Origin of the sequence: Aliiroseovarius sp. S2029 (genome assembly GCF_023195575.1) — a bacterium.
Lineage (GTDB): Bacteria > Pseudomonadota > Alphaproteobacteria > Rhodobacterales > Rhodobacteraceae > Aliiroseovarius > Aliiroseovarius zhejiangensis.
Genome location: NZ_JALPQE010000009.1, coordinates 57,672 through 106,116, shown reverse-complemented (window position 1 = coordinate 106,116; position 48,445 = coordinate 57,672). Strand labels below are relative to the sequence as shown.

The 48,445-nt window shown below is 60.6% G+C and carries 43 protein-coding genes and 1 tRNA gene (1 of these 44 running past the window's edge); 16 read left to right on the top strand and 28 right to left on the bottom strand.

Annotated features, from left to right (window positions below):
• Nucleotides 1-301: 301 nt before the first annotated feature.
• The 3 genes from msrQ to MUY21_RS15545 form a co-directional block, all read right to left on the bottom strand.
• On the bottom strand, nt 302-946 hold the full coding sequence (gene msrQ, locus MUY21_RS15555; protein WP_248411208.1) for a protein-methionine-sulfoxide reductase heme-binding subunit MsrQ: 645 nt from the start codon (nt 944-946) through the stop codon (nt 302-304).
• On the bottom strand, nt 946-1,866 hold the full coding sequence (gene msrP / locus MUY21_RS15550; protein WP_248411207.1) for a protein-methionine-sulfoxide reductase catalytic subunit MsrP: 921 nt from the start codon (nt 1,864-1,866) through the stop codon (nt 946-948). Before msrP ends, msrQ begins: the two co-directional genes overlap by 1 nt.
• A 105-nt stretch (nt 1,867-1,971) precedes the next feature.
• A complete protein-coding gene (locus tag MUY21_RS15545) occupies nt 1,972-3,459 on the bottom strand; it encodes an FMN-binding glutamate synthase family protein (RefSeq protein ID WP_248411206.1) in 1,488 nt (495 codons plus the stop codon).
• 390 nt (nt 3,460-3,849) lie between these two features.
• Here MUY21_RS15545 and MUY21_RS15540 point away from each other — a divergent pair, with 390 nt between their 5' ends.
• Nucleotides 3,850-4,089, top strand: a complete 240-nt coding sequence (locus MUY21_RS15540) for an EF-hand domain-containing protein (RefSeq protein WP_248411205.1) — start codon at nt 3,850-3,852, stop codon at nt 4,087-4,089.
• Between the two features lie 82 nt (nt 4,090-4,171).
• Here the strand turns inward: MUY21_RS15540 and clpB are convergent, their stop codons facing one another.
• On the bottom strand, nt 4,172-6,787 hold the full coding sequence (gene clpB, locus MUY21_RS15535; protein WP_248411204.1) for an ATP-dependent chaperone ClpB: 2,616 nt from the start codon (nt 6,785-6,787) through the stop codon (nt 4,172-4,174).
• 221 nt (nt 6,788-7,008) lie between these two features.
• Between clpB and pyrF the strand changes: the two genes are divergently transcribed.
• Nucleotides 7,009-7,728 carry an orotidine-5'-phosphate decarboxylase gene (pyrF, locus tag MUY21_RS15530; protein ID WP_248411203.1) on the top strand — a complete coding sequence of 240 codons (720 nt, stop codon included), beginning with the start codon at nt 7,009-7,011 and terminating at the stop codon, nt 7,726-7,728.
• Nucleotides 7,729-7,885: 157 nt separating this feature from the next.
• The gene (locus MUY21_RS15525) at nt 7,886-8,614 is read left to right on the top strand and encodes a hypothetical protein (protein WP_248411202.1); all 729 of its coding nucleotides are present in this window, start codon (nt 7,886-7,888) and stop codon (nt 8,612-8,614) included.
• Between the two features lie 21 nt (nt 8,615-8,635).
• Here MUY21_RS15525 and MUY21_RS15520 read toward each other — a convergent pair whose 3' ends face one another.
• From MUY21_RS15520 to MUY21_RS15510, 3 genes are read right to left on the bottom strand one after another with little or no spacing between them, the layout of a single operon-like run.
• On the bottom strand, nt 8,636-8,905 hold the full coding sequence (locus MUY21_RS15520) for a hypothetical protein (protein ID WP_248411201.1): 270 nt from the start codon (nt 8,903-8,905) through the stop codon (nt 8,636-8,638).
• Nucleotides 8,905-9,792: an SPFH domain-containing protein gene (locus MUY21_RS15515; protein ID WP_248411200.1), complete on the bottom strand. Its 888-nt coding sequence runs from the start codon at nt 9,790-9,792 to the stop codon at nt 8,905-8,907. Before MUY21_RS15515 ends, MUY21_RS15520 begins: the two co-directional genes overlap by 1 nt.
• Before the next feature lie 12 nt (nt 9,793-9,804).
• Nucleotides 9,805-10,278, bottom strand: coding sequence for an NUDIX hydrolase (locus MUY21_RS15510; protein ID WP_248411199.1), 474 nt, complete (start codon nt 10,276-10,278; stop codon nt 9,805-9,807).
• Nucleotides 10,279-10,339: 61 nt separating this feature from the next.
• On the opposite strand from MUY21_RS15510, the gene MUY21_RS15505 reads away from it, so the two are divergent.
• Nucleotides 10,340-11,593 (top strand): DNA polymerase IV, encoded by a 1,254-nt coding sequence (locus MUY21_RS15505; RefSeq protein ID WP_248411198.1) that lies wholly within the window; start codon nt 10,340-10,342, stop codon nt 11,591-11,593.
• Nucleotides 11,594-11,595: 2 nt separating this feature from the next.
• Here MUY21_RS15505 and MUY21_RS15500 read toward each other — a convergent pair whose 3' ends face one another.
• Nucleotides 11,596-12,456, bottom strand: a complete 861-nt coding sequence (locus MUY21_RS15500; RefSeq protein WP_248411197.1) for an N-formylglutamate amidohydrolase — start codon at nt 12,454-12,456, stop codon at nt 11,596-11,598.
• Between the two features lie 166 nt (nt 12,457-12,622).
• On the opposite strand from MUY21_RS15500, the gene MUY21_RS15495 reads away from it, so the two are divergent.
• Together MUY21_RS15495 and ykgO are read left to right on the top strand one after the other, a co-directional pair.
• Nucleotides 12,623-12,697, top strand: a tRNA-Val gene (locus MUY21_RS15495).
• 81 nt (nt 12,698-12,778) lie between these two features.
• A complete protein-coding gene (ykgO, locus tag MUY21_RS15490; RefSeq protein WP_005850168.1) occupies nt 12,779-12,904 on the top strand; it encodes a type B 50S ribosomal protein L36 in 126 nt (41 codons plus the stop codon).
• Nucleotides 12,905-13,031: 127 nt separating this feature from the next.
• On the opposite strand, the gene MUY21_RS15485 is transcribed toward ykgO, so the two are convergent.
• The 8 genes from MUY21_RS15485 to MUY21_RS15450 all read right to left on the bottom strand — a co-directional run bounded on the left by MUY21_RS15485 (nt 13,032) and on the right by MUY21_RS15450 (nt 23,307).
• Nucleotides 13,032-14,510, bottom strand: coding sequence for a peptidoglycan-binding domain-containing protein (locus MUY21_RS15485; RefSeq protein ID WP_248411196.1), 1,479 nt, complete (start codon nt 14,508-14,510; stop codon nt 13,032-13,034).
• Between the two features lie 139 nt (nt 14,511-14,649).
• Nucleotides 14,650-15,849, bottom strand: coding sequence for a phenylacetate--CoA ligase family protein (locus tag MUY21_RS15480; protein ID WP_248411195.1), 1,200 nt, complete (start codon nt 15,847-15,849; stop codon nt 14,650-14,652).
• Nucleotides 15,850-15,915: 66 nt separating this feature from the next.
• Complete coding sequence (locus tag MUY21_RS15475) at nt 15,916-16,764, bottom strand: ABC transporter ATP-binding protein (RefSeq protein ID WP_248411194.1); 849 nt, start codon at nt 16,762-16,764, stop codon at nt 15,916-15,918.
• 77 nt (nt 16,765-16,841) lie between these two features.
• Entirely contained in the window at nt 16,842-18,128 is a 1,287-nt protein-coding gene (locus MUY21_RS15470; RefSeq protein ID WP_248411193.1) for an ABC transporter substrate-binding protein, read from the bottom strand.
• Nucleotides 18,129-18,238: 110 nt separating this feature from the next.
• On the bottom strand, nt 18,239-19,315 hold the full coding sequence (locus MUY21_RS15465; RefSeq protein WP_248411192.1) for a branched-chain amino acid ABC transporter permease: 1,077 nt from the start codon (nt 19,313-19,315) through the stop codon (nt 18,239-18,241).
• A 3-nt stretch (nt 19,316-19,318) separates the two neighbouring features.
• Nucleotides 19,319-20,305, bottom strand: coding sequence for a branched-chain amino acid ABC transporter permease (locus MUY21_RS15460; protein WP_248411191.1), 987 nt, complete (start codon nt 20,303-20,305; stop codon nt 19,319-19,321).
• A 9-nt stretch (nt 20,306-20,314) separates the two neighbouring features.
• Nucleotides 20,315-21,145 carry an ABC transporter ATP-binding protein gene (locus MUY21_RS15455; RefSeq protein ID WP_248411190.1) on the bottom strand — a complete coding sequence of 277 codons (831 nt, stop codon included), beginning with the start codon at nt 21,143-21,145 and terminating at the stop codon, nt 20,315-20,317.
• On the bottom strand, nt 21,142-23,307 hold the full coding sequence (locus MUY21_RS15450; RefSeq protein ID WP_248411189.1) for an AMP-binding protein: 2,166 nt from the start codon (nt 23,305-23,307) through the stop codon (nt 21,142-21,144). Before MUY21_RS15450 ends, MUY21_RS15455 begins: the two co-directional genes overlap by 4 nt.
• A gap of 215 nt (nt 23,308-23,522) precedes the next feature.
• Here MUY21_RS15450 and MUY21_RS15445 point away from each other — a divergent pair, with 215 nt between their 5' ends.
• The 3 genes from MUY21_RS15445 to MUY21_RS15435 all read left to right on the top strand — a co-directional run bounded on the left by MUY21_RS15445 (nt 23,523) and on the right by MUY21_RS15435 (nt 26,994).
• Nucleotides 23,523-25,445: a PAS-domain containing protein gene (locus tag MUY21_RS15445; protein ID WP_248411188.1), complete on the top strand. Its 1,923-nt coding sequence runs from the start codon at nt 23,523-23,525 to the stop codon at nt 25,443-25,445.
• Nucleotides 25,442-26,143: a response regulator transcription factor gene (locus tag MUY21_RS15440; RefSeq protein ID WP_191287550.1), complete on the top strand. Its 702-nt coding sequence runs from the start codon at nt 25,442-25,444 to the stop codon at nt 26,141-26,143. The genes MUY21_RS15445 and MUY21_RS15440 overlap by 4 nt, the downstream gene beginning before the upstream one ends.
• Before the next feature lie 83 nt (nt 26,144-26,226).
• Nucleotides 26,227-26,994, top strand: coding sequence for a VOC family protein (locus tag MUY21_RS15435; RefSeq protein ID WP_248411187.1), 768 nt, complete (start codon nt 26,227-26,229; stop codon nt 26,992-26,994).
• A 100-nt stretch (nt 26,995-27,094) separates the two neighbouring features.
• Here the strand turns inward: MUY21_RS15435 and fdhF are convergent, their stop codons facing one another.
• Nucleotides 27,095-29,845 carry a formate dehydrogenase subunit alpha gene (gene fdhF / locus MUY21_RS15430; protein WP_248411186.1) on the bottom strand — a complete coding sequence of 917 codons (2,751 nt, stop codon included), beginning with the start codon at nt 29,843-29,845 and terminating at the stop codon, nt 27,095-27,097.
• A gap of 144 nt (nt 29,846-29,989) precedes the next feature.
• Between fdhF and MUY21_RS15425 the strand changes: the two genes are divergently transcribed.
• Genes MUY21_RS15425 through MUY21_RS15410 form a run of 4 tightly spaced genes read left to right on the top strand, consistent with a single transcriptional unit; the run spans nt 29,990 to nt 33,113 of the window.
• The gene (locus tag MUY21_RS15425; RefSeq protein WP_248411185.1) at nt 29,990-30,640 is read left to right on the top strand and encodes a histidine phosphatase family protein; all 651 of its coding nucleotides are present in this window, start codon (nt 29,990-29,992) and stop codon (nt 30,638-30,640) included.
• Nucleotides 30,641-30,652: 12 nt separating this feature from the next.
• Nucleotides 30,653-31,708, top strand: a complete 1,056-nt coding sequence (locus tag MUY21_RS15420) for a saccharopine dehydrogenase (protein WP_248411184.1) — start codon at nt 30,653-30,655, stop codon at nt 31,706-31,708.
• 1 nt (nt 31,709) lies between these two features.
• Nucleotides 31,710-31,958 carry a SemiSWEET transporter gene (locus MUY21_RS15415; RefSeq protein ID WP_248411183.1) on the top strand — a complete coding sequence of 83 codons (249 nt, stop codon included), beginning with the start codon at nt 31,710-31,712 and terminating at the stop codon, nt 31,956-31,958.
• Nucleotides 31,959-31,973: 15 nt separating this feature from the next.
• Nucleotides 31,974-33,113 (top strand): saccharopine dehydrogenase family protein, encoded by a 1,140-nt coding sequence (locus tag MUY21_RS15410; RefSeq protein ID WP_248411182.1) that lies wholly within the window; start codon nt 31,974-31,976, stop codon nt 33,111-33,113.
• Nucleotides 33,114-33,833: 720 nt separating this feature from the next.
• Here the strand turns inward: MUY21_RS15410 and rmuC are convergent.
• The 9 genes from rmuC to MUY21_RS15365 all read right to left on the bottom strand — a co-directional run bounded on the left by rmuC (nt 33,834) and on the right by MUY21_RS15365 (nt 45,569).
• Nucleotides 33,834-35,063 carry a DNA recombination protein RmuC gene (gene rmuC, locus MUY21_RS15405; RefSeq protein ID WP_248411181.1) on the bottom strand — a complete coding sequence of 410 codons (1,230 nt, stop codon included), beginning with the start codon at nt 35,061-35,063 and terminating at the stop codon, nt 33,834-33,836.
• Nucleotides 35,060-36,934 carry a DNA mismatch repair endonuclease MutL gene (gene mutL / locus MUY21_RS15400; RefSeq protein WP_248411180.1) on the bottom strand — a complete coding sequence of 625 codons (1,875 nt, stop codon included), beginning with the start codon at nt 36,932-36,934 and terminating at the stop codon, nt 35,060-35,062. Before mutL ends, rmuC begins: the two co-directional genes overlap by 4 nt.
• 70 nt (nt 36,935-37,004) lie before the next feature.
• Nucleotides 37,005-38,315: a pitrilysin family protein gene (locus MUY21_RS15395; RefSeq protein WP_248411179.1), complete on the bottom strand. Its 1,311-nt coding sequence runs from the start codon at nt 38,313-38,315 to the stop codon at nt 37,005-37,007.
• The gene (locus tag MUY21_RS15390; protein WP_248411178.1) at nt 38,312-39,649 is read right to left on the bottom strand and encodes a pitrilysin family protein; all 1,338 of its coding nucleotides are present in this window, start codon (nt 39,647-39,649) and stop codon (nt 38,312-38,314) included. The genes MUY21_RS15395 and MUY21_RS15390 overlap by 4 nt, the downstream gene beginning before the upstream one ends.
• A 119-nt stretch (nt 39,650-39,768) precedes the next feature.
• Nucleotides 39,769-40,296 carry a DUF3035 domain-containing protein gene (locus MUY21_RS15385; protein WP_248411177.1) on the bottom strand — a complete coding sequence of 176 codons (528 nt, stop codon included), beginning with the start codon at nt 40,294-40,296 and terminating at the stop codon, nt 39,769-39,771.
• Nucleotides 40,297-40,350: 54 nt separating this feature from the next.
• A complete protein-coding gene (gene lspA / locus MUY21_RS15380) occupies nt 40,351-40,821 on the bottom strand; it encodes a signal peptidase II (RefSeq protein ID WP_248411176.1) in 471 nt (156 codons plus the stop codon).
• A gap of 7 nt (nt 40,822-40,828) precedes the next feature.
• Nucleotides 40,829-42,418: a bifunctional phosphoribosylaminoimidazolecarboxamide formyltransferase/IMP cyclohydrolase gene (gene purH / locus MUY21_RS15375; protein WP_248411175.1), complete on the bottom strand. Its 1,590-nt coding sequence runs from the start codon at nt 42,416-42,418 to the stop codon at nt 40,829-40,831.
• Nucleotides 42,419-42,439: 21 nt separating this feature from the next.
• Nucleotides 42,440-44,191, bottom strand: coding sequence for a heparinase II/III family protein (locus MUY21_RS15370; RefSeq protein WP_248411174.1), 1,752 nt, complete (start codon nt 44,189-44,191; stop codon nt 42,440-42,442).
• 118 nt (nt 44,192-44,309) lie between these two features.
• Nucleotides 44,310-45,569 carry an RsmB/NOP family class I SAM-dependent RNA methyltransferase gene (locus MUY21_RS15365; protein WP_248411173.1) on the bottom strand — a complete coding sequence of 420 codons (1,260 nt, stop codon included), beginning with the start codon at nt 45,567-45,569 and terminating at the stop codon, nt 44,310-44,312.
• A 69-nt stretch (nt 45,570-45,638) separates the two neighbouring features.
• On the opposite strand from MUY21_RS15365, the gene MUY21_RS15360 reads away from it, so the two are divergent.
• On the top strand, nt 45,639-45,842 hold the full coding sequence (locus tag MUY21_RS15360; protein ID WP_248411172.1) for a DUF1674 domain-containing protein: 204 nt from the start codon (nt 45,639-45,641) through the stop codon (nt 45,840-45,842).
• Between the two features lie 16 nt (nt 45,843-45,858).
• Here the strand turns inward: MUY21_RS15360 and dapB are convergent, their stop codons facing one another.
• Nucleotides 45,859-46,668 (bottom strand): 4-hydroxy-tetrahydrodipicolinate reductase, encoded by an 810-nt coding sequence (dapB, locus tag MUY21_RS15355; RefSeq protein ID WP_248411171.1) that lies wholly within the window; start codon nt 46,666-46,668, stop codon nt 45,859-45,861.
• Nucleotides 46,669-46,761: 93 nt separating this feature from the next.
• Between dapB and rbfA the strand changes: the two genes are divergently transcribed.
• Nucleotides 46,762-47,187, top strand: coding sequence for a 30S ribosome-binding factor RbfA (gene rbfA, locus MUY21_RS15350; protein ID WP_248411170.1), 426 nt, complete (start codon nt 46,762-46,764; stop codon nt 47,185-47,187).
• On the top strand, nt 47,187-48,092 hold the full coding sequence (truB, locus tag MUY21_RS15345) for a tRNA pseudouridine(55) synthase TruB (protein WP_248411169.1): 906 nt from the start codon (nt 47,187-47,189) through the stop codon (nt 48,090-48,092). Before rbfA ends, truB begins: the two co-directional genes overlap by 1 nt.
• 12 nt (nt 48,093-48,104) lie before the next feature.
• On the opposite strand, the gene deoA is transcribed toward truB, so the two are convergent.
• Nucleotides 48,105-48,445 carry the 3' portion of a thymidine phosphorylase gene (gene deoA / locus MUY21_RS15340; RefSeq protein ID WP_248411168.1) on the bottom strand. It continues 967 nt past the right edge of the window, so the window shows 341 of its 1,308 coding nt (coding positions 968-1,308); its start codon lies beyond the right edge, outside the window — the gene reads right to left on this strand; its stop codon occupies nt 48,105-48,107.

Sequence of the window (48,445 nt, the reverse complement as noted above, 5' to 3'; positions counted from 1 at the left end):
CCGTCCCGCGTCCCAACCGCGCCATCAGCGCCGCCGGTGAAGGGGGTTCTAGGCCTACCCGCTAAGAGTCGCAACCCCTTTTTTTAGAAAAATGCATCTTTTTGCCGATTTCCGATTTTTTCTTTGTTTTTGGTGGGTTGCGGCAATGTTCGGCAAAATCTGCGCGCCCCTGCGCAACAAAAATAGCCTGCGCCGAAGCCTTCCCCAACGGCAATTGTCCGCGATCCGCTTCAGGCCATGAATCGAGGGCTGGAATTGGCGTGAATCAGCACGATCTGTCAGGCCAGACCGTGGGAAATCATCAGGACGCTGATCGCCGGGCCACCTGCGCACCATGTTCCCGGTTCCTGCGTTTCTTCGCCGTCTGCATGACCCGCCATCCCAACAGCGCCAGGATGATCGCCAGATAAAGAAGCGCGTCCTTTTCCCAGGTTTTGCCGATCATGACGAAGTGAACACCGCCCAGAATCGCGATCGGATAGACCAGCCGGTGCAGCTTGCGCCAGCGCGGGCCAAGTTTGCGCACCGACCAGTTGTTCGACGTGATGGCCAGCGGTACCATCAAAAGGAACGCGGCCATTCCGATGGTAATATAGGGGCGTTTCAGGATGTCTTTCCAGATTTCAGACAGGATCTGAACATCCAGGACAAGCCACACCAGAAGATGGACCGAAACGAAATAGAATGTCAGCACACCAATCGCGCGCCGGAAGCGGATCAGGTTGAGACCGGTCATGGCACGCAGCGGGGTCACGCACAGACCAAGGATCAGGGCTTTCAACGCCAGCCGTCCCAGTTCATGTTCCAACGCCTTGACCGGCTCTGCCCCCATTCCGCCGCTGGCCGCAAGATAGAACAACCAGGCGGGCCAAAGCGCCCCAGCCACGTAAAGCCCCCAAACCGGCATCTTGCGCGCGGCGGCATTGATCCGGTCAACAAGGGACATCAGTGGTTCACCACCAGATCCATGCCATCATACAGGCGCGCGACTTCTTCTTCATAACCGTTGAACATCAGGGTCTCTTGCCGCTTGGCAAACAACCCGCCGCCGATCGGCTTCTCGTAGGCCTGCGACCAGCGCGGATGGCTGACCTGGGGGTTCACATTGGAATAAAACCCGTACTCGTTGGGTTGCAGCATGTTCCACGTTGTCTGCGGCTCTTTATCCGTCAACGTCACGCGCACAATCGACTTGATCGACTTGTAGCCATATTTCCACGGCACGACGAGCCGCAGCGGCGCGCCATTCTGTTTCGGCATCGGGTCATCATAGATCCCGGTGGCCATGATTGTCAGCGGGTGCATCGCCTCGTCCAGCCGCAGACCTTCACGATACGGCCATTCCAGGCTGACGGTTTTCTGCCCCGGCATTTCGTCCGGTCGATAAAGGGTTTCAAAGGCCACGTATTTGGCCGTGCCCTGCACCCCGGCGAGCGTGAGCAACTGGTTCAACTCGAACCCGACCCAGGGCACGACCATCGACCAGGTTTCAACGCAGCGAAAGCGATAGATGCGTTCTTCGAGTGTGACCTTGCTCAGAATGTCTTCAAGCCCGTATGTGCCGGGCCGGTCCACCATCCCGCCGATCTCGACCGACCAGGGATCAATGGTCAGTTGATGCGCGTGTTTGGCCGGGTCGGTCTTGCCGGTGCCGAACTCGTAAAAATTGTTATAGGACGAGATGTCCTCAAGCGCGGTCGTCTCAAGATCAGCCGAATATGGCGACGCATCTGATGACGCGCCCAGCGCCGGCCCCAGCGCCAGCCCCGCTGTCAGCCCGGCCACACCGCCCATCAACTGGCGTCGGTTCAGGTAATCGGCGCGGGGTGTCACGTCGGAGTATTTCAGGACGGTCTTGTAAGCCATTTGCTTGCCCACCTTTCATGGTCTTCTGTCCTTGACGTATGACAGAGCGGGCACAAATCCAAACCACAATGGCTCACGTCCGCGCCATGGGGTTGTAACAATCCCTCAATCCAGCGGCGGTATCGCAGGATAGATGTGATGCATCGGCACCGAACGCCCGTTCTCCTGCACCAGACGCACATGCTGCCGTCCCATCTGTCGCGGCTCGGTCACACCGACGGAATGCGCAATTGTTTCCACCTCGTGAATGATCCCCGCGGCATAGCGGGCCACCTTGTCGGCCTTGTCCTCTGGCACCAGACCTTTTTGCAAACGCGGATCGTGCGTCGTGATCCCGGTGGGGCAGGTGTTGCGGTTGCACTTCATTGCCTGAATGCAGCCCAATGAGAACATGAAGCCACGTGCCGAGGTGACAAAATCGGCACCTGCGCAGATCGCCCAGGCCACGTCGCTGGGATTGATCAACTTGCCCGAAGCAACCAGACGGATTCTGTCCTTCAACCCGTGGCGATCCCGCAGGTCGCAGACCAGGGGCAACGCTTCGCGGATCGGCAGACCGACCAGATCAATCAACGGCATGGGGGCCGCACCCGTGCCACCCTCACCGCCGTCTATGGTGATGAAATCGGGCGCGTCCTGCATCCCGCGCTGGGTAATCCTTTCAAACAACTCTTCCAAGGGCTCAACTGACCCGACCACCGTTTTGAATCCGACCGGTTTTCCCGTCACCTCGCGGATATGGGCCAGGACATCCAGCAGATCGTCCCAATCATCAATCTCAGGATGCCGGTTGGGCGAGATCGAGGCGACGCCTTCCGTGATCCCCCGGATCGCCGCAATTTCGGCCGAGACCTTGGCGGCGGGCAGGATGCCCCCTTTGCCGGGTTTTGCCCCTTGCGCCAGCTTCAGTTCGAACATCTTCACTTCGGGATAGGCAGCAACCTCGCGCAGCTTGTCATCCGACAGGTTGCCTTCTGTGTCCCGCACCCCGTATTTCGCGGTGCCGATTTGAAACACGATATCGCCGCCACCCTTCAGGTGATAATGCGACAATCCCCCCTCGCCCGTATTCATCCAGATCCCCGTCTTTGCGGCGCCTGCCGATAGGGCCTCGACCGCCGGGCGAGACAAGGCGCCAAAGCTCATGCCTGACAGGTTGAAGAACGACTTGGCCGCATAAGGGTGCCGCGCCGTTGGCCCGATTTGCAGGGGTTCGGTCTTTGTGTACTGATCGCTGACAGGGGGAAATGCCGCGTTCACGAAGATCGGCGTGCCGGTGATACCAAGATTCCGCGTCGACCCGAAGGCCACCGTATTCCCGTGGCCCGATGCCGCCCTCTCGACCCAGTCCCGCTGGGCGCGGTTGAACGGCAGCTCTTCGCGGTCCATGGCAAAGAAATACTGTCGGAAGAACTCGCCCAGATTGGTGAACAATGCCCTGAAACGTCCGATCACCGGATAGTTGCGGCGCACAGCGTCATGGGTTTGCAGGCGGTCGATTAAATAGAGCACAACCAGCAGCAAAAACCCAAGGACCACCAAAAAGAACAACGCCTGCGCCAGCAGTTCGACCGCCCAGGACATGGATTGCATCGACACCCCTCCGTGATTCGGATCGAGTTTAACGCCAACGGCCTGAACGAAAAGACCGTTACACAACGCGGGCAAACGAGGCGATTCGCCGGGGGCGGGAATCACCCGCAGCTGCAAGTCACCGCAAGCACAAAGATGCCAAGGACGCGGGGCTGTGGTTTCTCGGCTGCGAATCGCCGAAAACACACCTTTGAATAGGAGCCGTTCTGCCGGGTTTCGACCCCGCTGCCTTCCCTTGCGGAACTTCGCCTGTAAGTGGAGGTCAATTTTGCAATTTAGCGCCCAAACAGAGTGTCTTAGCGCATTTCGGGTGAAGCAGTCAGGTGGTCGTGGTCTCTGTGTCTCTGCATCCAACACTGGGTGCGAACAATAACTCTTGGAGTATATCGTATGAAAACCACATCTCTTGCCGCCGCTCTTCTTATCGCTGGTTCGTCTGCTGTGTTCGCTGACATCGCCGCGTTGGACGCAAACGAGGACGGAGAAGTCACCATGGAAGAGCTGGTCGCAGTTTATCCTGACGTGACGGCCGAAGCCTTCTCGACGGCAGACGCGGATGAAAGCGGCACCCTGAACGCTGACGAGCTGGCAGCAGCACAGGAAGCAGGCACGATCCCGAGCGAGATGTAAGGGCACTCAGCCACTTCCCCACTCACGGCAAAGCCCCGTCGGTTTGCACCGGCGGGGCTTTCATCTTTTTTTGCGGCCTTGATCAGTGAACCACGGCATCCTGTGGCGGGTGCTGGTTCGAACGCGACACACGGTCACCGATGATCAGACCCTCGGACCCGGCGGACACCGAAATGGTATCGCCGTCCATAACATCCCCGGCCAGAATCATCTCGGCCAGTTGGTCCTGAAGCGCGCGTTGGATGACACGCTTCAGTGGGCGCGCGCCGAACACCGGATCGTACCCTTCATCGGCCAGCCACTTGCGTGCGCCATCATCCAGCTCAAGGGTGATGTTGCGACGCGCCAGGCGACGGGCCAGACGCTCCAACTGGATATCCACGATGCCACCCATGTCGCCTCGGCTCAGGCGATCGAAGATGATCGTTTCATCCAGACGGTTCAGGAACTCAGGGCGGAAATGTGCCCGCACCGCATCCATCACGTCGCGCTTGGCATCGGACGAATCCGCCCCATCGGGCAGCTGGCTCAGCGCCTGCGCGCCAAGGTTCGACGTCAGGATGATCAGCGTCTGCTTGAAATCGACCGTGCGGCCCTGACCGTCGGTCAGGACACCATCGTCCAGAACCTGCAAAAGCACGTTGAACACGTCGGGATGTGCTTTCTCGACCTCGTCAAACAGCACGACCTGATAGGGCCGACGCCGTACCGATTCGGTCAGCACCCCGCCTTCGTCATACCCAACATAGCCCGGAGGCGCACCGATCAGACGGGCGACCGCGTGTTTCTCCATGAACTCGGACATGTCGATGCGCACCATCGCGTTGTCGTCATCAAAGAGGTATTCGGCCACCGCTTTGGTCAGCTCGGTCTTACCCACACCAGTCGGCCCAAGGAACAGGAACGACCCAAGCGGGCGGTTCTCGTCGTTCAGCCCGGCGCGCGCCCGGCGCACGGCATTGGACACAGCCGTCACCGCCGAAGACTGACCGATGACCCGCTTGTGCAGTTCCTCTTCCATGCGCAAAAGCTTCTCGCGTTCGCCTTCCAGCATTTTCGAGGTCGGAATACCTGTCCAACGCTCAACCACACTGGCGATCTGCTCGGGCCGCACGGCCTCTTCGACCATCATGTCGGCCTCGGCGTCTTCTGCCTCTTGCAGCTTCTTCTCAAGCCCCGGAATGACGCCGTAAGACAGCTCACCAGCCTTTGCCAGATTGCCCTCGCGCTTGGCGGCGTCCAACTCGGCCCGCGCGCGGTCAAGTTTCTCTTTTAATTCGCGCGCACCTTCCAGCTTGTCACGCTCGGCTTGCCACTTGGCGGTCATGGACGCGGATTTTTCCTGAAGATCGGACAATTCAGCCTCGAGTTTCTCAAGACGATCTTTCGACGCCTTGTCATCTTCCAGCTTCAGAGCTTCGGCCTCGATCTGCATCTGCATGATCTGACGATCCAGCGCATCCAATTCCTCGGGTTTCGAGTCCACTTCCATCCGCAAGCGGCTGGCGGCTTCGTCCACAAGGTCAATTGCCTTGTCGGGCAGGAATCGGTCGGTGATATAGCGATGGCTGAGCGTCGACGCGGCCACAAGCGCGCTATCCGAAATCCGCACACCATGGTGCAGCTCGTATTTCTCTTTGATACCGCGCAGGATCGAAATCGTATCCTCGACCGTCGGCTCTTCGACCATCACAGGCTGGAACCGGCGGGCAAGAGCCGCATCCTTTTCGACATACTTGCGGTATTCGTCCAGCGTCGTAGCGCCAACGCAGTGCAGCTCTCCGCGTGCCAGCGCAGGCTTGATCAGGTTGGCCGCATCCATCGCGCCATCCGATTTACCGGCCCCCACAAGCGTGTGCATCTCGTCAATGAACAGGATGATTTCACCAGCGGCAGATGTCACTTCGTTCAGCACAGCTTTCAGACGCTCTTCAAACTCGCCGCGATATTTCGCGCCAGCGATCAGCGCACCCATATCCAGCGCGAGCAGCTTCTTGTTGCGCAGGCTTTCAGGCACGTCGCCATTGATGATGCGCAGGGCCAGCCCCTCGGCAATCGCGGTTTTCCCCACGCCGGGTTCGCCGATCAGAACGGGGTTGTTCTTGGTGCGGCGCGACAGAACCTGCATGGTGCGGCGAATTTCTTCGTCGCGGCCAATGATCGGGTCAATCTTGCCCTCTGCCGCGGCCTCGGTCAGATCGCGGGCATATTTCGACAGGGCTTCATAGCTGTCTTCGGCACTGGCGCTGTCGGCCGTGCGCCCCTGACGCACCGCGTTGATCGCGGCGTTCAGCTTTTTGGCATCCACGGCACCGGCATCCAACGCATCACGCGCCTTGGATTTGATCATCGCCAAAGCGGTCAACAACCGTTCCACCGGTACGAAGCTGTCCCCAGCCTGCTTGGCCAGTTTCTGCGCCTCGTCCAGCACGCGGGCGGTGGCGTTGTCCATGTAAACTTGCGCGGCGTCGCCCGTCACCTTCGACAGTTTGCCGATGGCGTCGTCCACGGCGGCGCGGACACGTTCGGGCGACCCACCTGCCTTGCGGATCAGGTTGGCGCTCATCCCTTCTTCGTCGTCCATCAGGGCTTTCAACAGATGCTCGGGAACCAGTCTTTGATGGTTTTCGCGCATCGCAATGGTCTGTGCGGCCTGAATGAAACCACGCGACCGTTCGGTGAACTTGTTCAAGTCCATATCACTCTCCTTCTAAAGCGCCCGTAACCGGAATGCCCACCCTTGCGGCACATCCCATTGGGCCTTGGAACAAAGATGGGAACGGGTCGGAAAAATGCAAGACAGCCTTCGTGCATCTGTGCCGGAATCCGCACACCTATCCCCGTGGATCACGCCCATTTGCCTTTGTGCCAATCTGTGTTTAGGACAAGCCAACCGCGCCGCAAAAAAAGGAGCCTTCCATGTCCGATGACCGCCTGATCTTTGCCCTTGATGTCCCAAACGCACTGGACGGACTGCAGCTGGCCGGGACGCTGGGGGATGCGGTCAGTTTCTACAAGATCGGACTGGGCATGTTGACCGGGGGTGGGCTGGCGCTGGCCAACGAGCTGAAAGGCGAACACGGCAAGCGCATCTTTCTGGACATGAAGCTGTTCGACATCGGCAACACGATCGAAGCCGCCGTGCGGGGGCTTGCACAGTTTGATCTGGATTTTCTGACCGTCCACGGCGACCCCAACGTGGTGCGCGCCGCACAGGAAGGCAAAGGGGCCAGCGACATGAAGATCCTTGCCGTAACCATCCTGACCTCGCTGGACCGCGGTGATCTGGACGCGGCACTGATCAAACAGGGTAAGGTGCAGGATCTGGTGCTGGAACGCGCCGCCCGCGCGCTGGAGGCAGGCGCCGATGGCGTCATCGCCTCGCCGCAAGAGGCAAGGCTGATCCGCGCCCTTCCCGAAGCGGAAGGCAAGCTGATCGTCACCCCTGGCGTACGCCCGGCAGGCACCGACCATGGCGACCAGAAACGAACTGCCACCCCCGCGCAGGCGATTGCCGATGGCGCGGATCACGTGGTGGTGGGGCGTCCCATCCGCCACGCAAAAGACCCCAGGGCTGCCGCTCAGGCGATCATCGCCGAACTGAACTCGCCACAAGCGCGGCGGGCCAATCGCGGCTGATCGGCGGGGGTTTCACGTCACGCTCTTGCAATCGTGAGGCCACGACCCGCCCTGCCGCCTTGCGCAGCAGGGGCAATCTTTCGATCATGGGGGCGAAGTGCATACCGGACAGCACATTCAGCCAGGACCGCTGGTCCAGTCATTCGCGAGGTGCCCCATGCCCGAAACACGCCCCAACCCGGATATGTCGACCGTTCTGCGGCTCAGGCGGGCCATTGGCGCCATCGGGCTGACGCTTCCCTTTGTGCTGCTCACAAATGTTTACCTGTTCGACATTCCGATGCAGGAGTCGATTTCGGATTTCTTCTATACGGAACTGCGCGAGGTTTTCGTGTCGGCCGCCGCCGGTGTCGGTCTGTTCCTGGTGGCGTACGAGGGATATTGCCGGGAACCCGACGAGATCCTGTCCGACCGCGTGATCTCGTCCGTCGCGGGGGTTGCCATCTTCGCGACAGCCTTCGTGCCGACGCTGTGTGATCGCGAAAGCTGTTATTTTCCCCCGGCGCTGTTTGACCGGCTGATCCCGCCGTCGATGGATCAGATCCAGCAGAACATACATTTCTCGGCGGCGGGGCTGTTTCTGGTGTTCATGTCCATCACCTCGATCCGGCTGTTCACCCGCTGCACGGCGGACAACCCCGGACCGCACAAGAAACGACGCAATCAGTGCTATCAAATTTTCGGCTGGACCATCCTGGCGATGGTAATCCTGATCGGCGTGGTCAAGATTTTCCTGCCCGACCTTGGCAAGGCCTGGGACGCCACGTGGTCTTTCACCTTCTGGGCGGAAAGCGTCGCATTGTGGGCGCTGGGGCTGAGTTGGCTGTTGAAAGGCGGCACCATGGCCGAGCAGATGCCTTTTCTGTTCGAGGCCGAAGCCGCATAGGCCCGGCCCCGGCCGTCATTGTCACAGCTCGTTGATGTCGATGTCGATACGCTTGGACTGCCCTTTGCGCACGCCGATCACGCGGCGCAGCACCAGCCAGGTCACCAGTGAGATCGCGGCAAACAGCACCAGAATCCATGGCAGGCTTGGGGTAACGCCGATCAGCAACAACAGGCCGATGGCAGCGGCCCCGACCGCAAACCCCACGAATATGAAGCCGGGGGCCAGCATTTCAAGAATGCCAAGCGCGATGGCCCCTGCGATCCAAACCCACCATGTGGCCCACAGCATTACGGTTTCCCCTTCAACAGTTTGAACGCATCGCCAAACGCGTCCAGCGCATTGGCCGGCAGGATGATGGTCTGCTTGCCTTCGCCCTCGCCGACAGCGGTCAAAGCTTCGACCTGTTTCAACGCGACCTGGTATTGCGCGGCCTCTAGCCCATTCTCGGCGATGGCTTTGGCGACAACCTGTGTTGCATAGGCCTCGGCATCCGCCGAAATCCGGCGCGCCTTGGCGGTTTGCTCGGCGGCATACAGTTCGGCATCGGCAGCCAGTTCAACCGCGCGGCGCTTCCCCTCGGCTTCCGTCACCTGCGCGCGACGCGCCCGTTCGGCGTTCAATTGCTGCAGCATCGCCTCACGTGTGGCGTTGTCCAGGTTCACGTCCAGTATTTCGGCCCGCGTCACCTCGATCCCCCAATCATCCACCGCATCCGCGACCTGCTGCTTGATCTTCGCGATCAGTTGCTGGCGGTTTGACTGAACCTCGTCCAGTTCCATTTCGCCTATGCCCGACCGAACGATCCCCGCAACCGTTGTCGAAATCGCGGCATCCACATCGCGGATGCGATAGACGGTCTTTTCGGGTTCAAGAATGCGATAGAACACGCTGGTGTCGACCTGCACCAGCACGTTGTCCGAGGTAATCGCGTCCTGGCTGGCGGTGGGCAACTGGCGTTCCAGTATAGACACACGATGGCGCACCCGATCCAGGAATGGCACGATGAAGTTGATCCCCGGCCCCAGAACCGATTGCAACCGCCCAAACCGTTCGACGACGAATTTCTGACTCTGCGGCACGATCTTGACGCCCAGAAGGACGACAATGATCAGGAACACCGCCAACAACAGCAATACGCTGTTGCCGCCAAGCAGGTCTGCGGGGATGTCATTCATGGAAAGACCCTTTCACTGTCCAGATTTGATCGGAGGATGATCTGATTTGAGGTCTTGTTCAACCGCATGTTGCGCCAGCCCTCTCAAAGCAGCGCGTAAACGGGATTTGAAATGCGCTATGGCTTGCGGATGCGCCAGCCAGTCATCGGGCGTCATCAATGCCCAGCATTGCCCTTCGTCGCCCAAAGATATGTCATTCGCCCGGTGAGCAGGCAGAGCCGCCGCAAACCACCAGGATGTGGTTCCAGGCACCGACGGGCTATCGAGCTCGGTTCGCCAGATCAGATCATCCGGGGACAGAGTTAAGGAAAGCTCTTCTTGCGTTTCACGCAACACGCATTGTTCAGGGGTTTCCCCTTTGTCGCGCCCGCCACCGGGAAAATCCCACATCCCGGGAAATGGAATACCGGCCGTGTCGTCACGAAAGATTGTCGCCACCCGACCGCCCACCAACAGAACCAGTTTTGCGCCGCTAAATTCGTGCATCACATCCTCGCCCGAACAGTCTAGTATTTGAGCCGCCGTTTTACATCGGATAAAACACCTCATGCCCGCCCTATGCCGAGACTGCCTGACCCAATTCGATGACGCTCGCCGCTGCCCGTCCTGCCGCAGCCCGCGGGTCATTGCGCATCCCGAGCTGTTTGACCTGACCATCGCCCATATGGATTGCGATGCCTTTTATGCGTCGGTGGAAAAGCGCGACAATCCAGATTTGGCAGACAAGCCGGTAATCATCGGCGGCGGCAAGCGCGGGGTGGTATCGACCGCCTGCTATGTGGCGCGTATCCGGGGGGTGCGCTCGGCGATGCCGATGTTTCAGGCGCTGAAGCTGTGCCCGGATGCCGTGGTGATCCGACCGCGCGGCAGTCACTATGCCGCCGTTTCCAAAGAAATCCGCGCCATGATGGACGAGCTGTCGCCCTCGATCGAACCCTTGTCGCTGGACGAGGCGTTTCTGGACATGACCGGCACCGCGAAACTGCACGGCGCGCCGCCTGCGGTGATGCTGGCCCGGCTGGTCAAACGGATGCAGGACGAACTGGGGCTGACCGGGTCCATCGGGCTGAGCCACAACAAGTTTCTGGCCAAAGTGGCGTCAGACCTCGACAAGCCGCGCGGGTTTTCGGTGATCGGCAAGGCAGAAACGGCCCGGTTTCTGCATGACAAACCTGTCGGCTTGATCTGGGGCGTGGGTGGGGTCAGTCAGGCGGCGTTGGAGAAGGCGGGTATTCGCACCTTCGCCGACCTTCTGCGCTGGGAAAAGACGGACCTGATCGCGCGGTTTGGCGGCATGGGGGAGCGGCTTTGGCATCTGGCACGCGGCGAGGATAAACGGCGGGTATCGGCCCACGCGCCGGTCAAGTCGATCTCGAACGAGACCACTTTTTTTGAAGATACCTCGGACCTTGACCTGCTGGATGGTCACCTGTGGCGCCTGTCGGAAAAAGTATCGGACCGCGCCAAGGCCCGTGATCTAGCCGGGCGTGTGGTCACGCTGAAACTGAAACGCGCCGACTTTCGGGCGCTGAGCCGCCAAAGCAATCTGGGCGACGTGACGCAGTCGGCGGACCGGATCTATCGCACCGTTCGCACATTGCTGGACACGGTTGCCGACCAAGGACCCTTTCGCCTGATCGGTGTGGGGTTGAGCCATCTTGGAACAGCCGACAACGCCGACCTCTGCGACGATCTGCTGGACCCCCATGCCGCCAAACGGCGCGCGGCGGAACGGGCGACGGACAAGATCCGCGCCCGGTTCGGGCATGACAGCATCGCCAAGGGTCGCGGGATCCGCTGAACCTATTCGGCGGCCAGGGCGCTTTCGCTGCGTCCGATCTCGGCAATCTCGGCAATGACCGATACAAGGCGTGCGCGCACCTGCGCAAAATCGGCATTCGGACTCACCATGGTTTCATCAAGATATAGCGCACGGTCGATCTCGACCTGCACCACATGCTGCCCACGCGACGGGCGCCCGTAATGCTGCGCCATATAGGCGCCCGAAAACGGGGTGTTGCGCGCGGTTTCAAACCCGGCACGCACGAAAGCCGCCTCGACCCGGTCAACGATGGACGAGGCCGAGGATGCCCCGAACCGGTCGCCCAGAACGATTTCGGGGCAGCGTTTCGCCCCTTTGCAAAGGTTTGTCACGGCCTCATGCGGCATTGAATGGCAGTCGATCAGGATTGCCGCGCCAAACATCGCATGGCTGCGATCCAGAAGCGTCTGCAACGCGGTGTGATAGGGATGCCAATGCGTTGCCAGGCGCGTTTGCGCGTCGCCCAGCGTCATCTTGCCCCGATAAATAGCCCGCCCACCGGCCACGACGCGCGGAATGACACCCAAACCGGACGAGACACGCGGATTGTGGTCAACCCGGCGCAGCCCGCTGATCAGGGCTGGGTCCAGTTCTTCCGGCCCGCGGTTCAGATCGACATAGGCGCGGGGCGTGTTCGCCACCAGAAACGGCGCACCATGATCGGGTGCAACCGCATAAAGCTGATCGACATAGGCATCTTCCGATGAACGAACTGTCCGTTCGTCCAGCACGCTGCTTTGCAGGAACGAGGCCGGGTATTCGCGCCCCGAATGCGGCGAGGCAAACACCACCGAGGTCGTATGCGCTTTCGGCAATGTCAGCGTAAATGGGGGTGTCGACATTCAAAGCCCTTTGTGCCTTTTCCACAATGTATGTTATGGCAAATAATCTCTCGTCAAAAGGCCTTGCGCACGGGCACGACTCCTTTTATAGAACCGCGAACCGGCGCGGGTTTTCCCGCGTCGCGTTTTTTGGATCGGTCTTTCAGGCTGGTTCGGGAAGATTTCCGGGCGATTAGCTCAGCGGTAGAGCACTTCGTTGACATCGAAGGGGTCACTGGTTCGATCCCAGTATCGCCCACCATGAACCGCCAGATGGCTGCAAGGTCAAATGGCATAATGTAGCTTAGGCGCAACCGCAGCGCCGCGTTGAAGGAGAAGGAACATGAAAGTTCGCAACTCGCTCCGCTCGCTGAAAAACCGCCACCGCGATTGCCGCGTGGTGCGCCGGAAAGGCCGCGTTTACGTGATCAACAAAACGCAACGCCGGTTCAAAGCCCGTCAGGGCTGAACATATCAGCAGCGTTATCGAAAAGGCCGCCCAGTGGGCGGCTTTTTTGTTGCATCCAGTGGCGCAGCCTGTCGAAGACGCGACGGCGACGGAGGGATCAACCCCACCGCGCCGTCGTCCGCCAGATTCAGAAGTTCACGAGGATCCGCGCCAGGGTGATCTGGTCGACATATCCCGTCACTGCCATACCACGACTTTTCTGGTACTGGCGCAACGCCTTGCGGGTCTTCTTGTTGAACTTGCCATCGACCGCACCAGGGTCCAATCCAAGACTGGCCAGCCGCTGTTCAACGATCAACCGAAGTGGTCCGTTCTTTAGCAATGCCTGCTCCGAGGCTGCCAAAGCCTTCCGCTCGGTTTCGCGCACCTGAGCCTGTTTCAGCTCGTCGATCCGGGCCTTCGCCACATCCGCGAAATAGCCCTTGGGATGTTTCTTCAAATACGCCTCATAGGCCTGAACCGTATCTTTGTCCTTCGCGACCTTCCAGCGTTCACGCTCGGCCTTGCCGGCCTTGTCGCCATCGCTGCGCTGCAACTTGGCAAGCGCCGCGTTTGCTTCATCTGCATGCAACCCGTCGGGATACTGCTTCAGATACGCCAAAAGTCCCTTGGCGGTCCCGTCCTTCCCGGTCACATCCCAATAGGCGTGATCCTGCTGTGCCTGCTCGACGGCTCGTTTACGCGCAGCATCCTCTAGTTCCGCCGCCCGTTTCGCGGCCTGGCGCCCCAGAACTTTCACCTGCACGTCATTGACATATCCCGTGGGGTCAAAACCCTGATCTTCCTGCCAATCCGCGATTGCCGCGCGCGTAACCCGGCCAAAGATCCCGTCGATCCCGCCGGGGTTGTGATCCAGAATTGTCAAATCGCGTTGCACATCCCGACGCTGGGTCCGGGTCAGGCGCAACGCCGCTTCGGCCTGTTCCGCCTCGCTCATCTCACCCATCGTGAACGGGGCACTGTCCAGAACATCCCCAAATGGCTCGATTTTGGGATACTGATCCCGCAGCGCGCTGCGCATTTTCGCGTCGGGGACCAATGCAATCTTGTCGACAAACTCTTCAAGCGACTCGGTCGGGCCGATCAGTACGCCGACCCCATCCGGCACGTCTGGGTCCGCGATCCCGGCGCGCAGGCTTTCGTCCAATTCGATCTCGTCGCCCAGCGGGGCCAGCAGCACGAGGGCGTGCTCCGGCGACCCGTCAACGCTGCGCAGGATCGCACTGAGCGGAACACCCACGCTGCCCACCGACAGGTCGTTCATCTCATCGGCATAACGTGTCAACAGCCAGCTTTCATGCTCTGTCGTCACGAAACGACCTGCCATGAAGACCAGCACACGGTTTGCACCTTCGGCTTCCTCACGAAAATCTTCAACCGTTTCCCAACTGTCTGGCGCCCCTTCGGAGCGGATGTCGAACACACGGAAGCCTTCATCTTCAAGCGGGCGTTTCAGATCGTCCGCCGCGTCAACCTCATCTGTATCTTCAAGATAGCGATAGTCGTTGTTCACAATCATCAACGCCGCATCTTTGGCGGCAGCGCCGCCGGCAACCCCGCACAGCAAAGCCGCCGCAGCGACTGTGGCTTGAAACCAATTGGACATATGCACCTCCTGTTTCAGACGACAACGCGCAAGCGTCTGATTGGTTCATTTTGGAGCATATCGAACCGTGCTCAACGAAAAAACCTGCCGGTTGGAAAACCGGCAGGGAACGGGCTTAACACGGTTTCGGTCCTTGCGGTCAGTCGTACACGCGCTGGTCGTCGATCACGATCCCATCGTTGGGCAGGCTGCCGGGTGCGACAAGTTCGATCCGGCCTTTCAGCTTCAAGGTTTCGGCCACCGATCTGGCATAGGCATCGGCGTCACCACCACTGGATTCGACTTTTACGGTCATCGCGTCCATCTCGCCCTCGCGGGTCGCGATGACGCGGGCCTTCGACACTTCGGCATGTTTGGCCACGAAGTCGGCGACCTGTTCGGGGCGCACGAACATGCCCTTGATCTTCGCGGTCTGATCTGCACGGCCCATCCAGCCCTTGATGCGCATGTTGGTGCGGCCACACGGGCTGGCGCCGGGCATCACCGCCGACAGATCGCCGGTCGCAAAGCGGATCAAGGGGTAATCCGGGTTTAACGTGGTCACGACCACTTCGCCCACCTCGCCATCCGCCACCGGGTCGCCGGTGCCCGGGCGCACAATTTCAACAATCACGCCTTCATCAACGATCATGCCTTCCATCGCCTCGCTTTCATAAGCGATGTTGCCAAGATCAGCCGTTGCATAGCTTTGCAGGCAAGTGACACCGCGATCGGCGTATTCCTGACGCAGGCTGGGGAACAATGCTCCACCGCCAACAGCAGCCTTGGTGATCTTCAGTTTCACACCGTCGGCATCCGCGCGGTCCAGAATGATCTTCAGATAATCCGGCGTGCCCGCATAGGCCGTGGTGCCAATATCTGCGGCCGCTCGAACCTGCAGTTCTGTTTGTCCGACGCCAGCCGGCAGCACCGAGGCTCCAACCGCTTGCGCGCCGTTCTCGAAAATCATACCCGCAGGGGTCAGGTGATATCCAAAGCAGTTTTGAACAATGTCGTCCTTGCCAATCCCGCAAGCATGTAAAAACCGCCCCATGCGCCACCAATCATGGCTGACACCGCCGGGTTCATAGATCGGGCCGGGTGACTGAAAGATGTGGGCGGGTTTCTTGACGGCAAAACCTCCGAACGGCGGATTTTCCTTCTGCCATTTGCTCAGCTCAGACTTTCGCAAAACCGGATATTTCGCCAGATCCGAAAGCGAGGCAATCTCGGGCCCATCCAGTTGACAGGCGTTCTTTGCAGCACGCGCGCGCGCGATCTGTGCGCGGAGGCCATCAATCAGTGCGCTTGCTCGTTCATCCTGCGAACGGGTTTCCAGCGCGTCAAAATACTTGGACATGAGTGACCTCTTGTCATCGCCGGCATGCACCGGCCCTACGTTGCATTTATCGGTCTGTGGGTGGCGTCAGGCCAGCCAACGCTTGCGGCGGCGATACGACCGCACATCGCGGAAACTCTTGCGGCCCTCGTCCGACATACCGAGATAAAATTCCTTAACGTCCGGGTTTTCGCGCAATTCTGCGGCGGGACCGTCCATCACGACGCGCCCGTTCTCCAGAATATAGCCGTAATGCGCATAACGCAGCGCGACGTTGGTGTTCTGCTCTGCCAGCAGGAAGGTCACGCCCTCTTGTTCGTTCACCTTCTTCACGATCTCGAAGATCTGTTCGACCAGTTGTGGCGCAAGGCCCATGGAGGGTTCATCCAGCAGGATCATATCGGGGCGCGACATCAGCGCGCGGCCCATCGCGACCATCTGCTGTTCCCCGCCCGAGGTATAGCCCGCCTGGCTTTTGCGCCGCTCTTTCAGGCGCGGGAAATAGTCATACACCATCTCAAGATCAGCGTTGATCGCCGCCTTTCCGTCAGTGCGGGTATAGGCACCGGTCAGCAGGTTTTCCTCAACGGTCAGGTGTTCGAAACAGTGGCGGCCTTCCATCACCTGAATGACACCACGCTTGACCAGAGCCGAGGGGTTCAGCTCGGCGACATTCTCATTCTTGTGCAGAATGGACCCTTTTGTGACTTCACCCCGCTCCGATTGCAGCAGGTTGGAAATCGCCTTCAGCGTGGTCGTCTTGCCCGCACCATTACCGCCGAGAATGGCAGTGATGCTGCCCGTGGGCACGTTCAGGCTGACGCCCTTCAACACAAGGATCACGTGATTATAGATCACCTCGATATTGTTGACCTCAAGAATGTTTTCGCCCGCATTCCTTGCGGTCTTTTCTGCGGTCTTTGCGGCGTCCAGCATATCGGTCGTCCTGTTCGTGTTCGTTGTTCGGGGATCGTCCGGGCCGATTGGCCCGAACGACAATGCTTACACGCAGATCAGTTGCAGCGCGGTTCGATGTTGTTCTCGGCGGCATAGGCGGCCGAGTCTTCTTCGATCAACGGCTGGATCACTTCCATATCCGACGGACCGAAGTCCGAGATCAAAGACCATGTGCCAGCAGCAGCATCCCATTGCTGGATCGCACCAGTGCCCGGGCCACCGTGGTTTTCGCAGGTTACGGTGAAGGTCGGGCCGAAGCCGGGCATACCCAGTTCCGCCATCCGCTCTTCGGTGATTTCCAGGGCTTCCATACCGTCGCGCATCATTGACGAGGTGATGTCAGGCGTGCCGTGGATTTCCTGAGCCGTGCGGGCGGCTTCTGCCAGCAACATCGCGGCATAGACACCACGGTTATAGATGGCCTTGCCGATGTTGTCGCCATTGCCAGCCGCCTTGCCTGCATCCACAACATATTTCTGGATATCGTCGAAGACAGGATAGTCCGAGCCAACACCATGGAAGGTCACAGCCTTGTATCCCGTGGCCGCATCGCCAGCCGGGGCTACATCATGATCGCCACCAGACCACCAGACGCCGATGAAGTTTTCCATCGGGAAACGGATGTTTGCGGCTTCCTGAATGGCAACCTGGTTCATCACGCCCCAGCCGTACATGATTACGAAATCCGGGCGCTCGCGGCGAATTTGCAGCCACTGGGCCTTTTGTTCCTGACCGGGGTGATCCACGGGAATCGTCATGAATTCGAAACCGTGCTTTTCCGACAGCTCTTCCAGCGTGCGGATCGGTTCCTTGCCATAGGCCGAGTTGTGATAGACCAGCGCGATTTTCTTGCCGGTCAGGTCGCCGCCGCCGACCTCTTTCAGGTGGTTCACCGCCAGCGACGCCGCGTTCCAGTAGTTGGCGGGGAAGTTGAACACATGGCTGAACACCTTGCCGTTGGCAGCCGAGGTCCGGCCATAGCCCGGCGTGTAAAGCGGGATGTCATCTGCGGTCACTTTCGGAATCAGCTGATAGGTGATGCCCGTCGACAGCGGGTTATAGGCTAGCGCGCCCTGACCTTTCGTCGCCTCATAGCATTCCACACCTTTTTCCGTGTTATAGGCCGTTTCACATTCCGGCGCCGAGGTCATGACACCGCCGATGCCACCATCCCGTTCGTTCAGTAGCGTGAAATAATCCGCAAAGCCGTCCGCATAGGGAATACCGCCCGCCGCGTAAGGCCCCGTCCGATAGCTGAGCGAGGGGAACACCAGGTCCGCCAGGACCGGGGTCGCCACCATAAGAGCCGTCACACTGGCTGCTGCGAGTTTCGTATATTTCATTTGCTTCCTCCCTAGATTAGCAAATTTCTGTGCCCGTTATGGGTCACGTTGCTTGGATCCCCCAGACCGCCTCCTCGTTGGTGCGGGGAAATGAGTTGATTGCGCGGGCCCTAGTGTGGGAAGGGCCACAGGCGCAGTTTTTCTTTCGTCAGGCGCCACAGTTGCGCCAGTCCGTGCGGCTCGACGATCAGGAACAGGACGATCAAACCACCCACGATCATGAACTCGAAATGTGCCGCCAGATCGGTCGGCCAGCCCATGCCGCCCACCAACACGTTCTTCAAAAACACTGGCATCAGCACCATGAAGGCCGCGCCGGCGAACGATCCGAAGATCGAGCCAAGGCCACCAATGATGATCATGAACAGGATCAGGAACGACTTGTTGATACCAAACGCCTCACCAGCCTCGGCAGCGCCAAGATAGACCGCGAAGAACAGCGCGCCTGCAATGCCGACAAAGAAGGATGACACCGCAAAGGCGGACATCTTGGCCATCAGCGGGTTCACCCCGATGATCTCGGCCGCGATGTCCATGTCGCGGATACCCATCCATTTGCGCCCCATCATGCCGCGCGTCAGGTTGCGCGCCACCCAGGCCAGCACCACAACGAACACAAGGCAGATCATGTATTTCGCCCAGGCTTCGGTGTTGGGACCGGTGACGATCACCCCGAAAACCGACCGTTCGGGCGCGTTGATCTGCCCCGACGCCGAATAGTTGTAAAACCACGGCACCTTGTTGAACAGCCAGACAAGGAAGAACTGCGCCGCCAGCGTGGCGACCGCCAGGTAAAACCCCTTGATGCGCAGCGACGGCAGTCCGAAGGCCACACCCACGATGGCGGTGATCCCACCGGCCAGGATGATGTGAATGACGATGCTGACCTCGGGAAAGCCGGTCATCAGCTTGTAGCAGGCATACGCCCCCACAGCCATGAAGCCCCCGGTGCCCAACGATACCTGCCCGGCATAGCCCGTCAGGATGTTCAGACCCAGCGCCGCAATGGCATAGATCAGAAACGGTGCGAACACGGCATTGACCCAGTAGTCATTGATGAAGAACGGGACGACAAGGAACGCCACAAACATCAGGATGTAGTAACCCATACGATCAAGGCGGATCGGGAAGGTTTGACTGTCGTCACGATAGGACGTTTTGAAGTCACCTGCTTCGCGGTAAAACATGGATCAGACCCTCTCGATGATTTTTTCGCCAAACAGGCCTTGGGGCCTGAAGATCAGGAAAACTAGTGCCAGCACATAGGCGAACCAGTTCTGAGTCGCGCCGCCGATCATGGGACCGATGGCAAACTCGAACAATTGCTCGCCCACGCCGATGATCAGGCCACCGACGATTGCGCCGGGGATCGAAGTAAAGCCGCCCAGCATCAACACCGGCAAAGCCTTCAGCGCGATCAGCGACAGGCTGAACTGCACGCCCGACTTGGCGCCCCACATGATGCCCGCAACCAGCGCCACGAAACCCGCAATCGACCAGACCAGCACCCAGATGAAGCGCAGCGAGATGCCAACCGACAATGCTGCCGAGTGATCGTCCGCCACGGCACGCAACGCCCGGCCCTGCTTGGTGTATTGCGAGAAGATCACCAGCGAGGTCACAAGAAGCGCCGCCACGATTGCCGCCACAATATCCAGGTTGTCGATGAAGAAACCGTAACCGAACCAGTTGTAAGTCGCCTCATCAATCGCGAGGTTCATCCCTTGCGGCAGTCCGACATCAAGCTTCTTGATGTCCGACCCCCACATGATGTCGCCAAACCCTTCCATGAAGTAGGCAAGACCAATGGTCGCCATGAACAGAATGATGTCGGGCTGCCCGATCAGGTGCTGAAGGATGTATTTCTCGACCAGATAGGCGAACAAGACCATCACGCCCGCGGCCAGTAAGATCGCGATGATCGACGGCACGTGCCAAGGGAAGTGGTGGATCTCGGTCCCGAAAACCGCGTTGATCAGGTGACTGAATGGCACCTGGCCTTGTTGAATACCCACCAGCGTCAGGGCTGCGAACAGCGCCATCACACCTTGAGCATAGTTGAAGATGCCGGAGGCCTTGAAAATCAAGACAAACCCCAGCGCGACCAGCGCATAAAGCACCCCGGCCATCAGGCCGTTCAGGGTGACTTCCATCGCAAAGAGAAGTTGTTCAGGCATAAGTCCCCCTTAATCGTGTGCCACGCCAAGATAGGCGTCGATCACATCCTGGTTGTTGCGCACCTCGTCCGGCGTGCCGTCCCCGATTTTCTTTCCGTAATCCATCACGACCACGCGGTCGGACAGGTCCATCACAACGCCCATATCGTGTTCGATCAGAGCAATCGTGGTGCCAAATTCGTCATTCATATCAAGGATGAAGCGCGACATGTCCTCTTTTTCCTCGACGTTCATGCCGGCCATGGGTTCATCCAGCAGCAGAAGCGAGGGTTGCGCCGCCAACGCCCGCGCCAGTTCGACGCGCTTTTTCAGACCGTAAGGCAGACGACCCACGGGCGTCTTGCGGATGTGCTGGATTTCCAGAAAGTCGATGACCTTCTCGCAAATCTCGCGGTTCGCAATCTCTTCCCGTTCGGCCTTGCCCTTCCAGATGGCCTGCTGAAACAGGTTCGCTTTCATGTGGTTCAATCGGCCGGTCATGATGTTGTCCAGAACGGTCATCCCGTCAAACAAGGCGATGTTCTGGAAGGTCCGGGCCAGACCTTGGCGCGCGACCTGATAGGGTTTCATCGGCGGGCGTTTCGAGCCGCGGAACCAAACCTCGCCTTCCTGTGGCTTGTAGAACCCGGAAATCACATTCAGCATCGAGGATTTGCCAGCCCCGTTCGGGCCGATAATCGCGCGAATTTCGCCTTCGCGGATGTCGAAGCTGATGTCTTTGATTGCCACAACACCACCAAAGCGCAGGGTGATGTTTTTCAGGTCCATCACAACCCCGCCAATGGTGCGGCCGTCTGCCGTGACATAGCTGTCGGCGTTCATGTCGGTTGCTGTCGTCATTCTGCCGCCATCTCCTGCTTGTTGTCCACCACGGCCGCATCGCGAATTTCCAGCGTGGCCTTGATCGAGCCCTTCCGGCCATCCTCATAGGTGACTTCGGTTTCGATGAATTGTTCGGACTTCCCGCCATACAGCGCGTCGATCAGCGGGGCGTATTTCTCCTCGACAATCTTGCGGCGCACCTTCCGCGTGCGGGTCATTTCTCCGTCATCGGCATCCAGTTCCTTGTGCAGGACCAGGAAGCGGTGAATCTGGCATCCGGACAGCATTTCGTCCTCGGCCACCGATTTATTGACGGTCTCAACATGTTCCTGAATGGTATCCAGCACTTTCGGGTGGCCGGCCAGTTCCTGATAGGAGGCATAGGCCACGTTGTTGCGCTCGGCCCAGTTGCCCACGGCGGTCAGGTCGATATTGATGAAGGCCGTGCACATGTTGCGCTCGTTGCCGAACACCACGGCCTCAAGAATGTCGGGATAGAACTTCAGCTTGTTCTCGACATATTTCGGCGCGAACAGGCGACCATCGGCCATCTTGCCCACGTCCTTGGCGCGGTCAATGATGCGCAGATGGCCGTTTTGCTTGTCGAAGAACCCCGCATCACCGGTGGCGACCCAACCTTCGGGATCCTTGGTGTCGGCGGTGCTTTCGGGGTTGTTGTAATACTCGACGAATGTGCCGGGGCTGCGATAGAAGATCTCGCCCGTATCTGACAGCTTGATCTCGACGCCCGGGGCGGGCACGCCAACGGTATCGTTGCGCACTTCGCCATCCGGTTGCACGGTGATGAACACCGTTGCTTCGGTCTGGCCGTAAAGCTGTTTCAGGTTGATCCCCATCGAGCGGTAGAACTCGAAAATCTCGGGACCGATAGCCTCACCGGCGGTATAACCGACGCGGATGCGGCCAAACCCAAGCGTGTCCTTCAGCGGGCCATAGACCAGCACGTCGCCCAAACGATACTTGAAATAATCATGCGCGTTACCGCGATAGAGCTTCAGACCGATCGGATCCTTGGCCTTGAAATGCTTGCGCACATCTTTGCCGTAACGCAGCTTGGCTAAGCCCAGACGGATCACGTTTTCAACAATGGTCTCGGCGGCAAAGCCGATCCCCATCGCATAGCGGAAGCCATGGCGGATCTTCTGCTCAAGCGTTTTCTTCTGGGTCGTGACCTTGCGGCGCGGCATGCCGTATTTCTCACCCGCACCTTTCTTGGCAAAATCCATGAAATGGTGGAACAGCGCGTATTTCAGATCGCCGCTGTCTTCCATGCGGATCATCACGTTGGTCAACTGCGTTTCAAACACACGCGGCGGGGCGAAGTAATAGGTCGGACCGATCTCGCGCAGGTCGGTCATCATGGTTTCGGCGCTTTCGGGGCAGTTCACGCAGAACCCGCACCACATCGCCTGCCCCAGCGAGAAGATGAAATCCCCGACCCAGGCCATCGGCAGATAGGCCAGGATATCCTCGTTCACGCCCAGATTATCGAATTCCGACGAATTCTTGGCGCTTTCAATGATGTTGCGGTTTGACAGGACCACGCCTTTCGGGCGCCCGGTGGTGCCTGACGTGTACAGCATGACGCAGGTGCTGTCATAATCCAGCTCGGCCTCGCGCGCCGCCATCTCGCCTTGCAGGCGGGAATGGGCCGCATGACCTTCTTCCTGAATGTCGTGATACCAGTGCAGATGGCTGTGGTCGTATTTGCGCAGGCCGCGCTTGTCGTAATAGACGACATGCTCGATGTGATGGATCTTTTCCTGCACCTCGATGACCTTGTCGACCTGTTCCTGGTCGCCACAGACCACGAACCGCGCGCCGCAATGCTCCAGCACATATTCCATCTCTTCGACGACAGCGTCCTGATAGAGAGGCACCGGAACCGCACCAACTTTCTGCGCGGCAACCATCGCCCAGTAATGGGCCGGACGGTTGCGCCCGATGATGGCAACGTGATCGCCACGATCAATGCCCAGCGCCAGAAGGCCAAGGGCGAGCTTTTCGATTTCCTCGGCTGCCTCGGCCCAGGTCCAGCTCTGCCAGATGCCAAATTCTTTTTCGCGATAGGCCGGGCGATTTCCATACGTCTTCACATTCCGCGCAAGAAGCGCGGGAATGGACGCAAAGTCGCCTGCTGCGGCTAGTTCCTGTGACAAATTTTCCTCCCACCGTCGGTACGGGCGACATTCCCAAGCGCAAAGCGAATCCCGCCATGCAACCCTGACTTAAAAAACCTCGTCGTCAAAGGTTTCGGCACTTTTTCGCAATCCTAACGAATTGTTACACGACCCGTTTCCCGCCCAGCTGCGCGGCGAAATGCCTTTTCACGCGGCGTCTCAGGTGCTAGCGAAAACAGCAACAGGAGGCGCTGTTGCCAACCAATTCGACCGAAATCTCGACCCTGACACAGGCCGGCCTGAACCTTATTCAGCAGGCCCTTTCGATCTATGATCGCAAGTTGCGGCTGGTTGTGGGAAACCGCCAGTTTCAGCAGATGTTCGACCTGCCCGACCATCTGGTGGCACGCGGTGCAAAATTCTCCGAAACAATCCGGTTTCTGGCCGAACGCGGGGATTATGGTGCGGTTGGGGATATCGACGCGTTCGTCACCTCACGCGTTCAGCAGGCCATGGCTTTCGAACCCCACTACATGGAACGCACGCGCGCCAATGGTCGGGTCATCTCGGTCGAAGGGCACCCGCTGTCGCAGGGCGGCTGGGTGACGGTCTATACCGACATCACGCCCATCAAGCGGCAAGAGGCGCTGTTGCGCGCCCGATCCGAAGAGCTGTCCGACCAGGTGCTGGCCTATACCGAGGAATTGACCCAGACCAACCGTGCGCTGGCCTCGGCAAACTCGGCGCTGGAAGAAACCAAACGCGAGCTGACCGAGATGGAAAGCCGCACCCGCCTGACGGCCGAGATGATGCCCGCCCATATCGCGCGTATTGACCGTGATCGTCGCTATACATTCTCGAACCGCAGGCTGGGGGATGTGATGCCGGGACGGCCCACGGATCTGGTCGGCCTGCATGCAAGCGAAGCCCTGGGCGACGAGTTCTACAGCCGCATCTCGCCCTATTTCGCCCGTGCCTTCACCGGTGAACCCAGCGTGTTCGAACTGGTTGACGACGCCTCGGGCCGACGCATCCGGGTGGCCCTGACCCCCGATCACGATGAAGACGAAATCACCGGCGTCTATATCCTGTCCATGGACATCACACAGGAGGCACAGGCCCGCGCCGCCCTGGCGCAGACCCGCAAGCGTGAACTGGCGGCACAACTGACGTCCGGCGTGGCCCATGATTTTTCAAATCTGCTGACCATCATCCTTGGGCTGCAAAGCCGTCTGGCGCAGATGCCGCTGGGTGACGAGGCCCAGAAGATGGTCACAGCCACGACTGCCGCGGTGCGCCGGGGGGGCACGCTTCTGGACCGGATCGCCTCGATCTCGGGGCGGCGCGAGCTGCATGTCGAACCCACCCTCGTGCCCGACATGCTGCGCGGGCTGGAAACGCTGGCGCGGTCGACCCTGCCCGACGGGATCACACTTCGGATCGAAGTGACGGACCTTGACGACCCGATCATCATGGATGCCGGCGCCGTGCAGGACGGGATCCTGAACCTGATCCTCAACGCGACCCACGCCATAGGCGCAGGACCGGGCAGCATCAACCTGACCGCGCGCCCCATCCGGGAAACCTGGGTCGAATTTCGCGTTACCGATACCGGTCCCGGCTTTGCCCCCGAAGCTCTGGAACACGCGCTGGACCCGTTCTTCACCACCAAGGGCGGCGAAGGGTCCGGTCTGGGCCTGTCCATGGTCTATGACCAGACGAAGGTCGCGGGCGGGCAGTTGAAGCTGTTCAACGCGCCCGACACGGGCGGGGCTGTCGTATCGATGCGCCTGCCTTTGCGCAAACCGCTGCAACCCATTTCACCGCGCCTTGTTCTGCTGATCGAAGACAACGAGGATATTCGCACCTCGGTCCGCGAAATGCTGACCGCCATGGGCCATCAGGTGATCGAAGCCACATCTGCCGAAGAGGCGCTGGGCCTGGTCGATCTGGACGGGCTTGGCCTGATCCTCAGCGATGTGATGCTGGAAGGAGCGCAAACCGGGCCGGAGTTCCTGAAAGGGTTGCGCGCAGCGGGCATAGATGTCCCTATGCTGGTCATGACATCGCTTCCCCCAGACGATCCACGCCGTGCCGAAGCCGGGTTTCCGGTTCTGCCCAAGCCCTTCACCCAAGGCGAGCTTGCCACATTCCTGTCTGACGAGGTCCGCGTATGACCCAGCCCCTGGTCGCCATCCTTGACGACGAACCCGAAATCCGCCGGATGCTGTCTGATGCGCTTGAGGATGCAGGCTTTCGCACCGCCAGCTTCGCCCGCGCGACCGAGTTCGAAGCCGCCCTGAACGCGATGCGCCCCGATGTCTGTCTTGTCGACCTTGGCCTGCCGGATCGCGACGGGCTGACACTGGTGCACCGTCTGGCCTTGGAAAGCGGCGCGTCGGTGATCATCATCTCGGGCCGCACGCAGGTGCAGGACCGGGTCACGGGGCTGGAATTGGGGGCGGATGACTACATCGTCAAACCGTTCGAACCGTCCGAGGTCGTCGCCCGTGTCCGCGCCCGCCTGCGCAGCCCGAAATCAGGGGTGAAGTCATCCCAAACCGCACGTTTCAACGGCTGGACCGCCCATTTCGACCGCTACATCCTTGAAGACGACAGCGGCGAAGAAACGGCCTTTTCCCATGCCGAAGGCGAGGTGCTGCGCCTGTTCCTTGACGCCCCGAAACGCCTGATTTCCCGCGCGCAGATGCAGGAAACGCTGGGCGGTGTCGCCGGCGAAAGCTTCGACCGCGCCATGGACGTCCGCATCTCGCGCCTGCGCACGAAGCTGAAAGAAGACCCCAAGAATCCACGCCTGATCAAGACGATCTATGGGGCGGGATATATTTTTCTGGGGGATGTGAAGTGGGGGTGAGTTGATGTCGGCTTAGCGGAACGAAGCCTTCGGCAAGATGGTTCGCTATGTCAAGAAGCTCAAAGATGTCAGGAGGTGAGGCAATGACTTGGTCAAAAGCAGGTCAAATCGTGTGGCACGATCTCTTCACATCGGACAGAGAGCGTTCGATGGAGTTCTATAAGCGGGTCGCCAACTGGACATATCAGGTTGAGCGGGCAACGGACTTTGCCTGGGGCGGCGGTGAAAAGGAATTCGTTCTTGCCTTATCCGGTGACGAAGCCGGCGCCGGCTTTGCCGAAACACCATCGCACCAGGAAAACGGCTGGATCGCTTACATCGAGGTTCCCGACGTTGATGCAGCTGTGCAACGCGTCGACGCGCTCGGAGGAAGCATCATGCGGCAGCCGTTCGAAGTGCCGGGCGTCGGGCGAAACGCGCTTGTTCGCGATCCGCTCGGCGCGCTTCTAGGGATTTCGCTGTCACGGCACAGCTACCCTGTGCCGCGCCGACAGTTCGGTCCTGACGTGTACGTCAGCCACGGAGACGATTTCCCCGAGTTGTTCTACGCTGAGCTTTTTGGGTGGAGGGTCTCCCCCGAGCAGCGCATGGAAGGCCGCAATATCCACGGTCCTTCGGGCAATCTGGTCGCGGTCCGGCACAGTGCGACATGGCCCTCGGGTGCAAAGGCAGCTTGGGTACCGTGCATCAAAGCCACTCCAGTATCGGATGGACGCCGCGTTGCAGAAGCCAACGGCGCACGCCCTGCATTTGAAGATGTCAATAAGACAGTTCAAGTCAAGACCATCATCCTTCTTGATCCGAACGGCGCGCCTTTTGCTCTCGACGTCGAGCAGACAAGCATCTTCTAAACACGTGTGATTTCCACATCCGAGCAGCAGAGCGGACGTTTGTCCGTGCTGCTGCATTCGCCACTTTGGACTCAAGGCGGGCACGTACCGGTCTAATCAACTACTCCGCCGCCACCTGCGTCACCTTCTCAACCTTCACCGCCGCGAACTTCATCTCGGCAATCTTGCCATAGGGGTCCAACGCGGGGTTGGTCAGCATGTTCGCCGCCGCTTCGACATAGGCGAAGGGCAGGAACACCATGTTTTCCGCCACGCCGTAATCGGCGCGCACCATGACCTCGATGGACCCACGGCGAGTGGTCAGGCGGAGCATGTCGCCTGCCTCGACCCCCATGTCGCGCAGGGTTTTCGGGTTCATCGAGCAGTTGGCTTCCGGCTCGATCGCGTCCAGCACGGTGGCGCGGCGGGTCATGGACCCTGTGTGCCAATGCTCCAACTGCCGCCCGGTGGTCAGGACCATCGGATATTCCGCGTCCGGCAGTTCGGCGGGGGGCAGGATCGCGGCCGGGGTGAAGCGCGCACGCTTGCCTTCGCGGGGGAAACCATCGCCGAACACCACCGCCTGACCGGGGTCTTCGGGAGACAGGGACGGATAGGTGACGGCATTCTGCGCCTCAAGCCGGTCCCAGGTAATATTATCCAGCGACGGCATCACGCGCGCCATTTCGGCATAGACGTCTCGCGGATGAGTGTATGTCCAGTCCAGCCCCAAACGTTTGGCAAGCTCAATCGTGATCCACCAATCCTCCCGCGCCTCACCGGGGGGTGGCACGGCGGGGCGGCCCATCTGGACCTGCCGGTTGGTGTTGGACACGGTGCCGGTTTTCTCGGCGAAGGCGGCGGCGGGCAGGACCACGTCAGCATAGCTGGCGGTTTCGGTCAGGAAGATATCCTGGCTGACCAGAAACTCCATCCGCTGCAACGCTTCGCGCACATGGGTCACGTCAGGGTCGGACATGGCCGGGTTTTCGCCCAGGATATACATGCCCTTGATCTTGCGATCATGCACCGCGTCCATGATTTCAACCACCGTCAGGCCGGGCTTGTCGGACAGGTTGTCCACCCCCCATTCGGTGCTGAATTCGGCCAGCACTGCTGGGTCTTTCACCGATTTGTAATCCGGCAGGAACATCGGGATCAGCCCCGCATCAGACGCGCCCTGCACATTGTTTTGTCCGCGCAAGGGGTGCAGCCCGGTGCCCGAACGCCCCACATTGCCGGTCATCAACGCAAGCGAGATCAGACAACGTGAATTGTCGGTGCCATGCACGTGCTGGCTGACGCCCATGCCCCAGAAGATCATCCCCGCCTTGCCCTTGGCAAAGGTATGGGCGACGGCGCGCAACTCATCCGCAGGGATACCGCAAATCTCGGCCATCTCCTCGGGCGGGAAGGCGCGCAGATGCTCGCGCATTGCTTCCCAATTCTCGGTATGTTCGGTAATATAGGCGTCGTCGGTCAGGCCTTCTTCGGCGATCACATGCATGATGGCATTCAGCATCGACACATCGCCGCCCGGCTTGAACTGCAACATATGCGTGGCAAACCGGCTAAGCGATGTTCCGCGCGGGTCCATCACGATCAGCTTGCCGCCGCGTTTGGTGAACTGTTTGAAATAGGTTGCGGCGACCGGGTGGTTTTCGATCGGGTTTGACCCGATGACGATGGCGACGTCGGCGTTTTCAATCTCGTTGAATGTCGCGGTCACGGCGCCCGAGCCGACATTTTCCAACAGCGCCGACACGGACGAGGCATGGCACAGCCGGGTGCAGTGATCGACGTTGTTGTGCCCGAACCCGGCGCGGATCAGTTTCTGGAACAGATAGGCTTCTTCATTGGTGCATTTGGCCGACCCAAAACCCGACACCGCCTCGCCGCCATGGGTGTCGCGTAGCTTGGCAAGCCCCTTGGCGGCAAAATCCAGCGCCTCGTCCCACGATGCTTCGCGGAAATGGGTCAGCGGGTTGGCGGGATCGACATTCAGCCCTTTGGGCGCGCCTTCCTTGCGGATCAAAGGTTTGGTCAGGCGATGGTCGTGGTTGATATAGTCGAACCCAAACCGGCCCTTCACGCACAAGCGCCCTTCGTTCGCGGGGCCATTGATACCTTCGACATAGACGACCTTGTCATCTTTGACGCGCAAACTGACCTGACAGCCAACCCCACAGAAAGGGCACACGCTTTCAACTTCGCGGTCGTAATCGTCAGTGTCCGCCACTTTGGCGGGCATAAGGGCACCGGTCGGGCAGGCTTGCACACATTCGCCACAGGCCACGCAGGTTGACGCGCCCATCGGGTCGGCGATGTCAAACACCGGATAGGCATCATGCCCGCGTCCCGCCATGCCGATCACGTCATTGACCTGAACCTCACGGCAGGCACGGACACACAGGTTGCACTGGATGCAGGCGTCCAGATTGACGCTCATCGCCACATGGCTGTCATCCAAAAGCGGGATGCGACCCGCTTCCAACCTGGGAAACCGGCTGCTTTCCACACCGGTCAGGTCGGCCATGTCCAGCAGATGCGACGAGGTATCATGCGGTTGGTCGGGTTGGTCGGCCATCAGAAGCTCGACCACCATCTTGCGGGCCTGACGCGCACGGGCATTGTCGGTGGTGACGACCATACCTTCTTCGGGCGTTCGGATACATGAGGCCGCCAGAACGCGCTCGCCTTCAATCTCGACGACGCAAGCACGGCAGTTCCCATCCGGGCGCAAATCCGGCACATCCTTGTGGCACAGATGCGGAATCAGGGTGCCCTGCCGCTTTGCCACATCCCAGATGCTTTCGCCTTTACGGGCCACCACGTCCTGCCCATCCAAGGTGAATTTGATGCCATTTTTCATCGAAACCTCCGTCCTGTCGGGGCATTATAAACCACGTGTCGCCGCACGTCAGTCTTACAATCCCGACAACCCACGCCGATTTTGCGCCAGCCCCCCTTTTCGAATTGGATCCAATTCTCTAGCAATAGGCGGAAAGGAATCCTCATGACCACAATCACGCTGATCCGACATGGTCAGGCCAACAACACCGCGACGGACGAGCTGGGGTATGATCGCCTGTCAGATCTGGGGCGGCAACAGTCGCGTTGGCTGGGGGATTACATGCGCGATACCGGGCAAGGCTATGCGAAAGTATATACCGGCACCCTGACCCGCCATCAGCAAACTGCGCAGGAATGGGGGGCCGCAAAGTTCACCGCCGACGCCCGATTGGACGAGGTGCGGTATTTCGACCTGTCCGAGCGGATGCACGCCCAGTTCGGCATCCCGCACCCGCGCACGCATGAGGATTTCGTGGACCACCTGCCACTGACCTTTTCGGCCTGGCAGGAAGGTCAGATCGACGATGTGCCCGAAACCTTTCACGACTTTCAAACCCGCGTCAGCGAAGTGATACACGACATTGCCGAACGTGGCGAAGATACCATCGTCTTCACTTCGGGTGGCTTCATCGGGATGGCAACGCGGGTGGTCATGGGGTTGGAGATTGGCCCGTTCACCCGCACGATCCTGCCGATCATGAACAGTTCGGTTCACCGGCTGCGGCTCACTCCGGCAGGGTTGGGCCTGATCCAGTTCAACGCCGTCCCGCATCTTGAACCCACCGACCGCCACCACGCGCAAACGCATTTCTAAGGAGCATCCGCCATGACACATTTGTGGGTTCGTGCCGAACAACGTGCCAACGAAGACCGCGTCGGGCTGACGCCGGAAGGTGCCAAGGCTTTGATTGACGCGGGGCTGCGGGTGACGGTCGAAGAAAGCGGCGTGCGCGTCATCGGCATTGAGGACTACCGCGACGCAGGCTGCGAGATCGCGCCGGAAAACGCATGGCCCAACGCGCCGCATGACGCGATCATCTTCGGCCTGAAAGAACTGCCCGAGGACGGCACCCCCCTGCCGCATCGCCACATCATGTTCGGCCACGCTTTCAAGGGTCAGCATTCTGGTCGCGCATTGCTGGAACGGTTCAAGGCCGGTGACGGCACGCTTTATGACCTTGAGTACCTGGTGGATGAGGACGGGCGGCGCGTGGCGGCATTTGGGTACTGGGCCGGGTTCGCGGGCGCGGCGGTGACGCTGAAGGCATGGGCAGCGCAACAACATGGCAAGCTGTGTGGGCCGGTCGGGGTCTATAAGAACAAAGACGCGCTGCTGAACGAACTGCACGCGGAACTGGACGCCACCAACACCGCCCGCCCCGACGCCATCGTGATCGGCGCCCTTGGCCGAGTTGGCACGGGGGCCTCGGACTTGATGGAGGCGATGGGCGTCACCGTCACCAAATGGGACATGCCTGAGACCGCCCATGGCGGCCCCTTCCCCGAAATCCTGGACCACAACCTGTTCATCAACTGCATCCTTGCGGGCCCCCAAACCCCGGTCTTCGTGCCGCGCGATGCGCTGACGGCGGACCGCAAACTGACCGCCATTGGCGACGTGGCCTGCGACCCCGACAGCGACTACAACCCGGTGCCGGTCTATAACCGTGCCACGACCTGGGACGCCCCTGCCCTGCGTGTGGCCGACGACCCCGTGTTGGATGTAATGGCCATCGACAACCTGCCATCTATGCTGCCATTGGAAAGTTCCGTCGACTATGCGAGCCAGCTTCTGCCGTCACTTCTGACCCTGACCGATCTGTCATCAGGCGTCTGGGCACGGGCCGAAGCGACGTTCAACACCCATATGAAGGATATCTGACGTGGAAACCGTGATCGGCGCATCGGCGGCAATCCTAAGCACCATCTGCTGGCTCCCACAAACCATACGCACCTGGCGTACGCGGCATACGAAGGACCTGTCTCTTATGGCGAACCTTCTTATTCTTGCTTCGATGTCGCTATGGCTGACCTATGGAATCATGCTGCATTCCTGGCCCATGATCGTTGCCAATACGGTGGCGGTTGTGCTGGTTGGGTCCATCATCATCGCAAAACTGAAATTCGGCTGAGAAGGAGCGCCTGTTATGACAATTCATTGGTGTGGCACCGGCCTGTCGGCCATCCCCGGCCTGCGTCGGTTGCTGGAGGCTGGTCGCAACGTCGTGGTCTGGAACCGGACCATCGACAAAGCGCGCGAGGCCGTGGGCGATCTGACCGACGACATTCGAGCCTTCGATCTGGACGCTGTCACCGCAGCACTGGCCCCCGGCGACATTGCGGTGTCGATGTTGCCCGGCGATCTGCACGTGCCCTTGGCCGAACGCTGCCTGCAAAAGGGCGCGCATTTCGTGTCGTCCAGCTATATCTCGCCCGAGATGCGCGCGCTGGACGAAGACTTTCGCGACGCAGGTCTGGCCTGCGTGAACGAGATCGGGCTGGACCCCGGCATCGACCACTTGATGGCACATTGGCTGGTCGCGGATTACCGCGCCTCGGACGCCTATGATCCGGACAACACCCTGAGCTTCATCAGCTATTGCGGCGGCGTGCCGAAGATCCCTAACGATTTTCGCTACAAGTTCAGCTGGTCGCCGCTGGGGGTACTGAAGGCCCTGCGCTCGCCCTCGCGCTCGATCAAGGACGGCAAACCGCTGGACGTGGCCCGCCCCTGGGACGCGATCAGCACCTATGACGCCCCCCTGCCCACGCCAGAGAGTTTCGAGGTTTACCCCAACCGCGACTCGATCCCGTTCATGGAGGACTACAAGTTCGACCCCGCGTGGAACGTCGACACCTTCGTGCGCGGCACCCTGCGCCTGAACGGCTGGGCCGAGGCGTGGAAAGACGTGTTCGCCGAGGTCGAAACGCTGGAGGGCGCGTCCGGCGATGCCCGCCTGAAAGAGATGTCAGACCAGTTCTGGACCGAGAACGCCTATGACAAAGGCGAACCCGACCGCGTCATCATGTGCGTGGCGCTGAAGGCAGAAAAAGACAGCGAAACGGTCTATCACAAAACCTATGTGATGGACGCATGGGGCGACGACCGCGGAACTGCCATGGCGCGGCTGGTGTCCGTCCCAGTGTCGCTGGCGATCGAGATGGTCCACGAAGGCAAAGCCCCCGCCGGAGTCTCCGCCGCCACCGCTGATCCCGAAATGATCGAGGCATGGATGGCGCATGTGCGGGAACTGGCGCAGCATGTTGAGGTGGTGGAGCATGGGTAACGGAGAGTCTGGTTTGCGGACTTTGCTGCCGTTTGCTTCGCTCACACGAATGTCTGTTCTTGGATTTGCGGTGTTTCGAGTTTTGATTGAGTCTGACCATTATGACAAAGCGTCTCTTTCACTTCAGCGACGATCCCACGATAGAGTCGTTTGAACCTCGATCTGTGCGGGTTTCGTCAACTCGTCCAGAGGGAATGGAGTGGTTAAACGGTCCGCTGGTGTGGGCAATCGACGACGCGCACAGCCCCTTGTACCTGTTTCCACGAGAATGCCCGAGGGTCATCATGTGGCGTACGAATGAGACATCATGCGAGGAAGCCGCCAGATTTCTTGAACCCAATACCAGCATGACTGCTTACGTTGAAAAGGCCTGGGAGATCCGCATCGAGGAGGCAGTGCTATTTCGCTATGAGTTGCCAACAGAGCATTTCGTCAGCCTTGATGACGTCGGAATGCATGTGGCCCGCACTCGTGTGAGACCCCTCTCATGTGAACAGGTGTCCGATCTGCCGAACCAACTTGCTTGCGCGGGCGTTGCGTTGCGATCTTTGAACAGCCTCACGCCGCTCCGAGATGCGTGGAGTTCGTCACTTCATGTAAGCGGCATTCGATTGCGAAACGCAGTTGGTTGGGCGGAATAGAGGTTAAAGCGGTCATTCATGCACAACGCAGCATCAAGCACTTTGGGCTCAAAACTGCCTTTCAACGCCCCGGCAACCCTCACCCCTTCCCAATCGGCACCACATTCTCGGCTCCGTCCGACAACTCCTCAAAATCAAAGTTATCCAGCCGCGCCGCGCGTTTTCCGGCGCGCTCTGCCGCCGTGGTAATCCCCTCGACATCACGCCGCGCTTGGTCGAAATGGCTCTCCAGCTTGCCCGCGCGTTCGACCACAAGCTCCACGTCGCGATGCAGGTTTTTCAGCATCTTCCTGATCTCACCCGCCTGTTCGCGCATCCGGGCATCTTTCAGGATCGCGCGCATGGTGTTCAGGGTCGCCATGCAGGTGGTGGGCGAGACGATCCAGACACGCGCCTCGAACCCTTCGCGGACCAGTTCGGGGAAGTTCGCGTGCAGCTCGGCATAGACAGCTTCGGACGGCAGGAACATCAGCGCGCCGTCGGCGGTTTCGCCTTCGATGATGTATTTCGTCGCGATATCCCGGATGTGTTTCTTGACCGAGACGCGCATCGCCTTGGTCGCTTCGTTTAAATCATACGGCGTGTCAGCCCGGCGCAATTGTTCATAGGCTTCCAGCGGAAACTTTGAATCAATGACAATCGGGCCGGGCGGGTTTGGCAGGTGAATCAGGCAATCGGCGCGCACGCCCGTCGTCAGTTTCGCTTGCAGGTCATAGCTGTCTTTGGGCAGCGCCTTGGACACGATGTCGTGCAACTGAATCTCGCCAAACGCGCCGCGTGTCTGTTTGTTGGACAGGATATCCTGAAGGCTCAGCACATCGCCCGACAGCCGCGTAATATTGTCCTGCGCCTTGTCGATCACCGCCAGCCGTTCCTGCAACTGCGTCAGGCTTTGGGTGGTTTTCACCGTGTTTCCCTGAAGGCTTTCCTTCATCCGCTCCTGCAACTCGGACATCGCGCGGGCGGATTTCATCGCGTTGTCATGCAGCCGGTCGTTCATCTGGCTTTGCACCTGCGCCAGCCGCGACTCCATCGCCTGCAACACCTGCGCCTGTCCCGTGGACTGCGCGTCCGACACGGTGCGCAAGCCCCCAGACAGTTGGTCCTGCCCGGCGCCCAGCACCTGCACCGCCTGCCCCAGACCGCCCATCTGCCGCGCCAGATCTTCCGCCACACGCGCGGACTGCCCGGCGCGGCGCAAGACGACGATCAGCAGGATGAACATGAGCAGCGCCATGACAGCCCCGCCGATGGTCGCCATAACCAGCGGATCGGACAGGTCATAAATGGTATCACCGATCTGGATCATGTGCGGCCAAACAGCCTTTCGATATCTGAGAGTTTTAGTTCCACATAGGTCGGACGCCCGTGGTTGCACTGGCCGGAATGGGGCGTCGCCTCCATCTCGCGCAGAAGGGCGTTCATCTCTTCGGGTCGCATCCAGCGGCCGGACCGAATCGAGCCGTGGCAGGCAACACGCGAGAGAACAGCCTCGATCTTGGCCTGAACCATGTTGCTGTCGCCCAGATCGGCAAGTTCGTCCAGCACATCCTTGATCATGGCGGTCGCGTTGATCTCGCCCAGAATGGCCGGGGTTTCGCGCACGGCGATGGCATCCCCGCCGAAAGATTCGATAACAAGGCCCATGGTGGCAAGGCTGTCCGCAACCTCAAGCAGGCGCGCCACGTCACCGGCGGACAGTTCGACGATCTCGGGGATCAGAAGCGCCTGACGCGCGACGCCGTTTTCCGCCATCTGGCGTTTCAGCTTTTCATAGACCAGACGTTCATGCGCCGCGTGCTGATCAACGATCACCATCCCGGTTTCCGTCTGTGCGATGATGTAATTCTCATGCACCTGCGCGCGGGCGGCGCCAAGGGGCAGGGCCTCGTGCGGGCTGTCCTGTTCCGGCGCGACCACCGGATCAAAGCGGGCCGATGGCGCAGACATTTCGGCGAAGCCGGGCGCGTCGGGTGCGGGCGCTTGCGTCGCGAAAGATTGCCGGATGGCGCCTGCGGTGGGACGATCCATCTGATAAACACGCGGGCCGGTCGGTTCGGGTCGCATCGCGCCCAGCGTGGCCCCCGCGACGGTGGTTGACGCACGATGCCCTGCGTCTGCCAGCGCGTGACGCAAACCTGACACGATCAAGCCACGCGCCACACCGGGGTCGCGGAACCGCACCTCGGATTTCGCGGGGTGAACGTTCACATCGACCAGATGCGGATCACAGGTGACAAACAGCACCGCCGCCGGATGCCGGTCACGGGACAGGAAATCGAAGTACGCCGCGCGCAGAGCGCCGGTCAGCAGCTTGTCCTTCACCGGGCGGCCATTGACGAACAGAAACTGCGCCACTGCAGCCCCGCGGGAATAGGTCGGCAGCGCAGCATATCCGGACAGCCGAAGCCCGTCGCGTTCCGCGTCAATCGGAATGGCATTCTCGGTGAATTCCCGTCCAAGGATCGATCCAAGCCGACCGGCGAGCGCATCGAACATATCGCCGGTTTCGGGGTCGGCGCAGAAGGTCACGCGACCTTCGCCACCACTGGACACATCGCGCAGCACAAACCCCACAAGTGGTTCGGCCATGGCCAGTCGCTTGATCACGTCGGTGATCGCCTGCGCTTCGGCCCGGTCGGTGCGCATGAATTTCAGGCGCGCGGGTGTGGCGAAGAACAAGTCCCGGAGCTCGACCACTGTGCCGCCAGACAGGGCGGCGGGTTTCACTGGGCTGGGCTCGCCACCGGCCACACGGATTGTTGCAGCGTCAAACCCGTCAGCGCGCGAGGTGATGGTCAGGCGCCCGACTGACCCGAGCGACGGCAACGCCTCGCCCCGGAACCCGAAGGTGTGAATGTTCAGAAGGTCCGAGCCGTCGATCTTTGACGTCGCATGACGCGACAGGGCCAAAGGCAGATCGTCGGGCGCGATGCCGCAACCATCATCGGTGACGCGGATCAGGGTTTTGCCGCCGTCGGCATAGGCGACCTCGATCCGCGTGGCCCCTGCGTCCAGCGCGTTCTCTACCAGTTCTTTCACAGCAGAAGCGGGGCGTTCCACAACTTCGCCGGCTGCAATCCGGTTGATTGCGGCATCGTCCAACTGGCGGATCACCGGGCGGCCCAACGCGTGCTCGGGACGTGACGGGGGGCTTATATGGGGGTTGTCTTCAGGCATACCACAAGACCTAGCACATCAAGCGCCGATTCGACCATTGCGAAATGTCCGGTGCATCCCCGACCTGCGTTCAATTTGAAACGACGCCCTCGGGCTGTCCGACCACCACGAAATGCAGCGCATCGGGGTCATACAGACGCTTGGCGACGCGCGTGGTATCCTCAAGCGTCACGGCCATCACCTGATCGTTTCGCGTGGCGATATAGTCGACCGGCAAGCCCTCCATCTGCATCGACACCATGATATTGGCGATGTTGGCATTGCCGTCGAACCGCAACGGATACGATCCCGTCAGATAGGTCTGCGCGGCAGTCAGTTCTTCCTGCGTGATCCCCTCGGCCGCCATTTTCGCCCATTCGCTCTGCACGACCTCAATCGCTTCACCCATTGACCCGTTCTGGCTTGAGAAATGTCCCATGATCGTGTCGGACAGGTCGGCATTAGCAAGGAACGTCCCCACCCCATAGGTCAGCCCGCGTTTTTCCCGCACCTCCTGCATCAGGCGCGAATTTGAACCGCGCCCGCCCAGAACCTCGTTCAGGACAAAAGCGGCGAAGAAATCCGGATCATCGCGCGCGATGCCGATATGCCCGAACATCGCAACCGATTGCGGCGTGTCGAACGGCACCACGGTTGTGCCGCCTGTCAAGGCAAACTCGGCCCGTGGTGGCAGGGGTGCCCCCGTGGGGGGCAACCCGTCGAACAGTTCATCCAGAAGCTGGCTCAACTCATCCGCCATGATGTCCCCAACGGCCGCAACATAGATCCGATCCAGCGCCAGCGCGTCTCTGAAAGCGGACACAAGATCGTCCCGTGTCAGGGCGGCCACGCTGTCCGGTGTGCCGACCCGATAGCTGCCATAAGGATGATCGCCATAGGCCATGCGGTCCCATGTTTCGCCAGCAATCGCATTGGGGTCGGTCGCACGCGACGCCAGATGCGACATGATTTGCGCGCGCACACGTTCTATCGCGCTGTCGTCAAAGCGCGGTTCGGTCAGGGCGCTGTGCAAAAGCTGCATCGCCTCGGCGCGGTTTTCACTCAGAAACTGCGCCGAGACCGTGATCGCATCCCCATAGGCCCCAAAACGGAAAGAGGCCGCCAGGCTTTCGCGCGCCTCGGCAAAGCCGCGCGCATCCAGATCACCTGCCCCTTCTTCCAAAAGACCCACCATGAAATTCACCGCGCCACGTTTCCCGGGTCGATCCAGAGACGTGCCACCCTGAAAGCGAATTTCCAGCGCGGTGAAGGGCAGGCTGTGTTCTTCGACCAACCAGGCATTGATGCCGGTGGGCGTGGTGATTTCCTGTATCGCGATCTCGGCGCGGGCGGGGAAGGTCACGATCAACAGCGTGACAAAAGCATAGATCAGGCGCATCATTTCATTTCCTCTCCGCCTTCGGGAACCAGCCAACCGGTGACGCTTCGGCGATCGTCAAAAATCTGACGCGCGGCCTGCATCACCTGTTCGGGTGTGACCGCCTGCAATATGTCAGGCCAAGCCTGCACGTCATCTATCGTCAGACCCGCGGTCAGCGCACGGCCATATCGCTGTGCGCGCGACATCGCACTGTCTTGCGCATAGATCTGATCGGCGCGGACCTGGAACTTGATGCGTTCGAACTGTTCCGGGTCGATGCCGGTTTCCAGAAACTTGGCAATCTCTTCGTCCAGCGCGGCTTCGGCCTCGGCCAGGCTGACGCCCTGTTTGGGATAGACGACCAGCGAAAACTCGGTGTCGTCCAGCATGACCGATCCATAGGCCGCCCCGGCATAGACGGCGATCGGGTTGTCAAATTGCAGCGCCCGCCCCAGAACGGATGTTGCCCCGTTGCCGCCCAGTATCTCGGCCAGATAGACAAGCGCGGCCGCCTGCTCCTGCGCGCCTGGATCACGTTCAGGGGCCGCATACTGTCGATAGACATAGGGTTGAGACACACGCGGGTCTTCGAATCGCACTCGACGCTCGGCCAGTTGCGGCGGCTCGGCGCGGCGCTCGCGTTCGGTCAGGCCGGGTGTAGGTTTCAGGGGTCCGTAATATTCCTGCGCCAGCGCGCGCACCTCGTCCGGAGTCACGTCACCCGCAACAATCAAAATCGCATTGTTGGGGGCATAGAAACGTTCATAAAACGCCAGCGCATCTGCGCGCGACAGCTTCGCCGCCTCGTGTCGCCAACCGATGATCGGAGTGCCGTAAGGATGGTTCAGATAAGCCGCCGCATTCATCTGCTCGTGAAACAGCGCGCCAGGGTCGCTGTCTGTGCGTTGGGCACGTTCTTCCAATATGACGTTGCGTTCGGTGGCGATGTCGTCTTCGGTCAGCCGCAGGTTGCGCATCCTGTCGGCTTCCATCTGCATCATCAGGCCCAGACGATCCGCGGCAACACGTTGGAAATACGCGGTGTAGTCCTGCGATGTGAACGCATTATCGGACCCGCCATTTTCGGCAACGACGCGACTCAGCTCGCCAGCTTCCATGTTGTCGGTGGCCTTGAACAACAGGTGTTCCAGAAAATGCGCGATGCCCGACACGCCGGGTTCCTCGTCCGCCGCACCCGCGCGATACCACAACATATGCACGACGACCGGCGCGCGATGATCTTCGATCACCACGACCTCAAGCCCATTGTCCAGTTTGAAATCGGTGACACCATCCTTGGAAAAAGCCGGGGTGCCCAGGCCGAAGGCCAGAAAAGCCGCAATCAGAAACCGCATCTGAAACTCCTGTCTGTTCGTGATCAAGTTACGCGTGATCGCGCGGGCTTCAACCTGCGCAAACAGAGTTGTGATCGCAGTGGATCAGAAAACGAAACGGAGGCCAGGCGGCCCCGAAATCACTGCGCGGCTGCCGGATTGGGTGGGGCGGCGGGCGTCCAGATCCCCAAACGGCGCAGGCGTTCAAGTTCGCGATGCTGGTCAAGCTCCTGCGCTTCATAGGCGCTGTAATAGACGTTCACGTTGAACAGCCGTTCAAGCAGTTTGCCGCGATTTTCCTGCCGCCAGGTCAGGTCTTCGGCGGCCAGTTGGCTGCGAATGCCGGACGAGACGCCATAGCGGCTGGCCGCCGTGACCAGCGCCCCTTCGCCACCGCGCAGACCCGATCCGCGCAACTGCCCCCCCAGCGCGGCAATGGCATCTGCATTGGGCGTCGGGTCAGTGATGTTGGTGCCGCCCGGCGTGGGCGTCGGCAGCTCGGAATAGCTCGTCGGCTCTTGCAGGGGTTTTGTCGGCAAGATGGCAAATTCATCCGGGCCGGATTGGCTGGCCCTCAGGTTCATCAGGCTCGGCTCGTTTTTCGAGCAGGCAGTCAGAAAAACACCGATGCACAAAGCGGCCAGAAGTTTAACGGATGAAAAGCGCATGTGTCGAAATAACCCTCGTTTCCTACCGCTTCTTAGCCCATCTGGAAACGCGCGTCACGGGGTCTTCTTCGTGGATGAGAAGAGAACCAGACCAATCGCCCCTGCAAAGACAAAAATGTCGGCCACGTTGAACGAAAAGGGGTTCTGGATACCGCAGCAGGACATGTTCAGAAAATCCACCACGGCCCCGTAAAAGATACGGTCCACCGCATTGCCCAGCGCGCCACCGACCAGCAGGCCCGCTGAGATATTCGCCAGTCGACCCAGTTGCTCTTTGCGCACCCAGAGAAGAACCCAGGCCGAAATCACCAGGCTGAGACCCACCAAGACCCAGCGCATCGTTGCAGCGTCCGACCCGAACAGGCCGAAATTCACGCCCGTGTTCCACGCCATCTGATAGACCAGATAAGGCGGCCAGATCTGGACCACGCCGACGCGGTCCAGTTCAAGCACGTAAAGCGCGTGATACTTGGTGCCCTGATCCAGAGCGAAGGCCAGAATGGCCGCTATCAGCAACGCGCGCATGGTCAGGTCAGTGCCGGAAATGGCGCATGCCGGTGAACACCATGGCAAGCCCTGCGTCGTTGGCAGCGGCGATCACCTCGTCATCGCGCATCGACCCACCCGGCTGGATAACGCATGTTGCGCCTGCGGCTGCGGCTTCCAAAAGCCCATCCGGGAACGGAAAGAACGCATCCGATGCCACGGCGGACCCTTTGGCCAGGCTGTCAGGCAGACCCAGCTCATCCGCCATGCGCTGCGCCTTGGCGGCGGCAACATTGGCGCTGTCCAGGCGGCTCATCTGCCCCGCGCCCACGCCCACCGTGGCGCGGTCTTTCACATAGACGATGGCGTTCGATTTGACATGCTTGCCGACCTTCCAGGCAAACAGAAGATCGCGCAACTGCTCGTCCGTCGGGGCCTTTTCGGTCACGACCTTCAGGTCGTCCAGCCCGACATGGCCCACGTCTTTATCCTGCACCAGCAAGCCGCCCGACACCTGTTTGAACGCCGTCAGCGGTTCGCGCGGGTCCGGCAGACCATCGGTCAGCAACAGACGCAGGTTCTTCTTGGCGGCAAAGATTTCGCGCGCTTCGTCCGAGGCACCGGGGGCAATCACCACCTCGGTGAAGATCTCGGTGATCTTGGAAGCGGTCTCGGCATCCAGCGGCTGATTCAGCGCCACGATCCCCCCGAAGGCCGAGGTGCGGTCGCAGTCGAAGGCTTTCTGATAGGCGTCTGCTAGCGTGTCACCCAACGCCACGCCACAGGGGTTGGCGTGCTTGATGATCGCCACGGCGGGGCTGTCGGTTGGGTCAAACTCGGCCACCAATTCAAACGCCGCGTCCGTGTCGTTGATGTTGTTGTAGCTGAGCTCCTTACCCTGCAATTGCTCTGCGGTTGCCACGCCGGGGCGGTTCGACCCATCGGTATAGAATGCCGCCTGCTGGTGGCTGTTTTCACCATAGCGCAGCGTCTGCTTCCATTCGCCCGCGAAAGCACGTCGATGGGGGGCTTTCAGGTCAAGCGCGCCGGCCATCCAATTCGACACCGCCGCGTCATAGGCCGCCGTGCGGGCATAGGCTTTCTGCGCCAGTTTCTTGCGAAGTTTTGGGCAGGTCGATCCATCGTGCTGGTCCAGATCGCCCAACAGCTTGGAGTAATCTTCCACATCGACAACGACGCTTACAAAGGCGTGGTTCTTGGCAGCGGCACGGATCATCGCAGGCCCGCCAATGTCGATATTTTCGATACAGGTGTCATAGTCGGCGCCCGACGCAACCGTCGCTTCAAACGGATAGAGGTTCACCACCAGCAGGTCGATCGCCCAAATGCCGTGCTCCTCCATCGCTGCAACATGATCGTCATTGTCGCGCAGCGCCAACAGGCCACCATGCACCATCGGATGCAGGGTTTTGACGCGACCATCCATCATCTCGGGGAAGTCCGTGACCTCGGCCACGTCTTTCACGGCCACACCTGCATCGCGCAACGCCTGGGCGGTCCCGCCGGTGGACAGGATCTCAATCCCACGCGCTTCCAGCGATTGGCCCAGATCAATCAGGCCGGTCTTGTCAGATACGGAAATCAGCGCGCGGCGCACGGGATGAAGGTCGGTCATGGCTGTAGGCCCCTTTGGCTCTTAACTTGGCAGCTCCGCCGTGTCACCGCGTTCAAGGTCACGCAAAACCGATGGGGTTTCCTGCGCCTTGGCCAGCGTCCAGCGGATGCGTGTCGCATAATCCATTGCGACGCCAGATAGAACCACTTGTTTTGATTTGCGCGGCTTCAACCGCGTCTTTTCCAGATAAACGCTGCCCTCCAGCGTCAATTCGCCACGACCTTCGAAGCGAAACACCCAGATTTCCCCGGACCTCAGCGCCATGGACACCGCCGTGCCGCCCAGATCAAGCGTCGCATCCACATCAGGGTGCAGATGGAACCTGATGTGAAACGGGATGCCTTGCAGCGCCACCTGATCCATCGCGCGATCAAACCGCGCCTGATCAGCATCGGACACAGCCGCCAGCGTGTCTTCGCCCGAGACGCCGCGGCCGTTCTGGCTCAGCTCGATCTGGCGCATATGGGTCAGGCCGTGACTGTTGATATAGCCGTCATGCGCCGCAACAATGGTCGCGCCATTGGCGTCATCCTGTCGTTGCAAATGAACCTCTGCCGGGGTCGAGGTCAGAAACACCTTTGCCCCGCCGCCATAATTCTGCGCAGCCCCCAGCCGCGACGACGACAGGCCCGCCAGCCCCAACACCGAATGCGACGGCGTGGCGCGTCCGGCCTTGTGCCAGTCCGCCCCGAAATGCGCGCCCGACCCGCAATTCACGATCAATGGTCGCCGCCCCGAAGTCAGTTCAAACGCAAGCGTCGAGGCATGGGCGTTCGCAGACGCAAGCCCGGTCGGGGGCCGCGCGGTGTCCATGATCAGGCTGGTCCGTCCCGCGCTGAGCCGGGTATAGCCCATCGCAAGCCCGGTCGAAGGCCCCGCCCGCACGCCAGATGTTGCAAGCGCGTGGTCCAATCGCCCCTCAAGCCCGCGCCCGCCGCCGTGGAACCGTGCCAACCCGCCGTCAGCATGCCTGAGTGCGCGCAGGGTCGGTGCGATCCGCTCGATCGCCCCCATATGCGCGGGGGCGACCTGACGCCCGCTTTCAGACAGGGCTTGCGCGGCCCAGTTCAGAAGCGTGAAAACATCCAGCAATTCCTCGGGGTTGCGGGTGGGTATCCCGCCCTCGGCGTCGATCTGGTCGGCACATTCCCGCGCAAGGGCTTTCACGGCGGGGCCGACATGGCGTTCCATCCCCTCAAGCCCCAGCCCGGCATAGATCAGGCCGGTCAATGCCTCGAACCGGGGCAGACCGGGGGTTGCGGCGTGCCACCTGCGCGACAGAAAGATCGTCTGCTGGCCCAGCGACCGAAAGAAGGCGCGGCTTTCGTCGGGCGTCATCCCCGCCATCAGGAAAATCGCGTGGTTGATCCAACGGATCAGCCGCCGCCCGGTCAGATCCGGCGTCCACCCGTCGCCATCCCCTTTGCCATAGCGTTTGATCCAGCCGAGCAGCCAGACCTGGGCACGCCTGCGCGCCTCGCCATCACCGACGCTGGCCAGATCGTCCAGCCAGACAAAGCCTTGCGTTTCCTCGGAAAATCCCTGACTGGGCGGCGTTACATCCCATAACCCCTTGTCCGGTGCATTCACCAGATGCCCGGCAAACAGATAGTTGCCCGCAATCAACTGCTTACCGCGCGCAAAGGCGCCGATGGTGCGGGGTTCGGGCTGCGATACGAACCCGGTGGCAGGCCGCGCACGTGCGGCACGCTTTGCCTGAAAGCGATTCGCAAAACGGGTTCGGAACCCGGAAAATCCGTCTTGATGCACCACTGGGACGCCTCGCCTCAATCATCCAACTGTGTTGAACTCATACCCCTCTGGCGGGGGCCTTGGGAAAAGCATACAGACCCGCATGACGAGAGTCATCGGCGAATTGTGGCAATGCACGTCAGGTTTTGCGAAATGCCGTGATGAAAAAACCGTCCATCCCGCCAAGATCCGCGTTGAAATGCGGCATGATGCGCAGACCTTCGGGGCCGATCCAGTCGTCGTCGATTCCCGGCAGGTGCAGTGCGTCCAGATCAAGCTGAATGTGGTCATGGCGGCCCAGCGCATCACGCACCTGCTCTTCGCCCTCGTCGATCAGAAGGCTACAGGTGCAAAAGACCAGCCGCCCGCCGGGCTTCAACAGCCCAGTTGCGCGGTCGATCATATATTCCTGCAACTCGAACAGGCCGGGAAAGTCGCTGCCATCCTTGGCGTGAGGCAAATCAGGGTGCCTGCGGATCGTGCCCGTGGCTGTGCATGGGGCGTCCAGCAGGATCGCGTCGAACTGAGGTTCATCGAACTCCAGCGCGTCGCCGACCACGACCCGCGCGGCCAACCCGCTGCGCTCAAGGTTCTCGGCAACCCGTTTCATCCGCTCCTCGGACACGTCCAGCGCGGTCACATCCGCGCCCATCGCGGCCAGTTGCAAGGTCTTGCCACCGGGGGCGGCGCACATATCCAGAACGCGGTCGCCGACTTTCGGCGCCAGAACCTTCGCGGGCAAAGCGGCTGACGCATCCTGCACCCACCAATCGCCAGCCTCGTACCCGTCCAGTGCTGTCACCTGCCCGGCGTCCTGCAAGCGCACCGATCCGGTCGGCAACAGCGTCCCGCCAAGCCGCTTGGCCAGTTCGGCGGCATCGCCTTTCGCGGTCAGATCAAGCGGAGGGGCCAACGCCTGCACCGCCTCGATCGCTTCAACCTGCGCTTTGCCATAGTCAGCGATCAGCGGTTTGCGCAGCCATTTCGGCAAGCGCGGAATGGGCAGGCTGTCCCACTTGCCCTTCTCGCCATCGACCTTGCGCAACACGGCGTTGACCAAGCCCGACATGCGCTCGGTCTCGCGCGTGGCGCGGGTCGCGGCCACGAGGTCATTCACCACACCATGCGCAGCCCCGCCGGTGCATATCTCGGCCACACCCAGCCGCAGAATGTTCAACACTCGCGCCGGGGGGCGCTTTTTCAGATGCGGCCCCAACATGCGGTCGGCCCGGTCCATATTTCGCAGCGCCAGAAGGGTCAGACGCTGGGCACGGGCGCGATCTTCGGGTGCGGCTTTCGCCAGCCGTTTTGGCAATGCCTCGGACAGCAGGCGGTGTTCATCCAGAACATCCCCCAACAGATCAACCGCGATATGGCGCGGGTCCAGAACTTTGCCCATCGGCACCCCTTTGCGTTTTACCTTCGCGCGACCTATATCATGGCACGGAAAGCCACAAGGATCAGGCCCATGTCCGACACGCCGTCAAAGCCCGAAGCGGAAAAGCGCGACCTGCCGCCCGCCGCTCAACGCGCCCTTGCCGAAGCCAAAGAGCGTCGCAAGAAAGCCGAGGCCGAGGCAAAAGCCCGCCCCAAGGAATACGGCGGTCGCGACGGTCCCGAACCGGTCCGCTATGGCGATTGGGAGAAAAAGGGCATCGCGATCGACTTCTGATCGACACCCTTGCGGGTCACAGCCCCAGCACATCCATCATGTCGTATTCGCCGGGTTTCTTGCCCTGCCCCCATAGGGCGGCCTTGACCGCGCCACGGGCAAAGATCGCACGATCCGTCGCAAGGTGGCGCAACACGATCCGTTCACCCGGCGCCGCAAACATCACGTCATGTTCGCCCACGATGTCGCCACCGCGCACGGCATGAAAACCAATGTCACCACGATTGCGCGCCCCGGTTATCCCGTCCCGGCCCCGATCCGACACGTCCGCCAGATCAACGCCGCGTCCTTCGGCGGCAGCTTCGCCCAGCATCAGCGCCGTGCCGGATGGGGCATCCACCTTGTGATGGTGATGCGCCTCGATAATCTCGATGTCAAAATCTTCGTCCAGCGCCGCGGCCACCTTGCGCGTCAGCTGCACCAGAAGGTTCACACCAAGGCTCATATTGCCCGCGCGCACGATGGTCGAGTGTCGCCCGGCAAGCGCCAGCTTCGCCAGATCATCATCGCTAAGCCCGGTCGTCCCAATCACATGAACAGCCCGCGCCTGTGCCGCAATCTCGGCCATCGCGACGGTGGCAGCAGGCGCAGTGAAATCAATGACCGCCTGCGCTTTTGCCATCGTTTCCAACGAATCGTCGGACACGATAACGCCCAGCGGCTGCCCGCCCATGCAGGCCCCCACATCCTGCCCGATCCAATCGTGCCCCGGACGCTCCAACGCGCCCACCAGCCGCGCGCCATCCTGTGCGTTGATTTCACGGATCAGCATCTGACCCATCCGGCCCGACGCGCCCATCACCACAATGCCCGGCAATTCGCTCATCTGTGTCTCCTTCGCTTCATCGTTGTCTAGCGCGCTTGCCCCATCTTGGCAAAGCCTGTTGCGAAGGCGCGCAATCGGGCATACATGGCCTTCATGGCAAAGAACCGTTTTCAAGACACCGCCGGCCCGACGCAGCGACAGCTGCGCATCGCCGAGCTGATCCGCCGGACCCTGTCCGAAGCCCTGATGCGTGGCGACGTGCACGACCCCGATCTGGGTCGCATGTCGATCACGATTGGCGAGGTGCGCGTGACACCGGACCTGAGCATCGCGACCGTGTTCGCCCTGCCCCTTGGCGGCAAGGATGGCGATCTGGCGATCAAGGCGCTGGCCCGCAACAAGGGCGAACTGCGCCGCATTCTGGGCAAGGCGCTGAAGATCAAGCACACGCCCGACTTGCGTTTCATGGTCGACGAGACCTTTGACCAGATGGACCAGACCAACCGCCTCTTGTCACAGGAACGCGTGCAGCGCGACCTGCGCGCAAAGGATGACGAGGACGGGTCGGAGGACACCTGATGGGACGCAGCAAAAAGGGGCGGGACATTCACGGCTGGCTGGTCGTGGACAAACCCGCCGGTGTCAGTTCGAACGCCGTGGTGAACAAGGTGCGCTGGGCGATGGACGCCAAGAAGGCCGGTCATGCCGGCACGCTGGACCCCGAAGCCACCGGCGTTCTGGCGGTTGCGCTGGGCGAGGCCACGAAAACCGTGCCCTATATCACCGACGCGCTGAAAGCCTATGTGTTCACCGTCCGGCTGGGTCAAGCCACAAACACGGATGACACCGAAGGCGAGGTCATCGCCGAAAGCGATCTGCGTCCGTCTGATGATGACATTCAGGCCGCCTTGGGCCAGTTCACCGGGCAAATCATGCAGGTGCCACCCAAGTTCTCGGCTGTGAAAATCGACGGCGAACGGGCTTACAAGCTCGCCCGCGATGGCGAGGATGTGGACATCGCTGCCCGTCCCCTGTGGGTGGAAGACTTGGCGATGATCGACCGTCCTGACGCCGATCACGTGACGCTGGAGATGACCTGCGGCAAAGGCGGCTATGTCCGGTCCATTGCCCGCGATCTGGGCGAGGCGCTGGGGTGCCTGGGTCACGTCCGCGAGCTGCGCCGCATCTGGTCCGGCCCCTTCGATGCCGAGGATGGCGTCAGCCTTGATCTGGTCGAGAAGCTGGCCAAAACCGGCGAGCTTGACATCTATCTGCGCCCGCTTGAGGATGGATTGGCTGATCTTCCCGAACTGAAAACAACCGACGAAGGTGCCGCGCGTCTGCGCCACGGCAACCCTGGCATGGTGATCGCGTCAGATGTCGAATATGGCGACGAGGCGTGGGCCTCGCACGACGGCAAGGCCGTAGCTGTCGGCATATATCGCGCGGGCGAATTGCACCCGTCGCGCGTGTTCAATCAGTAATCGCCACCCGACTTACTCGATGATCTCGCGCAGGACGGCCTGCGCCTCGGGCTGCGCACCGATTTCATAGGCCGCCAGAAGGGTGGCCTGCGCCTGATCCGCCGCATCTTCGCTGTCGGCATGAACAAGCGCCAGCGGATCACCTTTCGCAACTTCGGCCCCGACAGGCAGAAGGGCCGTCAGACCAACCGCCGGGTTGACCGAGTCGCTTGACACGCGCCGCCCGCCGCCAAGCTCGACCACGGCAAGCCCGACATTACGGGTTTCAATCGCGCGGACGAACCCCGCGTCTGGGGCGGGCACCGCGCGTTGCAGGGCTGCTTGCGGCAAGTGGGCAGCGTGGTTTTCCATGA

Coding starts and splice junctions, on each gene's coding strand:
- MUY21_RS15420 (WP_248411184.1), top strand. CDS start 30,653: ATGACACATTTGTGGGTTCGTGCCGAACAACGTGCCAACGAAGACCGC.
- MUY21_RS15460 (WP_248411191.1), bottom strand. CDS start 20,305: ATGCCTGAACAACTTCTCTTTGCGATGGAAGTCACCCTGAACGGCCTG.
- MUY21_RS15440 (WP_191287550.1), top strand. CDS start 25,442: ATGACCCAGCCCCTGGTCGCCATCCTTGACGACGAACCCGAAATCCGC.
- MUY21_RS15385 (WP_248411177.1), bottom strand. CDS start 40,296: ATGCGCTTTTCATCCGTTAAACTTCTGGCCGCTTTGTGCATCGGTGTT.
- lspA (WP_248411176.1), bottom strand. CDS start 40,821: ATGCGCGCGTTGCTGATAGCGGCCATTCTGGCCTTCGCTCTGGATCAG.
- pyrF (WP_248411203.1), top strand. CDS start 7,009: ATGTCCGATGACCGCCTGATCTTTGCCCTTGATGTCCCAAACGCACTG.
- MUY21_RS15475 (WP_248411194.1), bottom strand. CDS start 16,764: ATGCTGGACGCCGCAAAGACCGCAGAAAAGACCGCAAGGAATGCGGGC.
- truB (WP_248411169.1), top strand. CDS start 47,187: ATGGGACGCAGCAAAAAGGGGCGGGACATTCACGGCTGGCTGGTCGTG.
- MUY21_RS15470 (WP_248411193.1), bottom strand. CDS start 18,128: ATGAAATATACGAAACTCGCAGCAGCCAGTGTGACGGCTCTTATGGTG.
- MUY21_RS15435 (WP_248411187.1), top strand. CDS start 26,227: ATGACTTGGTCAAAAGCAGGTCAAATCGTGTGGCACGATCTCTTCACA.
- dapB (WP_248411171.1), bottom strand. CDS start 46,668: ATGAGCGAATTGCCGGGCATTGTGGTGATGGGCGCGTCGGGCCGGATG.
- msrQ (WP_248411208.1), bottom strand. CDS start 946: ATGTCCCTTGTTGACCGGATCAATGCCGCCGCGCGCAAGATGCCGGTT.
- MUY21_RS15505 (WP_248411198.1), top strand. CDS start 10,340: ATGCCCGCCCTATGCCGAGACTGCCTGACCCAATTCGATGACGCTCGC.
- clpB (WP_248411204.1), bottom strand. CDS start 6,787: ATGGACTTGAACAAGTTCACCGAACGGTCGCGTGGTTTCATTCAGGCC.
- MUY21_RS15360 (WP_248411172.1), top strand. CDS start 45,639: ATGTCCGACACGCCGTCAAAGCCCGAAGCGGAAAAGCGCGACCTGCCG.
- fdhF (WP_248411186.1), bottom strand. CDS start 29,845: ATGAAAAATGGCATCAAATTCACCTTGGATGGGCAGGACGTGGTGGCC.
- MUY21_RS15395 (WP_248411179.1), bottom strand. CDS start 38,315: ATGATGCGCCTGATCTATGCTTTTGTCACGCTGTTGATCGTGACCTTC.
- MUY21_RS15365 (WP_248411173.1), bottom strand. CDS start 45,569: ATGGGCAAAGTTCTGGACCCGCGCCATATCGCGGTTGATCTGTTGGGG.
- MUY21_RS15390 (WP_248411178.1), bottom strand. CDS start 39,649: ATGCGGTTTCTGATTGCGGCTTTTCTGGCCTTCGGCCTGGGCACCCCG.
- MUY21_RS15410 (WP_248411182.1), top strand. CDS start 31,974: ATGACAATTCATTGGTGTGGCACCGGCCTGTCGGCCATCCCCGGCCTG.
- MUY21_RS15480 (WP_248411195.1), bottom strand. CDS start 15,849: ATGTCCAAGTATTTTGACGCGCTGGAAACCCGTTCGCAGGATGAACGA.
- MUY21_RS15510 (WP_248411199.1), bottom strand. CDS start 10,278: ATGCACGAATTTAGCGGCGCAAAACTGGTTCTGTTGGTGGGCGGTCGG.
- MUY21_RS15515 (WP_248411200.1), bottom strand. CDS start 9,792: ATGAATGACATCCCCGCAGACCTGCTTGGCGGCAACAGCGTATTGCTG.
- MUY21_RS15500 (WP_248411197.1), bottom strand. CDS start 12,456: ATGTCGACACCCCCATTTACGCTGACATTGCCGAAAGCGCATACGACC.
- MUY21_RS15540 (WP_248411205.1), top strand. CDS start 3,850: ATGAAAACCACATCTCTTGCCGCCGCTCTTCTTATCGCTGGTTCGTCT.
- MUY21_RS15545 (WP_248411206.1), bottom strand. CDS start 3,459: ATGCAATCCATGTCCTGGGCGGTCGAACTGCTGGCGCAGGCGTTGTTC.
- MUY21_RS15525 (WP_248411202.1), top strand. CDS start 7,886: ATGCCCGAAACACGCCCCAACCCGGATATGTCGACCGTTCTGCGGCTC.
- MUY21_RS15465 (WP_248411192.1), bottom strand. CDS start 19,315: ATGTTTTACCGCGAAGCAGGTGACTTCAAAACGTCCTATCGTGACGAC.
- MUY21_RS15425 (WP_248411185.1), top strand. CDS start 29,990: ATGACCACAATCACGCTGATCCGACATGGTCAGGCCAACAACACCGCG.
- mutL (WP_248411180.1), bottom strand. CDS start 36,934: ATGCCTGAAGACAACCCCCATATAAGCCCCCCGTCACGTCCCGAGCAC.
- MUY21_RS15455 (WP_248411190.1), bottom strand. CDS start 21,145: ATGACGACAGCAACCGACATGAACGCCGACAGCTATGTCACGGCAGAC.
- rbfA (WP_248411170.1), top strand. CDS start 46,762: ATGGCAAAGAACCGTTTTCAAGACACCGCCGGCCCGACGCAGCGACAG.
- purH (WP_248411175.1), bottom strand. CDS start 42,418: ATGACCGACCTTCATCCCGTGCGCCGCGCGCTGATTTCCGTATCTGAC.
- MUY21_RS15485 (WP_248411196.1), bottom strand. CDS start 14,510: ATGTCCAATTGGTTTCAAGCCACAGTCGCTGCGGCGGCTTTGCTGTGC.
- msrP (WP_248411207.1), bottom strand. CDS start 1,866: ATGGCTTACAAGACCGTCCTGAAATACTCCGACGTGACACCCCGCGCC.
- ykgO (WP_005850168.1), top strand. CDS start 12,779: ATGAAAGTTCGCAACTCGCTCCGCTCGCTGAAAAACCGCCACCGCGAT.
- MUY21_RS15520 (WP_248411201.1), bottom strand. CDS start 8,905: ATGCTGTGGGCCACATGGTGGGTTTGGATCGCAGGGGCCATCGCGCTT.
- rmuC (WP_248411181.1), bottom strand. CDS start 35,063: ATGATCCAGATCGGTGATACCATTTATGACCTGTCCGATCCGCTGGTT.